Source organism: Planctomyces sp. SH-PL14 (assembly GCF_001610835.1).
GTDB lineage: Bacteria > Planctomycetota > Planctomycetia > Planctomycetales > Planctomycetaceae > Planctomyces_A.
On record NZ_CP011270.1, the window covers coordinates 7,519,042 to 7,576,340 of the forward strand.

48 protein-coding genes (2 of these 48 only partly in view) are annotated in these 57,299 nt (G+C 65.8%); 25 read left to right on the top strand and 23 right to left on the bottom strand.

All coding sequences use genetic code 11. The features are described 5' to 3' along the window. Both VT03_RS28965 and VT03_RS28970 read left to right on the top strand, forming a co-directional pair. Positions 1-292, top strand: partial view of a DUF4440 domain-containing protein gene (locus tag VT03_RS28965; protein ID WP_231870546.1) — the 3' portion only. 89 nt of this gene lie to the left of the window's left edge; the window shows 292 of its 381 coding nt (coding positions 90-381); its start codon lies off the left edge, out of view; it ends in the stop codon at positions 290-292. A gap of 116 nt (positions 293-408) precedes the next feature. Continuing rightward, a complete protein-coding gene (locus VT03_RS28970; protein ID WP_075096231.1) occupies positions 409-1,788 on the top strand; it encodes a glycerate kinase in 1,380 nt (459 codons plus the stop codon). Between the two features lie 38 nt (positions 1,789-1,826). Here the strand turns inward: VT03_RS28970 and arfB are convergent, their stop codons facing one another. The 4 genes from arfB to kdsB all read right to left on the bottom strand — a co-directional run bounded on the left by arfB (position 1,827) and on the right by kdsB (position 8,278). Further along, on the bottom strand, positions 1,827-2,285 hold the full coding sequence (gene arfB, locus VT03_RS28975; protein ID WP_075096232.1) for an alternative ribosome rescue aminoacyl-tRNA hydrolase ArfB: 459 nt from the start codon (positions 2,283-2,285) through the stop codon (positions 1,827-1,829). A 131-nt stretch (positions 2,286-2,416) separates the two neighbouring features. Continuing rightward, entirely contained in the window at positions 2,417-5,236 is a 2,820-nt protein-coding gene (locus tag VT03_RS28980) for a HEAT repeat domain-containing protein (RefSeq protein WP_075096233.1), read from the bottom strand. Between the two features lie 424 nt (positions 5,237-5,660). Further along, positions 5,661-7,280 carry a CTP synthase gene (locus tag VT03_RS28985; protein WP_075097353.1) on the bottom strand — a complete coding sequence of 540 codons (1,620 nt, stop codon included), beginning with the start codon at positions 7,278-7,280 and terminating at the stop codon, positions 5,661-5,663. 197 nt (positions 7,281-7,477) lie between these two features. After that, positions 7,478-8,278: a 3-deoxy-manno-octulosonate cytidylyltransferase gene (gene kdsB, locus VT03_RS28990; RefSeq protein WP_075096234.1), complete on the bottom strand. Its 801-nt coding sequence runs from the start codon at positions 8,276-8,278 to the stop codon at positions 7,478-7,480. 282 nt (positions 8,279-8,560) lie between these two features. On the opposite strand from kdsB, the gene VT03_RS28995 reads away from it, so the two are divergent. From VT03_RS28995 to VT03_RS29005, 3 genes are all read left to right on the top strand, one after another. Then, entirely contained in the window at positions 8,561-9,028 is a 468-nt protein-coding gene (locus tag VT03_RS28995) for a DUF2752 domain-containing protein (RefSeq protein WP_082846619.1), read from the top strand. A gap of 17 nt (positions 9,029-9,045) precedes the next feature. Then, a complete protein-coding gene (locus tag VT03_RS29000; RefSeq protein WP_075096235.1) occupies positions 9,046-9,858 on the top strand; it encodes a hypothetical protein in 813 nt (270 codons plus the stop codon). Between the two features lie 118 nt (positions 9,859-9,976). Further along, complete coding sequence (locus VT03_RS29005; RefSeq protein WP_075096236.1) at positions 9,977-10,663, top strand: hypothetical protein; 687 nt, start codon at positions 9,977-9,979, stop codon at positions 10,661-10,663. 96 nt (positions 10,664-10,759) lie between these two features. Here the strand turns inward: VT03_RS29005 and VT03_RS29010 are convergent, their stop codons facing one another. The 9 genes from VT03_RS29010 to VT03_RS29050 all read right to left on the bottom strand — a co-directional run bounded on the left by VT03_RS29010 (position 10,760) and on the right by VT03_RS29050 (position 22,105). Further along, complete coding sequence (locus VT03_RS29010) at positions 10,760-12,211, bottom strand: sulfatase (protein ID WP_231870547.1); 1,452 nt, start codon at positions 12,209-12,211, stop codon at positions 10,760-10,762. 186 nt (positions 12,212-12,397) lie between these two features. After that, positions 12,398-12,595: a YezD family protein gene (locus VT03_RS29015; RefSeq protein WP_075096237.1), complete on the bottom strand. Its 198-nt coding sequence runs from the start codon at positions 12,593-12,595 to the stop codon at positions 12,398-12,400. Between the two features lie 55 nt (positions 12,596-12,650). Beyond that, positions 12,651-14,024 carry a DUF1501 domain-containing protein gene (locus VT03_RS29020; RefSeq protein WP_075096238.1) on the bottom strand — a complete coding sequence of 458 codons (1,374 nt, stop codon included), beginning with the start codon at positions 14,022-14,024 and terminating at the stop codon, positions 12,651-12,653. 190 nt (positions 14,025-14,214) lie between these two features. Next, positions 14,215-16,863: a PSD1 and planctomycete cytochrome C domain-containing protein gene (locus tag VT03_RS29025; protein ID WP_075097356.1), complete on the bottom strand. Its 2,649-nt coding sequence runs from the start codon at positions 16,861-16,863 to the stop codon at positions 14,215-14,217. A gap of 159 nt (positions 16,864-17,022) precedes the next feature. After that, complete coding sequence (locus VT03_RS29030; protein ID WP_075096239.1) at positions 17,023-18,423, bottom strand: sulfatase; 1,401 nt, start codon at positions 18,421-18,423, stop codon at positions 17,023-17,025. 71 nt (positions 18,424-18,494) lie between these two features. Then, complete coding sequence (locus VT03_RS29035) at positions 18,495-18,938, bottom strand: carboxypeptidase-like regulatory domain-containing protein (protein WP_075097357.1); 444 nt, start codon at positions 18,936-18,938, stop codon at positions 18,495-18,497. Between the two features lie 498 nt (positions 18,939-19,436). Beyond that, positions 19,437-20,417, bottom strand: a complete 981-nt coding sequence (locus VT03_RS29040; protein ID WP_075096240.1) for a DUF1559 domain-containing protein — start codon at positions 20,415-20,417, stop codon at positions 19,437-19,439. A 40-nt stretch (positions 20,418-20,457) separates the two neighbouring features. After that, positions 20,458-20,910 carry a lipoprotein gene (locus VT03_RS29045; protein ID WP_075096241.1) on the bottom strand — a complete coding sequence of 151 codons (453 nt, stop codon included), beginning with the start codon at positions 20,908-20,910 and terminating at the stop codon, positions 20,458-20,460. Positions 20,911-21,118: 208 nt separating this feature from the next. Further along, the gene (locus tag VT03_RS29050; RefSeq protein WP_075097358.1) at positions 21,119-22,105 is read right to left on the bottom strand and encodes a DUF1559 domain-containing protein; all 987 of its coding nucleotides are present in this window, start codon (positions 22,103-22,105) and stop codon (positions 21,119-21,121) included. Positions 22,106-22,773: 668 nt separating this feature from the next. Between VT03_RS29050 and VT03_RS29055 the strand changes: the two genes are divergently transcribed. From VT03_RS29055 to cysE, 17 genes are all read left to right on the top strand, one after another. Next, positions 22,774-23,850 (top strand): sulfate ABC transporter substrate-binding protein, encoded by a 1,077-nt coding sequence (locus VT03_RS29055; protein WP_082846840.1) that lies wholly within the window; start codon positions 22,774-22,776, stop codon positions 23,848-23,850. A 206-nt stretch (positions 23,851-24,056) separates the two neighbouring features. Beyond that, entirely contained in the window at positions 24,057-25,094 is a 1,038-nt protein-coding gene (locus VT03_RS29060) for a sulfate ABC transporter substrate-binding protein (RefSeq protein WP_075096242.1), read from the top strand. Positions 25,095-25,213: 119 nt separating this feature from the next. Further along, on the top strand, positions 25,214-26,194 hold the full coding sequence (locus VT03_RS29065) for a BON domain-containing protein (RefSeq protein ID WP_075096243.1): 981 nt from the start codon (positions 25,214-25,216) through the stop codon (positions 26,192-26,194). A 156-nt stretch (positions 26,195-26,350) separates the two neighbouring features. Further along, positions 26,351-26,794 (top strand): hypothetical protein, encoded by a 444-nt coding sequence (locus VT03_RS29070; protein ID WP_075096244.1) that lies wholly within the window; start codon positions 26,351-26,353, stop codon positions 26,792-26,794. Positions 26,795-26,979: 185 nt separating this feature from the next. Then, the gene (locus VT03_RS29075; protein ID WP_075096245.1) at positions 26,980-28,092 is read left to right on the top strand and encodes a DUF1559 domain-containing protein; all 1,113 of its coding nucleotides are present in this window, start codon (positions 26,980-26,982) and stop codon (positions 28,090-28,092) included. 127 nt (positions 28,093-28,219) lie between these two features. Then, positions 28,220-29,041 carry a sulfate ABC transporter permease subunit CysT gene (cysT, locus tag VT03_RS29080; protein WP_075096246.1) on the top strand — a complete coding sequence of 274 codons (822 nt, stop codon included), beginning with the start codon at positions 28,220-28,222 and terminating at the stop codon, positions 29,039-29,041. Then, entirely contained in the window at positions 29,031-29,987 is a 957-nt protein-coding gene (gene cysW, locus VT03_RS29085; RefSeq protein WP_082846623.1) for a sulfate ABC transporter permease subunit CysW, read from the top strand. The genes cysT and cysW overlap by 11 nt, the downstream gene beginning before the upstream one ends. Before the next feature lie 57 nt (positions 29,988-30,044). Beyond that, entirely contained in the window at positions 30,045-31,106 is a 1,062-nt protein-coding gene (locus VT03_RS29090; RefSeq protein WP_075096247.1) for a sulfate/molybdate ABC transporter ATP-binding protein, read from the top strand. 94 nt (positions 31,107-31,200) lie between these two features. After that, complete coding sequence (cysK, locus tag VT03_RS29095; RefSeq protein WP_082846624.1) at positions 31,201-32,211, top strand: cysteine synthase A; 1,011 nt, start codon at positions 31,201-31,203, stop codon at positions 32,209-32,211. Position 32,212: 1 nt separating this feature from the next. Further along, a complete protein-coding gene (locus tag VT03_RS32985) occupies positions 32,213-32,476 on the top strand; it encodes a YezD family protein (RefSeq protein WP_156514834.1) in 264 nt (87 codons plus the stop codon). A 187-nt stretch (positions 32,477-32,663) separates the two neighbouring features. Next, positions 32,664-33,218: a rhodanese-like domain-containing protein gene (locus VT03_RS29105; RefSeq protein WP_075096248.1), complete on the top strand. Its 555-nt coding sequence runs from the start codon at positions 32,664-32,666 to the stop codon at positions 33,216-33,218. 56 nt (positions 33,219-33,274) lie between these two features. Beyond that, positions 33,275-34,732, top strand: coding sequence for a family 2B encapsulin nanocompartment shell protein (locus tag VT03_RS29110; protein ID WP_075096249.1), 1,458 nt, complete (start codon positions 33,275-33,277; stop codon positions 34,730-34,732). A 123-nt stretch (positions 34,733-34,855) separates the two neighbouring features. Then, positions 34,856-36,295, top strand: a complete 1,440-nt coding sequence (locus tag VT03_RS29115) for a family 2B encapsulin nanocompartment shell protein (protein WP_075096250.1) — start codon at positions 34,856-34,858, stop codon at positions 36,293-36,295. A 58-nt stretch (positions 36,296-36,353) separates the two neighbouring features. Beyond that, positions 36,354-38,015 carry a cysteine desulfurase gene (locus VT03_RS29120; protein WP_075096251.1) on the top strand — a complete coding sequence of 554 codons (1,662 nt, stop codon included), beginning with the start codon at positions 36,354-36,356 and terminating at the stop codon, positions 38,013-38,015. A gap of 125 nt (positions 38,016-38,140) precedes the next feature. Then, complete coding sequence (locus VT03_RS29125; protein WP_075096252.1) at positions 38,141-38,605, top strand: RrF2 family transcriptional regulator; 465 nt, start codon at positions 38,141-38,143, stop codon at positions 38,603-38,605. A gap of 54 nt (positions 38,606-38,659) precedes the next feature. Further along, entirely contained in the window at positions 38,660-39,601 is a 942-nt protein-coding gene (cysK, locus tag VT03_RS29130) for a cysteine synthase A (protein WP_075096253.1), read from the top strand. Positions 39,602-39,726: 125 nt separating this feature from the next. Further along, a complete protein-coding gene (gene cysE / locus VT03_RS29135; protein WP_156515000.1) occupies positions 39,727-40,569 on the top strand; it encodes a serine O-acetyltransferase in 843 nt (280 codons plus the stop codon). Between the two features lie 71 nt (positions 40,570-40,640). Here cysE and VT03_RS29140 read toward each other — a convergent pair whose 3' ends face one another. Further along, the gene (locus tag VT03_RS29140) at positions 40,641-41,483 is read right to left on the bottom strand and encodes an alpha/beta hydrolase family protein (RefSeq protein ID WP_082846627.1); all 843 of its coding nucleotides are present in this window, start codon (positions 41,481-41,483) and stop codon (positions 40,641-40,643) included. 436 nt (positions 41,484-41,919) lie between these two features. On the opposite strand from VT03_RS29140, the gene VT03_RS29145 reads away from it, so the two are divergent. Both VT03_RS29145 and VT03_RS29150 read left to right on the top strand, forming a co-directional pair. Beyond that, positions 41,920-42,858, top strand: coding sequence for a DUF1559 domain-containing protein (locus VT03_RS29145; RefSeq protein ID WP_075096254.1), 939 nt, complete (start codon positions 41,920-41,922; stop codon positions 42,856-42,858). 178 nt (positions 42,859-43,036) lie between these two features. After that, a complete protein-coding gene (locus VT03_RS29150) occupies positions 43,037-43,450 on the top strand; it encodes a hypothetical protein (RefSeq protein ID WP_075096255.1) in 414 nt (137 codons plus the stop codon). A gap of 43 nt (positions 43,451-43,493) precedes the next feature. On the opposite strand, the gene VT03_RS29155 is transcribed toward VT03_RS29150, so the two are convergent. The 6 genes from VT03_RS29155 to VT03_RS29180 all read right to left on the bottom strand — a co-directional run bounded on the left by VT03_RS29155 (position 43,494) and on the right by VT03_RS29180 (position 51,859). Then, positions 43,494-44,975 carry a leucyl aminopeptidase gene (locus VT03_RS29155; RefSeq protein ID WP_075096256.1) on the bottom strand — a complete coding sequence of 494 codons (1,482 nt, stop codon included), beginning with the start codon at positions 44,973-44,975 and terminating at the stop codon, positions 43,494-43,496. 543 nt (positions 44,976-45,518) lie between these two features. After that, on the bottom strand, positions 45,519-47,225 hold the full coding sequence (locus VT03_RS29160; protein WP_075096257.1) for a glycerol-3-phosphate dehydrogenase/oxidase: 1,707 nt from the start codon (positions 47,223-47,225) through the stop codon (positions 45,519-45,521). Positions 47,226-47,393: 168 nt separating this feature from the next. Continuing rightward, the gene (queC, locus tag VT03_RS29165; RefSeq protein WP_075096258.1) at positions 47,394-48,095 is read right to left on the bottom strand and encodes a 7-cyano-7-deazaguanine synthase QueC; all 702 of its coding nucleotides are present in this window, start codon (positions 48,093-48,095) and stop codon (positions 47,394-47,396) included. A 6-nt stretch (positions 48,096-48,101) separates the two neighbouring features. Next, positions 48,102-48,989 (bottom strand): glucose-1-phosphate thymidylyltransferase RfbA, encoded by an 888-nt coding sequence (gene rfbA / locus VT03_RS29170; protein ID WP_075096259.1) that lies wholly within the window; start codon positions 48,987-48,989, stop codon positions 48,102-48,104. 91 nt (positions 48,990-49,080) lie between these two features. After that, positions 49,081-50,793, bottom strand: a complete 1,713-nt coding sequence (locus VT03_RS29175; protein ID WP_075096260.1) for an RDD family protein — start codon at positions 50,791-50,793, stop codon at positions 49,081-49,083. A gap of 220 nt (positions 50,794-51,013) precedes the next feature. Then, a complete protein-coding gene (locus tag VT03_RS29180) occupies positions 51,014-51,859 on the bottom strand; it encodes a type II secretion system F family protein (RefSeq protein ID WP_075096261.1) in 846 nt (281 codons plus the stop codon). 525 nt (positions 51,860-52,384) lie between these two features. On the opposite strand from VT03_RS29180, the gene larC reads away from it, so the two are divergent. Then, positions 52,385-53,704: a nickel pincer cofactor biosynthesis protein LarC gene (gene larC, locus VT03_RS29185; protein WP_075096262.1), complete on the top strand. Its 1,320-nt coding sequence runs from the start codon at positions 52,385-52,387 to the stop codon at positions 53,702-53,704. 418 nt (positions 53,705-54,122) lie between these two features. Here larC and VT03_RS29190 read toward each other — a convergent pair whose 3' ends face one another. The 3 genes from VT03_RS29190 to VT03_RS29200 form a co-directional block, all read right to left on the bottom strand. After that, entirely contained in the window at positions 54,123-55,301 is a 1,179-nt protein-coding gene (locus tag VT03_RS29190) for an endonuclease/exonuclease/phosphatase family protein (RefSeq protein WP_231870549.1), read from the bottom strand. Positions 55,302-55,989: 688 nt separating this feature from the next. Continuing rightward, positions 55,990-57,084: a DUF1559 domain-containing protein gene (locus tag VT03_RS29195; protein WP_075096263.1), complete on the bottom strand. Its 1,095-nt coding sequence runs from the start codon at positions 57,082-57,084 to the stop codon at positions 55,990-55,992. A gap of 65 nt (positions 57,085-57,149) precedes the next feature. Next, positions 57,150-57,299, bottom strand: the 3' portion of a protein-coding gene (locus VT03_RS29200) for a hypothetical protein (RefSeq protein WP_075096264.1). It continues 126 nt past the right edge of the window; 150 of the gene's 276 nt are visible here — the last part of the coding sequence; its start codon lies off the right edge, out of view — the gene reads right to left on this strand; it ends in the stop codon at positions 57,150-57,152.

The window sequence follows — 57,299 nt, forward strand, 5'->3', positions numbered from 1 at the left end:
AGACTCGATCACCTGCTTCGAGCCCGAAGCGAACGGCCACCTCGTCGAAGGTCTCCCCTTCCACAAGTTCTACTTCGACCTCCCCGGCGGCGGCTCGCCCCGCCAGTCCTCGATGGCCTCCCCGTTCGTCCGGATGCTCGGCGAATCGGCCGCCGTCCTGACCTACGTCCGCCTCGTCCAGAAGACCGGCGCCGACGGCGCTCCGGTCACTGTCGCATCCAACGAAACCCGCGTCTGGCAGAAGACCTCCGGCGGCTGGAAGCACGTCCACTTCCACCGCACCCCCTGCTGAATCGGTTTCAGGGAGATCGGCGCGCGCCCGACAGGCGGCGCCGGTCCATCCCGTCCATGGCCAGCGCGGTTTCGGCCGGCTGCCAGAGCCTTAGCGGCAGCCCAGGGGACGCGGAGATGTCCGTCGACTATCAAGAGCGATCCGCGGCCCGGCTCATCTGGGAGGCGGGGGTGGCCTCGGTCTTTTCCCGGCCGCTCGTTCAAGACTCTCTTGAGGCCCTGGAGGGCCGGCTCGTCGTTCATGGTCAGGCCTATCCGCTCTCGGACAAGTCGCGCGTGCTGGTTGTCGGAGCGGGCAAGGCGGGCGCCGGGATGGCGGAAGGGGTTGAAGATGTCCTCTCATCGAAGTGGTTCCGCGACCGCCTGAGCGGCTGGGTGAACGTTCCGGCCGACTGCATCCGCCCGCTCGCGAAAATCCATCTCCACGCGGCGCGGCCGGCCGGCGTCAACGAGCCGACGCCGGAGGGAGTCGAAGGCTCGCAGCAGATCCTCGAACAGGTCTCTCAACTGGGACCGGACGACCTCTGTCTGGTGCTGATCTCGGGAGGCGGCAGCGCCCTTCTCCCCGCGCCGGTGGATGGACTGAGTCTGGCGGACAAGGTGACGCTGACGCGGCTCCTGTCGCGGGCAGGAGCCACGATCCAGCAGCTCAACTGCGTCCGCAAGCAGCTCTCGAAGATCAAAGGGGGCGGGCTCGCTCGGGCGTGCCGGGCGCCGCTCGTCAGCCTCATCATTTCCGATGTCGCCGGAGATCCGCTCGACGTCATCTCGTCGGGACCGACGGTTCCCGATTCGGGGACCGCCGCGGAAGCGATCCAGATCCTGACTGAACTCATACCGGATCGTCGCCAGGTTCCCGACGCGGTCTGGGCGATCCTCGAAGCAAAATCCCGCCAGTCCGCCGCCGAATCGGCCTCGTTCTCACACGTCCGCAACTTCGTGATCGGCAACAATCGAATTGCGGTCGAAGCCGCTGCCGCCGCGGCTGCCAAAGTCACCCGAATCCGACACGGAGACGTCCGCATCCTCGGCTGGGACCAGGGGGGTGTGGCCCGCGAGGTCGGAACAGCTCTCGCGTCCGAAGCCGTCCGGGTTCAGAAGGAAATGCCGGCGGGCATGGGCCCTGTCTGTCTCATCAGCGGCGGGGAACCAGTCGTCCGGGTCGCCAGCACGGGCCGTCCGCAGAAGGGAGGCCGCAATCAGGAACTGGCGCTCGCCGCGCTCGCTTACCTGCGGCAGGAGAACGTTCGCGGCATCACGGTGCTTTCCGGAGGAACCGACGGCGAAGACGGACCGACGGACGCCGCCGGAGCGGTGGTCGATGACGATGTCCTGGCCCGGACGCGAGAGCTCGGCCTCGATCCCCGGGCCTTTCTCGACGACAACAATTCCTATCCGTTCTTCGAGCAGACCGGCGGCCTGCTCAAGACCGGTCCGACGCACACGAACGTCATGGACCTGCGGGTCGTTTACATCATGCCGCCCGGTGTGGGCTGACGGTCAAAGCGGCTGCAGCCTGCCGATCCGGGAACCCGTCAGTCCCCGTGGTCGACTCGGCGGGCGGCTCGCCGTTCGGCCCCCTGTCGCTTTTCCTTGAGCCGCCGCTCCTTTGACCCCCGCGTCGGTTTCGACTTCTTGCGGGCGCGGGGAGCGACGAGCGCGGCCCGCACGAGTTCCTGAAGTCGAACGAGGCACTCCACGCGGTTACGAAGCTGGTCGCGATAGAGCTGACTGACGAGGAGCAGGTCGCCGTCTTTCGTGATCCGGTTGCGGTTCACGGCAACCAGACGGGCCCGGACCTCGTCGGGGAGTTCGGCGGAGACGACGGGCCACCGCATCTGGACCCGCGAGCTGACCTTGTTGACGTTTTGTCCCCCCGGCCCGCCGCTCCGAGAGTATTGAAACTCCAGCGCCGCCAGCGGAATGCGGATCCTCTCCGAAACGATCAGGTGATCGTCCTGGACCAGCTCCGGTGGAAAGAGATCGGCCGACATTGGGTGATCGGGAACTTGAGGAGAGCGGGCTCGCGGCTTGTCTTCATCGGTAGACCGGATGGAAACGAGATCCATCCGACACTGGGCGCGAGGAACGGGTTCGCGCGATTCCCCGCCCCGTCCCGGGATCCTCACATGGGAGCATCCTTTTCCTTCTCGCCCCCCGCCTCGCTCTCGCCGGCGATCTTCGTCTTGTATTCCGGAAGGGCCCGCAGTGTGGCGATGTCCGGGTCGACTTTCATGAGGGAGAACTCCTCGAAGCCGGCGTCGATCGCCTTGCGGAGATGTGAGAGTCCTTCGTCCTGGTACTTCTTGAGCTTGGCATCGCGCTCGGGGGACGCCGGCTCCTTCTCGACCTGCTCGACGGCCCGGCCGTAGGCGCAGGCCGCGTTGTAGAGATAGAGGTGATTCTGCCGGTACTCGTCGCGGACGCGGTCCAGCACCTTGAGTCCCTCGTCGACCTTTCCTCGACGGACCTGCACGATCGCGACACCCGTCAGGGCGTTGGCGCTCTCGCCGTCGAGCTCGACCGACCGTCCGAAGTCCCGCTCCGCTTCGTCGAGTTTGTTCAACCACAGGAAGGCGTTCCCGCGGCTGGCCCAGGCGTACGGCAGCAGCGGATCCATTTCCAGGGCGATCGTGGCGACTTCCACCATCCGCTCATGATCCTGCTTCTCGTTCCCGCTCCCCTTCTGCTGGGCTCCCTCCAGGAACTGATAGGCGGGGGAGCGGGCGTAGAGGTTGGCCAGCATTTGCCCGGCCTCCATCCGCAGGTCCCCTTCGACACTCGCCCGCAGGGACTGCAGAATCTCCCGCGCCTCGGGACCGCCGACCTGGTAGAGCGTGTTGAGGTAGGAGCCCACCTCCTCGCGCGGTACCGAGGACTTGAGGCGCTGCCGCAGGAGAGGCAGGAGCTGTGGGTCGGCCGTGGAGGCCAGGTATCGCAGACCGATCTCTCGAAGGTTCGTGTCCGTTCCCTGGATCTCGCGAATCGCCAGCTCCCGCCCCGCCCGCGACTGCTGCTCGGAGAGGAGCGAAAGGACGGCCCCCTTCTCTTCGACCGTCAGCTTGTCGTAATCGCGAATGAGACGGTCGATGACGTCGCTGCCGCCGATCAGTCCCAGGAGACCGATGATCTGCGACCGTCCCTGCTTCATCGTCGCCATCCGGTCGAGCAGCGGCGGCACGGCCCGCAGGTCGCGGGTCCGGTAGAGGAGTCCGTAGACGTTCTGCATGTCGGCGTCGGACGCCTTGGTGTCCTTCAGCCGTTCCAGGCAGATCTCCATGGCGATCGATTCCGCCTCGGGATCGGTCCGGTCGACGAGGATGTTGAACGCTTCGACCCGCACCCGTTCATCGGGATCGTGGACCAGCCGTTTGAGGACCTGCAGCAGCTGCGGGTGGCCGATCCGCCGCACCGCGCGGAGCGCGGCGAGCCGGATCTCCGCGCTCTTGTCCTCGCAATGCTTGAGGAGCCGGTCATTCCAGGCGGGGTGGGCGAAGGCGGCCAGGACTTCGATCGCTTCGCTCGCGGGGACGGCGATCGGCTTGTCGAGGTTCCGGGTGAGGGCCTGGTGGAACTCCTCGAACCGCGAGGAGGCGAGGCTTTCCATGGCGATGCGGGCGAGCCGCGGCGGTCCTTCGACGAGGGTCTTCTCCAGCCTTGCGACTGCTCGCGGATCGCGGATCTCACCGAGCGCCACGAGTCCGGCCGACTTGAGCAGATCGTCATTCCCGTCGACGTACTCGTTGACGACGCCGATCAGCTCCGGTCCCAGCCGGCTTCCTCCCTGGGCGAGCGCGGCCGCCCGGGCCAGCCGGTGTCCCGATTCGATCTCCCGGACGAGCTGTTCCGGCGGCAGGGCCTCCAGGGAGGTCCGGAGCGCTTCCTGGACCGCGTCGGAGAGAGACTCGTGGATCTGGCTGCCGGTGTTCTCTTCCGCGAGTTCCATCGCCTCGGCGTTGATGAGGTCCTGTTCGGGATCGTCCGCCGCTGATTCGCCGGGGCCGGTCGGGGGGACGACGAGGTGCAGCTCGCCGATCGCCGCGGGGAGGGTCGGCATCGTGCTGAATGTCTGCGATGTCGCTCCGGTCCGTCCGAACTGGAACCACGTCTTCATGTGGTCGCTGAGCCAGCCGGGGGCCTGAGTCCCGTGGATGACGGCCCGGGTGGCCCCCTGGGCGGGGGCGTCTTCGAGGTACTTGACCAGATCCGCGACGTTGACCGTGTCGAGCTCGCCGCGGAGTTCGATGAGCGCGAGGCACTTCCGCGGGCCGATCGCCTCCGCCCGCAGTCCGAGCCGCGCCCGGTCGAGGGCGTTGAGATTGATTTCGAGGATCCTGTCGTCGAGCGAGACGCGGAGGACCATCTCGGGAACGTTGCGGCTGCGGGGGAGGCCGCCGAAGACCCATCGGACCAGCCGCTCTCCCTTGGCCGGGACGGGGAGCGTGGCGGGAAGCATCTTTTCGGAGACGAGCTCGACGGGGCTGAAGGACTCGCCGCTCATGAACTGGACGCCGTAGCTCTTGAGCGAGCCGAGGTCCGTGGCTCGGAACTCCTTGCCGCCGACGCGGAGGACGGCGTCGCGGGGCTTCAGGGTGCCGGGCTGGCCGGTTGGGTTGACGAAGACGAGGTCGAGGAGCAGGTACCGCGGCTCATTGGCGGGATAGACGTTGGGCGTCCAGAGGTTGATGCGTCCGAGGAGGGGGGAGATCCGGGCGGCGATGGCGGCCCGGTCGGCCGGTTTGCCGGTTTCGATCGCTTCCCGGCGGGCGACTTCGTCGAGGCGCTGTTCGAGTGTCGGGGGGCTGGGGGCCGGTTCGGCGTCCGGTGGGACGCGGAGGACCTGATAGCGCTGTCGGAGCTGGGCGTGGGTGGCCGTGCTCGCCAGGAGCAGCAGTCCGACGGTCAAGAGCACGCGCGCGGTGTATTCGCGAGGGAACGACGGCATGAGCGGTCCAACCGATGTGTCGACCCCAGACGACCGGGCGGTCGCGGGTTGCGGCCATCATAGCCGGAGGGCCATGCGACGGGCGACTTCGGTGGAAAAACGTGCTGGCGGATGGATGTCCAACGCGAAGAACCGCGTCACTCGGCAGCTGGGGTCAAGGGGGCGACCCCTTGCCGCCGGAGGCGCTTCGATGAGGAACCGTTGTCAACAACGGGCGTCCGTTTTGTGGTACCGGTTATAGAGGACTCCCTCACATCACACCGCTGGCTTTGCCATCCGCGCGGGTTGGTGAGGGGCCATCCGGCACGGTGTCCGCGCTTGGACACATGCTCCTTCAGATATCTCCCGGCAAGACGGCCTCCGGCGGGCAACGGGGATTCTCCCCCCTGCACCCCCTGACCAGGGTCCCCCTGGACCCAACTGGTCAGTCGCCGCTCGCGCTCTTCTGACGGCGCTCGATCGCCGCACCAATGAAACCGCGGAACAACGGATGCGGCTCCAGCGGCTTCGAACGGAACTCCGGATGGAACTGAACCGCCACAAACCACGGATGGTTCGGCAGCTCAATGATCTCCACCAGGTTCCCGCTCGGGCTCAGCCCCGCAATGCTCATCCCCTTCTCGATCATCCGGCTCCGATACTCCGGATTGAACTCATACCGGTGCCGGTGCCGCTCCATCACCACTTCGGCCCCGTAGGCCGCCGCCGCCTTCGTTCCCGGCTTCAGATGACACGGCTGAGCCCCCAGCCGCATCGTCCCCCCCTTGTCACTGATCGTCCGCTGCTCCTCGAGCATGCAGATCACGGGGTTCCCCGACTCCGACTCGAACTCCGTGCTGTTCGCGTCCTGGAGCCCAAGCACGTTCCGGGCGAACTCGATGACCGCCGTCTGCATCCCCAGGCAGATCCCGAAGTACGGAATACCGTTCTTGCGGGCGAACTCGATCGCCTTGATCTTCCCCTCGATCCCGCGGTAGCCGAACCCGCCCGGGACCAGCAGCCCGTCAATGCTCCCGAGCGCAAAGTCCGGATCGCTCGTCTCGAGCTGCTCCGCCTCGATCCGCTTGATGAGGACCCGCGTCGAATGGGCGAACCCGGCGTGGCTCAGCGACTCGTAGATCGACTTGTAGGCGTCGCGGTGCTCGATGTACTTGCCGACGACCGCGATCGTCACTTCCTTGAGCGGATTGCGGATCCGGTCGAGGAGCTGCTTCCAGTCGTCCAGGTTCAGCTCGCCGATCGGCAGGCCGAGCTTGTCGATCACCAGCCGGTCGAGCTTGTTCTCCGCCAGCCCGACGGGAACTTCGTAGATCGACAGCTCCTTGTCCTGCTCCTCGATGACCGCCTTCCGCTCCACGTTGCAGAACAGGGCGATCTTCTCGCACGCCTCTTTGCCCAGGGGCCGCTCGGTCCGGACGATGAGGATGTCCGGCTGGATCCCGATCTGCCGCAGCTGGCCGACCGAGTGCTGCGTCGGCTTGGTCTTCGCTTCCTTGGCTGCCTTGAGGTACGGGACCAGGGTCAGATGGATGAACAGACAGTTGTGCTTGCCGATCTCGAGCGGGATCTGGCGGATCGCTTCCAGGAACGGAAGCCCTTCAATGTCCCCGACCGTCCCCCCGAGCTCGGTGATGACGACGTCGACATCCGGCGTCGCCAGGTCGAGGATCGCGTTCTTGATCTCGTCGGTGACGTGCGGAACGACCTGGACGGTCCCCCCGAGGTACTCCCCGCGGCGTTCCTTCTGGATGACGGTCTGGTAGATCCGTCCCGAGGTGTAGTTCGACTTGCGGGACAGCGGCGAGTTGGTGAACCGCTCGTAGTGCCCCAAATCGAGGTCGGTCTCGGCCCCGTCGTCGAGGACATAGACCTCGCCGTGCTGGTAGGGGCTCATCGTGCCGGGGTCGACGTTGATATAGGGGTCGAGCTTCTGCATCCGGACACGCAGGCCGCGACGCTCGAGGAGCAGACCGATCGACGCCGAGGTCAGCCCCTTCCCCAGCGAACTGACCACCCCGCCCGTCACGAAAATATGCTTCGCCATGTCCCCGACGCATCCCCTGGAGCCGCTGTTCCGGATCGCCCCGGCCGTCCGCTTCCCCTGCGGGAAACGCCCGGCCACGGGCGGAACGCGGGAGCAAAACCGCTCCATTTGCCTCGGAAAAACAGAAGGTCTGCTCTTCAAAAGCAAAACCGGGGGGCAATAACCCCCCGGTCGTGTTCGTGGCGCCCGGCCGATCGTTACGATCTGATGGCTCTCTGCCGGGCGACGAAGGCAGCATAATCGGCGGCGGTGTCGATTCCAACCGACCGGTGCGGGACCACCTGGACGAGGATCGACGCTCCCGCCTCCAGTGCCCGAAGTTGTTCCAGGCTTTCGAGTTGCTCCAGCCGCCCGCGGGGCATCTGGGTCATCGCCAGGAGGAAGTCCGGGCGGTAGGCGTACACCCCCATGTGGAGCAGCCAGGGAGACGCAACCCGAGCCCGAGTCTCCGTTTCCGAGCCTTCCGCTTCGTCGGGGCCGGGAAGCAGGTCCTCCGGCCGGCCGTCGCGGTAGAAGGGAATCGTCGACCGGGAGAAGTACAGCGCCCGGCCGTCGGCGGCGCAGACGACTTTGACGCAGCTCGTGTCGAGGAGCGTCGCGAGGTCGCGGATCGGCGTCGCCAGTGTCGCCATCTCGACCTGCGGCCGGGACGCCAGGAGTGCAATGAGGCGGTCGAGCGTCCCTGGATCGAGCTCCGGCTCATCCCCCTGGATGTTCACGACGGCGTCGGCGTCCGGGCAGCAGCGGCGGACGACCTCCGCGATCCGGTCGGACCCGCTTGGGTGTTCGCCCGTCATTTCGACCCGGGCTCCGAAGCCCCGGGCGACCGAGGCGATCTCCTCGCCGTCGGCCGCGATGATGACCTCCGACAGCCCCGAAGCCTTCGTGGCGACCTCCCAGGAATACTGAAGGAGGGGCTTCCCGGTATCCCGCAGGAGCAGCTTCCGGGGGAGGCGCGACGAATGGAGCCGGGCCGGGATGATTCCGTAAACCTTCATGGAGATCCTTTCCTGAAGCGAGACGCCGACCGCAGGGAAATCGTTCCTGGGACCGGACGGGACAAACCGCCGAGACTCTGACTTGAACGAATCCCGCTGGCAACTCAAAAAGGGAGGCGGAAACCGGCCCCTGACCGGGCGCAGTCCGGCGGGAATTGCTGAACGGGCGCGGATTTTCGCTCAAGTTCTGCAGAGTCCGCCGGAGCGCCTCTCTCTCTGCACAGGGGTGCTATCCGCCGTCGGACGGAAACGACTATCACGCCGCAGGAACCTGGACACGTGATGAATGCCGACGCCGCACCGAGAGACTTCCGCCCCCGGGACTATCCCGTCGGCCCCCTCGGACGCGGGCTGCTGGTCCTGATCGGACTGGCCCTGGCGGCGGGTTTCGGGCTGGCCTGGACGGTCTCCCCGGACTCCCGCGGGTACGGCACGCATCAGCAGTTCGGGCTTCCTCCGTGCAGCCTGTACGTGCTGTTCGGAATCCCCTGTCCGAGCTGCGGCAGCACAACCGCCTTCGCGCACTACGTCCGCGGGGAGTGGCTGGCGGCCGCCCGGTCCAACATGGCCGCGTTCCTCCTGGCGCTTCTGTGCACGCTCCTCATCCCGTGGAGCGGCTACAGCGCCTGGCGGGGTCGGCTGTGGCGGATCTCCGATCCGGCGTGGAGCATCGCGCTCGCGCTGGTCGGCCTCGCAACGACCTCTCTCCTGCACTGGGGAGTCCGCTGCGTGGCCGCAAGGATGACCTGACGGCGAAGGATCGCCCCATGACCCAACCGAATCCGCTCTCTCCCCACGCCTCCCCCTCGCCCGCGCCCTCCCCCGCCGGCGACCGGACCTCCATGATCCTGGTCTCCCGGCGCGACTGCCTGACGCTTCTGTTCGGCGCGTCCGCCTTGAGCTTCTCCGGCTGCGTCAACGCCCTGGCGATGGCGACGAAGATGATCCAGGGGGACCCGATGACGACCGCCGGGTTCACGGTGGCGACCGGTGTCGACCTGGCCGAGACCGGCTCGCTCGTGGCGGCGCACGTCTCCTGCCCCACGACGATGACCCGGAACTACGCGACGCTGACGTTCGATATCGAACAGGAACTGCGGGAGCGGATGCGGCGGAATGACGTTCAGTGCGTCAATCCGAACGAGGTCTCGAACATCCTCGACGCCAAGGGGCTGCAGTTCGACCCCAAGCTCATCGCCCGCACGATCAAGGACGTGGAGTACGTGTTCCACATCCACATCGAGTCCTTCAAGCTCCACGTCGACAACAGCCCCACCCTCCTCCAGGGGATGGCCCACGGAACGATCTCGGGCTACGCCATCGACGGCGGAAATCCGGACGGCGACAAGAAAAAGAAGGCCGAGAAGACCGCCAAGGCGGAGTCCTCCAAGGACGACAATCCCTCCCCGCGCACGGCGATTCAGATCTACGAGAAAGAGTTCCTGTTCGAACACCCGCGGAACCATCCGATTCCGATCGACCAGACCCCCGTCAACGCCTTCCGCCGCAAGTTCGTCAACAAGCTGGCGGACCACCTCGGCAACCAGTTCTATCCGGTGAAGACCATCGATCTGATCTGAGCGGTCCCCCGGCAGCGACCTGATGTCAACGGTCCCACCGCAGCGAGACATCCCGCTCCTCGCAGGCTTTCCGGCTCCTTCCGTTCCGCACATCCCCTCTCGTCTTTCGCGAGTCGTCATGTCCTCATTCACCTCCTCGAAGTCGCTCGCCTTCCGCCGGGCGCTCGCTCTCCTGCTGATCCTCGTGGCCGGGGTCTCGCAGGGGTGCAGCCCCATCGCGATGCTCGGCTACCTGATCGCCGGCCCGCCGTCGATCGAGCCGGAATTCGAGACCGAGACCGGCCTGTCGATGGAGGGGGGCGAGAAGAAGGTCGCGGTCGTCTGTTACGCCCCGAAGAACCTGCTCATCGAGTTCCCCAAGATCGACGACGAGGTCGCCGCGCAGGTCGCCTACCGGCTGGGGGAGAACAAGATCGCCATTATCCGTCCGGAGTACATCCGGGCCTGGGTCGACGAGCATCCGGACTGGGAGCTGGCCGAGGAAATCGGCAAGGAGTTCAAGGCGGACTACGTCGTGCAGATCGAGCTCGCCGACTTCGGCCTCTACGAGGGGGACAGCACGACCCTGTACCGCGGACGGACCGAGGCGTACGTGAAGGTGTGCGCGATGGAAGACGACAAGCGGACCGGCGAGCAGGTCTTCACGAAGGACATCGACTTCATCTTCCCGAGCGCCGTTCCCCGTTCGTCGTACGACACGACGCAGACCCGCTTCAAGCGGGAGTACATCTCGCGGCTCAGCGAGAAGATCGGCTGGCTGTTCTACGAACACTTCAACGGCGACACGATCCCCTGGGCGACGTGAGCCGGGGCGAGAACATCTCAAACGTCAACAGGCCGCGACTCCCGAGGAGCCGCGGCCTGTGCGTTTTCCGAGTCCGTGGTTGAGGTCGCGCCCGCGTCAGGCCGCCTGTTTCTTCTTCTTCGGCTTCTTCCGGGCCGGAGGCTCGGTCGAGTCGCTGGCCGTCTTCCGCTCGGGCATTGGGGCGGCAACCTCCGCGCGCCAGGCCTTGAGCTTGGCGAGGAGCTGCGCCGCCTTCTCCGGCTGGCTTTCGGCGAGGTTCTTCGACTCGCCCAGGTCGTCGCGGAGGTTGTAGAGCTCCAGGCGGCCGTCCTCGAGGAACTCCATCAGCTTCCAGTCCCCTTCGTGAATCAGGGTCACGGGCGTCGTCCGCCAGAATCCGGGGCCGGCGCCGAGGTAACCGGGGAAGTGCTGATAGATCGCCTCCCGCTTCAGCCGTGCGGACGAGTCCTTGAGAACGGGAACCAGGCTCTCGCCGTCGAGCTTCTGCTCCGGGGCGGGAGCGCCTCCGATGGCGAGGAGCGTCGGGAACAGGTCGACGTGGATCGTCGGGACATCGACCGACGTTCCGGCGGTGACGACCCCCGGCCAGCGGACGATGAACGGGACCCGCGTTCCCCCTTCGTACAGGCTTCCCTTGCCGCTGCGAAGCGGGGCGTTGTCGGTGATCTCCCCCGCCCCCTTCTTGATCCCTTCGCGGCTGTAGCCGCCGACGCCGCCGTTGTCCGTGGCGAAGATCACGACCGTGTTGTCCGCCAGCTTCAGGTCCTCGAGCGACTTGAGGACGCGGCCGACGCTCTCGTCGACGCTGGCGATCATGGCGGCGTACGTCGGATCGTGATGCCCGCCGACGGGGGGCTTGTCCTTGAACTTGGCGATCAGCTCCGGTTTTGCCTGATGCGGGGCGTGGACGCCGAAGTGCGGCAGGTAGAGGAAGAACGGCGCGTCCTTGTTCCGGCCGATGAAGTCGACCGCCTTGTCGGTCAGGAAGTCCGCCAGGTACTGCCCCTCGGGATACTCGGTCGGCGGGTTCGTCTTGAAGTCGAAGTGCTGTCCGGCGGAGACGATCGCCTCGTCGAAGCCGCGGCGGGCCGGGTGATGCTCCCCCTTCTCGCTGAGATGCCACTTGCCGAACATCCCGGTCGCGTAGCCCGCGGTCTTGAGCTGCTGGGCGATCGTCTTCCGGTCGAGCGGCAGCGCCTGGACGTTCTCCACGGGAATCAGCGGCCGCTCGCTCGTGTCGAATCGGTCGGTCCCGCCAACGGTGTAGACGCCCGTCCGCGGGCCGTACTGACCGCTCATCAGCGCCGCACGGGTTGGCGTGCAGTTCTGGCAGTGATGGTGGTTCCGGAGCTTCACCCCCTGGGCCGCGAGGCGGTCGATGTTGGGGGTCTCGTAGTACCGGCTGCCGAAACAGGCGACGTCGGTATAGCCGAGGTCGTCGGCGAGGATGAAAACGATGTTCGGCTTCTGAGGATCAGCGGCCGGGAGAGGGCCAGCCGAGCTGACGGACACAAGGGCCGCGGCCAGCACAAGGAACGGGCGAATCAAGCGGATCTCCTGGGCAGGATGACAAGTTCGCAGCACGGCGCTGCCGCCGTGCTGACATTAGAGCATCCTGCTCATCGGAGTGCTCGCGGCGACGCTCGATCCTCGAGCGCCGGCGGCCGCGGCAAATGACATCAATTCGAATCAATCCCCGTTCGTCTCATCGAGGAACGGGGTCTCTGGTGGACGCTATCCGTTCTTCGGCGCGCGATACGGCCGGGACTTGTGGACCCGTTCGATCCGTTCGACCCGGCCGTCCTGGACGACGACGATCACTTCCCCGAAGCGAACCCCCCGCAGGGCGTCCGAAACGAGGCTCAGAATTGCGGCGTCATCGTCCTGACGTTCCGGCGAGTCGCGGTCGGCCGCGGCGGCGAAGGATGACATGGAAAGGACCTCGGGGCGTCGCGGCGGCGGGGGGCGGGGCATCGGGACCTGCCGCTCAGGCAAAGATCTCCCGGACCACGCTTCCGGCCACGTCGGTCAGGCGGAAGTCGCGTCCGGCGTAGTTGTAGGTCAGCATCTCGTGGTCCAGCCCCATGAGGGCCAGGAGCGTGGCGTGCAGGTCCATGGTGTGCATCCGGCCTTCGACGGCGTGAATCCCGTACTCGTCGGTCGCGCCGTACGAGAACCCTTTCTTCAAACCCGCGCCGGCGAGCCACATCGAGTAGCCCGTGATGTTGTGGTCGCGACCGTCCTCCCCCTGAGCGGTCGGCAGCCGGCCGAACTCGCTGCCGAACAGAACGAGCGTATCTTCGAGGAGTCCCCGCTGCTCAAGGTCCGTCAGGAGCGCGGCGGTCGGCTGATCGGTCGCCGCCGAATTGTTGATCAGTCCCTTGTGGAGGTTGTTGTGGTGGTCCCAGCCCCCCTGCCGGATCTGGACGAACCGCACCCCCGCCTCGCTCAGCCGGCGTGCGATGAGGCACTGCCGGGCAAAGCTCCCGGCTGGGCCGGGTTTCACGCCGTAAGCGTCCTGAACGTGCTGCGGTTCGTTTGAGATGTCGAGCAAATCGGGGACCTTCCCCTGCATCTTGAAGGCCAGCTCATAGGAGGAGATGACCCCCTCCAGGCTGTCCGGCGCGCCGGGTTTGGCGAGGAGGTCGCGGTTCATCGACTGGACGAGATCGATCTGCTTCCGCTGCAGCGACGTGACCTGCTGGGCCTTCAGGTTCTGGAGGAACCCGGTGTCGTCGATCCGGGTCCCCTGGTAGTGGGCCGGAAGGAACGCGCTCCCGTAGTTGACCGCGCCGCCGAAGTTCGGCGAAGGATTGACGGTGACGTAGCCCGGGAGGTCCTGGTTCTCCGTCCCCAGACCATACAGCAGCCACGCTCCCATCGACGGTCGGACGAGGGTCGCGTTGGCGGCCCCGGTGTGGAGCTGCATCACCGCCTGCGGGTGGGCCGGGGTGTCGGTGTGCAGGCCGCGGATGAAGCACAGCTTGTCGACGTGTTTGGCCACGTTCGGATAGAGCTCGGAAACCCACGTCCCCGTCTGGCCATGCTGGGCGAACTGGAACTTCGAGGCGACGAACTTGCCGCCGCCGAGCCCCGGCTTGCCGTCGCTCTCCTGGAGCTTGGCCTTGTACTCGAAGGTGTCGACCCCCGACATCGCCCCTTCCATGAAGACGAAGATGATCCGCTTGGCCTTCGCCGGAATCTGCTGCGGCTTCGGCGCCAGCGGTCCGACCTTGGGGGCCTCCTGGCTTCCGCGGGCGTTTTTCGCCTGCAGCCCCAGCATTCCAGCGAGGGCGAGATAACCAAACCCACCCCCCGCGGTGCGGAGAGCGGAACGACGGCTGACGAGTGTGGGAATCATGATGCGTGGGGAGGTGTTGGGTGTTAGGTATCAGGGGCTAGGTTTTGTTCGAAAGCCGACTTCGGCGGCGATGGGCGGACACTCGATTTCCCGCTCCGTCCCTCGCTGGCGCTTCGGGCTAGTGTGGATAGTGCCCAGGTGCCAGCGCGGTCTTGTTGGCTGAAAACTGACGACGGAAAACGGACAACTCTCACTGCACATATTGGAACTCGCCCGAGCCCAGCAGGGCCTGGACGAAGCTGGCCCAGGCGGCGGTGCGGGCATCCCCGGGCTGGATCGCTTCCTCGTCGGGAACGAGGGCTCGCGGATCGAGGTCGTTCTGATCAACTGTCGTGGGCTCTTCGGCAGCCCCCGGTTTCGAGGAGGTCGTGACCGCTTCCGGGGGTGCGGGAGGAACCGCGACGGCGTCCGCAGCCTTCGGGAAGGTGCTGCCGAGGAGCGTTTCCGCCTCCGCCGCGAACTCCGTGAGGTACTGCTCGGCCCGCACGCGTTCGTCCGACGTCGGCTCGCGTCCCAGGGCCAGCAGGTACGCCTGGTCGATCCGCTCCCCTTCCTGGCCGGGGCTCGACAAGAGCCGCTCGGCGAACGTGAGGGACTGCCGCCGCACGAACTGGTCGTTCAGGAGATAGAGAGCCTGCGTCGCCACCGTCGTGACGTCGCGGCTGCCGGTGACCATCCCCTGCTCTGCGAAGTCGAAGACTTCGAGCGACCGCGGAACCAGCGTCCGGAGGAGCGGCAGGTAGACGCTCCGGGACTTGCTGGCGCGGGAGTAGGTGTCGAGCCCCCGGGCCTGCGGGCCGTTGTTCGGCAGCTCGATGACGTGGAACGACTTCGAAGGGGAATCCTCGGGGGCCGTCCGGTCGAGCTGGTTGGCCGCGACGAGGGCCGCGTCCCGCAGCTCTTCGGCGGTCAGCCGGCGGGGGCTATGCCGCCAGAGCAGACGGTTGGCAGGATCCTTGGCGAGGTGCGCCTCGGTGGCATGTCCGCTGAGGCCGTAAGCCCGCGTCAGAACGAGCGTCCGGACGAGCCTTTTCAGGGACCAACCTTCGCTCTGGAAGCGGACGACCAGGTGGTCGAGCAGTTCCGGATGCGACGGGAGATCGCCGTTGACGCCGAAGTTATCGACCGTCGAGACGAGCCCCTTCCCGAACAGGTGCTGCCAGACCCGGTTCACCACCACGCGGGAGGTGAGCGGGTTGTCGGAGCGGGTCATCCATTCGGCGAGTTGCAGGCGGCCGCTCTGGTCGGCGGGGATCGTCGGGGCGTTCGGGAGCGTGAGCAGGCTCGGGTAACCGCGGGGGGCGACCGGGCCGAGCTTCTCCGCTTCGCCGCGGATCCGGATCTCGGTGTCGGCGATCGTCTGGCTGTCGCGGACGCCGAGCGCCACGTCCCCGGTCACGGCCGGATCGGTGAAGGCGACGACTTCGGCCTGGAGGCGGTTCCACTTCTGGCGGGCGACCTGCTGCATCGGGCGACCGTCCGGTCCCGGCTTTCGTCCTTCGCCGCTGTCCCGCAGCTTCACGAACTCCAGCCGGGCCTCTTCCGCTTTGGCCTTCGCCGCTTCGATCTTCGCTTCGACCTCGGGAGTCAGGTCCTGCTTCCGGCCGGAGACGACGAGGAGCAGGCTCGTGTCGTAGTAGGCGAGCCCCGAGCCCCCCATCTGGTTCCGCAACCCGGCGCACAGGTCGGAGCTCGTGAACATCCCCGCCAGGGCGTAGTAGTCCGCCGTCGGGATCGGGTCGAACTTGTGGTCGTGGCAGCGGGCGCAGCTCGCCGTCAGCCCCAGGATCGACCGGCTCACGGTATCGATCTGCTCATCGACGTTGTCCATGACGAACCGGACCTTGAACCGCTGGTTGACGTCCTTGACCCCGAGGGCCAGGAAGCCGGTGGCGATGAGTTGCTCCCGCCGCTGCTCTTCGGAGGTGTGCGGGAGAAGGTCGCCGGCGATCTGCTCGCGGACGAACTGGTCGTACGGCTTGTCCTTCTGGAACGCCTCGATGACGTAATCGCGGTACTTCCAGGCCTGCGGATATGGGAGGTTGCGGGCCGACCCGGTCGATTCCCCGTAGCGGGCGACGTCGAGCCAGTGCCGTCCCCAGTGCTCGCCGTACGCCTTCGAGGCGAGCAGCCGGTCGACGACCGTTTCGAGGGCCTTGTCCGAGGTATCGCCGAGGAACGCCGAGATCTCCTCCGGCGAGGGGGGCAGGCCGGTGAGGTCGAACGTCACGCGGCGGAGGAGCGTCACCTTGTCGGAGTCGCGGACCGGCGGGAGGTCATTCTTTTCGAGCGTCGCCAGGACGAAGCGGTCGATGGCGTCGCGCGGCCAAGCCGCATCGCGAATCTCCGGGACGGCCGGCTTCGTCAGCGGCTGCCAGGCCCAGTGATTCGCCTTGAGCTGCTCGTAGTCGGCCGGGGCCTTCTTGAGTTCGTCCGGGATCTCCAGGGCCGGCCAGGCGGCGCCGTCGGCGATCCATTGGGTGAGGATCGCGATCTCCTCCTCCGGGAGCTTGTAGTCGGGCGGCATCTTGAGCTTGCCGTCCGTGTGCGCGACCGCCTTGAGGATCAGGCTCTCCTCGGGCTTGCCGGGGACGATTCCTTTGCCGCGGCCGCCGCCGGTGATCAGCCCGTTGCGGTCGTCGACCCGTAGCCCGCCGGCCGCCTTGTTGTCCGCCGAGTGGCAGTTGTAGCAGTTGTTGACCAGCAGCGGCCGGACCTTCTTCTCGAAGAACTCGACCTTGGCGGGATCGTGCGGATCGTCCGCGGCGGCCAGGGTCGTCGAAAGCGACGCGCCCCAGGCGAGGGACAGAGCGGCGAAGGCGTAGCGGGAGAATGACATGATGTCGTCCAGGTGCGTCAAAGCGAGCTGATCGTGGGAGCTATCCAGGAAGTGGGCGGAGCAAAAAGCCCGGGGCGGCGGGCCGAATAAAGTTGTCCACAAAGGCCGGCCCGTCGCGGGAGTGACGGAGCGCGGGCCGGCCTCTGGACCAAAGGGGTTTCAGGTCGCGGGAGCTTCGGCCGCTTTCTTGCGGTTCCGCGGCTGGGCTCCCGGCTGCCGGTTGGGATTCGCGTTGACGCCGGCTCCCCGCCACTTCGGCTGGGCCAGCGTCGCGTTCCATTCGTTCCAGGCCGTCTGCAGTTCCTGGAACTTCGCCGGCTCGGCGGACGAAAGGTCGGTCTTCTCCCCGATGTCGGCCTTGAGGTTGAAGAGCTGCGGGGCGTCGATTCCGGTCGCCTTCACCAGCTTCCAGTCCCCCTGGCGGATCGCGGTCTGCGGACCGAACCGCCAGTACAGCCGCTCATGCGGCGCTCCCTGTGATTCCCCTTTGAGGAACGGCAGGAGGTTGACGCCGTCGAGGTTCTTGTCGGTCACCGGATGGCCGATGGCGGCGAGCGCGGTCGGCAGGACGTCGAGCTGGATCACCGGCTGGTGGAACTCGCCGCCGGCCGGAATCGCGGCGGGCCACTTCAGGACGAAGGGAACGCGAATTCCCCCTTCCCAGGTCTGGGCCTTCTGGCCGCGGAGCGAGCCGTTCGTCGAGCCGTTCGCCTCGGGGCCGCCGTTGTCGCTGATGAAGACGACGAGCGTGTTCTGGTCGAGCTTCTCGCTCTTGAGTTTGCCGAGGATGGTTCCGATGGCGTCGTCCATCGCGGTCAGCATGCCGGCGTAGGTCCGGCGGCGTTCGTTGGAGATCTCCTTGAACCGCTCCAGGTGTTCGGCCTTGGCGTGTTGCGGATTGTGGACCGCGTTGAACGTCACCTGCAGGTAGAACGGGTCCGCCTTGTGACGGTCGATGTAGGCGACCGCTTCTTTACCGAACGCATCCGTCAGGTATTCCGGGTCCTGGACCGTCTCGGTCCCCCGCAGGATCGGGTTGTTCTGCGGGCTCCCCGGGAAGTACGGATGCGCGCCGCCGAGGAAGCCGTAGAACTCCTCGAAGCCCCGCTGCTGCGGATGGAACTCGGGGAGGTTCCCGAGGTGCCACTTGCCGACGAGGCCGGTCTTGTAACCCGCCGCGCGGAAGCGGTCGGCGATCGTTATTTCTTCGACCGGCAGGCCGATCTTCTGGGCCGCATCGGGAGCCGGGCCGGGGTTGAACTCATGGCCGAACCGCTGCTGGTAGCGTCCGGTGAGAAGCCCTGCCCGGGTGGGGCTGCAGACCGGGCAGGAGATGTAGCCGGAGGTGCACTTCACGCCGTCGGCGGCGAGCCGGTCGAGGTTGGGGGTCGGGATCTCTTTCCCCCCCTGGAACCCGAGGTCGCCGTACCCGAGATCGTCGGCGACGATCACGAGGACGTTGGGCTTTGCGGGCGCGTCGGCCGCCGGTGCTTCGCCCCCCCACAGACTGGCTGCGGCCGTGACGGCGGCCGCGGTCCTGAAGAAAACTGACTTGAGCATGTTCTGACTCCCCCTCCGGATGAACGTTGTGCGACGAGGCCCGCCTCTTCACCAATGCGCGAGCGGACCGGTTACTTCTTCCTGGCCGATCCCTTCGATTCCAGGGCAATCTCGAAGCGATTCCCTTCGGGTTTGACGTCGAACTTCAGCTCCGACTTCGCGTGGTACCGCTCGGGGAGCTTCTCCTCGACGACCGTCTCCTTGCCGTCGTCCGCGGTCGCGATCCGGGCCGTCGTGATCCGGACGGTGTGCGAACCCGGCAGAGCCCCCGTGCTGGCCCGGTTGAACGCGAGCTGAAACGTGCCGTCCGTGCCGGTGTCGGCAATGGAGGGGGAGGCCTTTTCCCCCGAGGGCTGAAAGACGACGTGAGCGTCGGGGAGCGGCTGTCCGTCCAGCGTGACTACGCCGGAGACGGGGGCGAGCTGCGGCCCTTTGGGACCGCCGCCGCAGCCGGCGAACGCCATCGATAGGGCGGCCACCGCGGTCGGAACTCGGAAAACGGAAAGGGATCTCATGACCGATGTCATCCTGCTGTCGCTTCGAGGCGGACCCGGAGTCTGCCCCGGCGGCGGCTCCTGCCGGGAACCGCCGCACGGGGCATCCGCCGCCAGCGCGTTGTTTCGTTCTTGGTCGTTAAAGTGGGCCTCGCAGGCCTCAAACCGCGTCCTTGCCGGCTGAGCGTCGTTCGCTCAAACCCAACTTTCGACGGCCGCTGGGGTCAAGGGGGTCTCACCCCCTTGCCGCCGGAGGTCTCTTCCATGAGGAACCGTTGGACACAACGGATGTCCCCTTTGTGGGACCGACGTTGAGGACTCCCTCAATCCACACCGCTCGCTTTGCAATCCCCGCGGGTTGGTGAGGGGGCATCCGGTACGTTGTCCGCGCTTGGACACGAGCTCCTTCAGACATCTCTCGACGGCCAGGCCTCCGGCGGGCAAAGGGGCGTTGCCCCTCTGCACTCCCCACCAGGGGTTCCCCCTGGACCCCGGTTGGAGGGAACGTGAGGGCGCTTCTCAGAATTCACCGACCGGCTGACCGTCGTTGCGGCGGATCAGCCGGTTGTAAACCCCCAACGTCGGCAGCAGCGGATCACGCAGCGGCAGGTTCTCGTTGGTCGCGTCCTGGCTGTACTGAATGGTGTCCGCCAAAAAGCCCACGTGGCCATCGGCAAACACGAAGTGCACCCCGCCGACGTGCGGCGAACTGAACACAAAGTCCCCCGCCCCGGTCGGATCATTCAACTTGCGGGACGACGTCCCGGCGATCTGCGGCATCCCCGCATTGGCCAGTCCCTGGTAGTTGCGGGTTCCAACCCACAGGCCCGCCCAGTCGTCCCAACGTCGTTCGCCAATCAGGAGGGTATTGCTCGTTCCGTCCCGGACATCGGCAGTTCGGACCCGGCTGCTCCCCCACATCACCCCCCAGGGATCCTGCCGGCCATTGATCCAGTTCTGCGAGTTCTTCGCGATCGTTCCCATGTTCGCGACATAGTTCGACGTCCCCGAGGGGGTGTTTCCGTACGGGGCGTTCGAGAACCGCCGCTTCGTGTTCGTCTCCTCCGCGTCGTCCGACGGGCAGCGATAGGTCGGGATCGACTTCTGAACGAGCGGCCGGGAGGTGGCGTCCTGGAGCAGGACATGCAGTTCCCGTCCGGCGACGTTGAGCTGGTTGTAGAGCGGACCCTGGTCGATCTGCGGGAGGAGGAACGCCCCCCAGGCGTAGGCCGCCTGGTCGGTCGCCGAGTGGACCGGAGCGGTGTCCCATCCGGAGAAGACACACAGCGGCGGGAACGTGCCGAACTGCTCGTGGTAGCTGTGGAGGCCGAGGCCGATCTGCTTGAGGTTGTTCCGACACTGCGACGCGCGGGCCGCCTCGCGGGCCTGCTGCACCGCCGGCAGCAGGAGGGCGACGAGGACGGCGATGATGGCAATCACCACCAGGAGTTCGATCAGGGTGAATCCGCGTTTCGCACGTGTTCGGGACAGAGTGGCCAAGGGGAAAAACTCCAGTATCACTGTGAGGGGATGCGCCCCATCACCGGGCGCGTTTCTTGGTGGCTTTGACCACCATGTCTGCGGAAGCGAGCTCGAACGGGAAGTGGTTCGAGCCCGCGACGAGCTGCCGTTTCAGGGCGGACTGCTTGTTGAACTTTGCGGGGAACTTGAACGGCGGCGGCGGCTGGTCCGAGCCGGGCTCGTAATCGAAGTCGATCCGGACGAGATGCTCGCCCGGAAGGGCCCCCCACTTGTTGCGGGAGAACCGCAGGCGGAACTGGCCGTTCTTGTCCGTGTAGCCGATTGAAGGCGATCCTTTTCCGCCGAGCGGCTGGAACTCGAGCATCACATCGGGCAGCGGCTTGCCATCCAGGGTCACGGTCCCCTGGACTTCGGCCAGCTTCGGTCCGGACCGTCCGCACCCGGTCAGACCGAAGGCGAGGAGGGAAAGGACGACTGAGTGAATGAGTGTTTGTTTTGGGCGGCGGAACATGATTTCAAATGCGTTCAAAAAGGAAGAACAACCGGATGACGTGGGCAGGCCCTGGTTCGGGACGGGTCCTGATCGGACCCGCCCCGAATCCCCGGGACGTCAAGAACGTGTTGCTCCGTAAGGAGAAAACTGGCAGTACGCAGGCCAAGGACCGGGACGGGAGCGATGACTCACGTTCCCGGTTCCGGCCGGGGTCACATGGACGATCTCAGAACTCACCGACAATCGCGCCGTCGGCCCGCATTCCGAGCCGCTGATAGGTCCCGACCATCGACTTCGGGTCGCTGGCGTTGCTGAGGGTGTTGTCGCAGTGGATGCTGTCGCCGATGAAGCGGACGGAGCCATCCGCCATCAGGAAGTTGGCGCCCCCTTCGTGGTTGCTGTGGAACGCGCGAGGGCTGTTGGCCCCCGGCAGGTTGATCTTCCAGTTCGTGAGTCCGACGATCTGCCGCAGGCCTTCATCCTGGTGGGCCGTGTAGTTGCGGACGCCGACCCAGACGGCGGCGAGCTCATCCCAGTTCCGCTCGCCGACGAGGAACGTATTGCTCGTTCCGTCCTTGATGTCGTCGATCCGGACCTTGCTCCCCGACCAGAAGATCCCGAACGGGTCGAGCCCCTGGTCGAGGACTTCTTCGGCGGTCACAAACCGGGTTCCCTGGACGCCGACGTAGTTCGATGTCCCGACCGCGGTCTTGCCGTAATCGTTGTTGGAAAAGAGCCGCTGATCGTTCGTGTCCGGGGCGGTGTCCGACGGGCAGCGGAAGACCGAGACCTTGGTCTGCGTGATCGAGCGGAGGTTCGCGTCCAGCATCACCGCCGTCAGCTCGCGGCCGCTGACGTCGAGCCTGTTGTAGAGGCCGATCTGATCAAGGTGCGGAAGAATCATGGTCCCCCAGCCGTAGCCGGTCGCCCGGTTGGCGGTGGTGACGTTGATCTTGCGGGGAGCGGTCGGGCTGTAGCTCGAGAAGACGTTCCCCGGCGGGAACGCTCCGGCCTGTTCGTGGTAGTTGTGGAGGGCGATCCCGATCTGCTTCAGGTGGTTCCGGCACTGTGCGGCGCGGGCCGCCTCACGGGCCTGCTGCACGGCCGGCAGCAGGATCGCGACGAGCACGGCGATGATAGCGATGACGACGAGGAGCTCGATCAGTGTGAAACCGCGCTTCCGGGTGTGGCGAAACGGGAACGGCGAGGACATGGCGGCGAATTCCATTCAGTTGGGCGGAATCGAGTGTGCGACGCGAAAGCCCGATGGCAGGAGCGGGTTTCGCACAGAGGTTTCCGGCGGGAAGCCGGTGTGCCTTCGGTGGCACGTCACGGGCTTGCCGCTGGAGCGGCGGGAGAAAAACGGAAACTGGCGCGGGTCTCGGGAGTTCAGCCGAAGACATCCGGACCGCTCAGGCGATCCGGGTCTCAACCAAGACGACAGCAACAGGAGAGCCCCAGGCGGCTCAATGCCGACAGAGCGGTGGACGATCCACGGCGGTCGGGCGAAGACAACATGATTGGAGAGACTCCCGGGCGGGACGATTCGCCGGCTCGAGCCGGTCGGGGTCCGCTGAATCGATTTCTGGCTGGCTCGAGGTCTTCGATGCCAAGAAGAACAATCGGTTGTTTTGTGCCGGCGGGTATAGACTACTCACCTGGTGGAAATTTATTATCGCCATCGCGGAAGGCTGTCAACAGTCGAACTCCGATTTTGTCCCGGTCCCATGAGAGTTTCCCGGCGGTTTCGCCGGCGACCGGCGTCTTGAAGCAGTTTGTAACCACAGGAAGAGAATGATGTTGTGTCGAATGGCTGGCGGAAGCTTTGGGGCCTTGAGGTCGCCCGCCGTTTCGAAAATTCCCCGCCCTTTGAAGACGCTCATGAGTCAACAATCGCCGTTTGGAAGCCCTCAGGAATGCCGCGGGCCCCGCCGGATCCTAGCGGTCGTCTGTCCGGCTCTTTTGTTTGTTCTGGCCTTGGGATTCGCTGGATGCGGGCCATCGGCGGGGCCGCCGGCGCCCGGTTCGGCTCCGCTCGAACTGCTGAACGCGTCTTACGATCCGACGCGGGAGCTCTGGCGGGATCTCAACGCCTCCTTTGTGCCGGTCTATGAACGGCAGACCGGAACGCGGCTGACGATCAATCAGTCGCATGGGGCCTCGGGAAGCCAGTCCCGCGCGGTCATCGACGGGCTGGAGGCCGATGTCGCGACTCTGTCGGTCTGGCCCGATACGGAAGCCCTGCACCGGAAAGGGCTGCTCCGCGATGGCTGGGAGGAGGCTTTTCCTCAGCGTTCCCTCCCCTACACCTCGACCGTCGTGTTCGTCGTGCGGCGGGGGAATCCCCACAAGATCCGCGACTGGCCGGACCTGGTCGATCGGCCGATCGAGATCATTACTCCCAGTCCCAAGACCTCAGGGAATGGCCGGCTGAGTCTGCTCGCGGCGTGGGGGAGTGTGGTCCGCACCGGCGGGACGGAACAGGATGCGGAGCGGTTTCTGGCGGCGCTCTACGCTCGCGTCCCGGTCCTCGATACCGGCGCCCGCGGAGCGACGACCACCTTCGCTCAGAAAGGGATGGGGGACGTTCACCTCGCCCTCGAAAGCGAGGCGAAACTCGAGGTTGCGGAGTCGGAGGGAGCCCTGGAGCTGGTCTACCCGCCGCGGAGCATCCTTCATGAGCCGCACGTGGCGGTCGTCGATCAGGTCGTCGATGCCCGGGGGACTCGGGCGGTCGTGGAGGCGTATCTCCGGCACCTCTATACCCCCGAGGGGCAGGAGATCATCGCCCGGCACCACTTCCGGCCCTCCCTGCCCGAGGTCCGCCGGGCCCACGCCGCGGACTTTCCGGAGATCGAACTCTTCTCCGTTCAGGATCTGGTGCCCGGTTGGGACGAGGCCCAGGCGAAGTTCTTCGCCGACGACGGGGTCTTCGATCGCATCTACCGGCCCCGGTGATTTCCCAGAGTGCACGGAAAAACGGCGGTATCAGTCTTGACGGCGACTTAACAGCCAAATATACCATCTACCTAGTAGAGATTAGTGGATTTCGCCGATCGAAAATGTCGATGAGATCGGCGATGCGGCTTGGGCCTTTTCGGGTGGTCCGCCTCATGGATGAGGGGTTGAGGTTCCCGAGCTCATTTTCAGGAAGTGTTCGCGTCATGCGTCTCCGGTCTGCGTCCTCGTTCCGATCCTCCCTTCTCGCCATCCTGGGGCTCGCTCTCGCGGCCGCGGGCTGCGTCGATTCCCAGGGGGGCTCAGCGCCGGGGGGATCGGGGTCGGTCTCGTTGCTGAACGTCTCGTATGACCCGACGCGGGAACTCTGGCGGGATGTCAACGGGGCGTTTGCCAAGAGCTACGGGAAGCCGATCGAGATCAGCCAGTCGCATGGCGGGTCGGGAGCCCAGGCCCGGGCCGTAGTTGACGGCCTGGAAGCGGATGTCGTCACGCTGGCGATGTGGCCCGACACCGACGCGCTCCGCAAGAAGGGGCTCATCAAGGAGGGTTGGGACGAGAAGCTGCCGAACCGCGCCCTCCCCTACGTCTCCACGATCGTCTTCGTGGTCCGGAAGGGGAACCCGTCGCAGATCAAGGACTGGCCCGACCTGGCGAAATCCGGAATCGAGGTCATCACCCCCAATCCCAAGACCTCCGGGAACGGCAAGCTGAGCCTGCTGGCGGCGTGGGGGTCGGTGGTGCTCCGCGGCGGCACGGACGACGAGGCCAAGGACTATCTCACCAAGCTGTACCGGAACGTCCCGATCCTCGACACCGGTGCCCGCGGGGCGACGACGACCTTTGCCCAGAAGGGAATTGGCGACGTCCACCTGACCTGGGAGAACGAGGCGCATCTCGAAGTCGCCGAGGCGAACGGGGAACTGGAGATCATCTATCCCCCGATCAGCGTCCTGGCGGAACCACACGTGGCCGTGGTTGATTCCGTCGTCGATCGCAAGGGGACTCGCGAAGCGGCCGAGGCGTATCTGAAGTTCCTCTACACCGACGAAGGCCAGGAGATCATCGCCCGGCACTTCTACCGTCCCTCGAATGAACAGGTTCTCGTGAAGAACCGCGACCGTTTCCCGGCGATCGAGCTGTTCCCCGTCACGAAGCTCGCTCCCACCTGGGACGAGGTCAGCGCGAAGTTCTTCGCCGACGGCGGCCTGTTCGATGCGATTTACCAGCCCGCCGGAACGTGATCGCTCCCGCGGATCCTCCAGCTCAGGTCACGAATCCATAGCGTTCCGCAGGAGCGCTCCGCCCCTGCCTCCCTCCTCCCGCCCTTCCCCTGCCCCTGTCTCCGCCCCGGAGATTCGCCATGAACACTGCCGCTCGCAGAGTTTCATCGTCGAAGTCTTCTCAGCACCGGTCCTACGTCGCCGGCGTGGCGGGGCTGGGGGAAGAGCGGCTTCGCGAAGAGCAGGCGCTGCTCGCGCAGTTCTTCGCAGCGGAAGGGGCCGCCGATCGGCCGGCGGCGGGGGGTGAGGCGCCGACCGTCCTGGAATACGACGCGACGACGACTTCGGCCGCTGTCCCGCAGGTGCGGGCGGCCCATGTGGAGCCGTTGGAGTCCTGCTCGGACGAAGACCTGGAGGCTCGCCTGCGGGACGAATTCGAGCGGTCCGGCGTCCTGGGGTTCCAGGCCCTGACCCTGAGGGTCCGCGGCGGTGCCGCGCATCTGTCGGGGAAACTCGACAGCCACTACGAACTTGTCATCGCCCTGCAGATGGCCTCCCGCGTGAGCGGGATCGTCGCCGTGCGGCATTCCATTGAAGTATTGCCGGTCGCCGAGCAGAAGGAGACCTGGACGGAGCTCGCCCTTGAGACCGTCCGGCAGAACCGCCGCTGGCTCCTCCGCTGGACGCGGCTCGCGGTTGTGAGCACGGTCCTTCTGGGAGGGGTCGGCGTGGCCCGCGCCCTCTGGCTCTCCCGGTACGTTCCGCCCGTTCCCCTCGTTCCGGCTCACGGTGCGATCGAGTTCGACGGCAAGCCGGCCGCGGGAGCCATCGTGCGGCTCCATCCGGCCGCGGCCCGCAAGGACCTGTCCAGCCTCCCGCAGGCGCTGGCGGACGACGCCGGTCGGTTTCAACTGTCGACGTTCCGCCGCAACGACGGCGCTCCGGTCGGCGAGTACATCGTCACCGTCACGTGGCGTCCCGACGTTGCGACCAAGGACGGCCGGGTCGAGCGGGGACCGAACGTCATCCCGCCCAAGTGTACGAAGGCAAGTTCCTCTCCCCTGCGGGTCACGGTCTCGCAGCAGGGGGGGGATCTCGGCACGGTTGTCGTTCCCCGTTGAGCGGCGCCGGGCCAGGAGTTTGTGAGCCGCGCGTCGAAGTCCCGCGCGGTGACGAAGGGAGTCGGGCTTCCGCTCTGCTGTCGCGGTGCGCTGCGTCGGTTGTGGGTTCGGGTCAGTGTTTTCGTTTCTTCTTGTCTCGCAGAAGGTTTTCGCGCCATGTTCGGACTCGGTCAGTTTGGGCGGACGGCAATCGCGCCGTTCGCATTCGCCCTCGCGGCTCCCTGGATGCTCGCCGGCTGCGGCGAAGCCCCGGAGACGACGGTCCCCGTCATTCCGGTCACGGGGACGCTGACCTACGGGGGGGAGAAGGTGGTCGGTGCCCGCGTCATCCTCCATCCGCAGGGGCATCCGCTCCCGGCGGACCGGATCGCGGTCGGCACGACGAAGTCCGACGGCACTTTTGCCGTCGCCATCTACGACGAGCCCAAGGGGGTTCCGGCGGGCGAGTACGTCGGCACGGTCGAGTACTACAAGCCGATCGAAGGGGGGACGGGGCCGAACGTGGTCCCCAAGCCTTACGACAGCCCGGAGACCTCGCCCATCAAGGTCTCCGTGAAGGATTCGCCGGTCACGATCCCGCCGATCGAGATCAAGAAGTGATCCGTTTCGCGAAGGGTGTCTCCTTCGCCTGCTCGAAACAGGCCGGCGCCACGGCGGGATGCTTTGCGACAGAAGGGGGATGTGCCATGTGCCGTTGTTGTCGCTGAATGTCCGCCGCCCGGTTCGAGTGCGCCCGCTTTGGGCCGTCTTCTCTCAGTCCCGCTTCGTCTCAGGAGTCTCTCGTCATGCAGCGTTCGAATGCGTCCAGGCCGAGCCGGTCATTCCGGGGCCAGCGTCAAGGCTTCACCCTCATTGAGCTGTTGGTCGTGATCGCGATCATCGCCACGCTCGTCGCCATCCTGCTCCCGGCGGTCCAGCAGGCCCGCGAAGCGGCCCGCCGCTCCTCCTGCTCGAACAACCTCAAGCAGATCGGGATCGCCGTTCACAACTTCTACGACGTCAAGAAGAAGCTCCCCAGCGGCGGCCGCCCGCCGGAAGCGGCGACGGTCCGCATCGGCGTGTTCACCGCCATTCTGCCGTTCGTCGACCAGAAGGTCCTCTACGACAAGTACGACACCTCCGTGAACTGGAGCGATCCGCTCAACCGGGAAATCGTCAACAAGCGGATCGGCGTCTACGAGTGCCCCTCGTCGCCGAAGCACAACAACCAGCTCGACTTCGCTCCGGACCTGACCCCGGGGAACTGGGCGCCCGGTGGAACGTTCACCGGCATCGTCTCGGTCGGCGACTACGGCGCTTCGCTCGGCATCGATCCGCGGCTCAACAACACGACCTTCCCGGCCACGGCCGCCACCATGGGGGCTCCGCTCCGTCCGCTGCTGTTCCCCAGCCCGCAGTTCACGACGAACGCCACCGCGTCGACGAACGGGATGCTCCCCAAGAATTCGGCGCTGCGGTTCGAGGACGTGGTCGACGGGACGTCCAACACGATCGCCGTCTGGGAATCGGGCGGCCGGCCGTACGTCTACCAGCGGGGTCCGAAGCAGGTCGGCGCCCTCATCAGCCAGCACCACGTCAACGGCGGCGGCTGGTGCCGGCCCGCCAGCGACATCCTCTTCGCCGGTTCGAACAAGACGGGGAACCAGATCCCCGGCCTGTACCTGAACCGGACCAACGGCGATGACGTCGCGGACGAGAGCTACAGCATGACCGGCTATCCGACCTACGGAACGGAAGGGACCAGCCAGCCGTTCGCGTTCCACAACTCCGGTCTCAATGTCCTGTTCGGGGACGGCGCGGTCCGGTTCATCGATGAGGACACCCCGATCGACATCGTGGCCGCCCTCGTGACGCGGAACCAGGGGGGGAACGAGGCCCCCGTGGCTTCGGCGTTCTAGTCTGAACGAGCGGGGATGGAAGCGGACCGCTGTTCGCTTCCATCCTCCCCGCCGTTCCGATATCCGATCCGTCGCCATCCACTGTGTCGTCACGTCCGCTGACCCGAAAACGGGAGGCCCTTTCGAAATGTCCCGCACACGCTCGGTCCTGCCGGGCTTTTCCTTGAGCTTCGGCATCACGCTGCTCTGGCTCACGTTCCTTCTGGCGCTGCCGATGCTGGCCTGCGCCGCCAAGGTGTTCGAGCTGACCCCCGAGAAGTTCCTGGCGGCCGTCTGGACCCCCCGGACGCGGGCGGCCTACATGGTCACGTTCAGCACCTCGTTTGCCGCCGCCACCGTCGACACCGCCCTGGGGATGCTGCTCGCCTGGGTGCTGGTCCGGTACGAGTTCTTCGGCAAGCGGATCATCGACGCCCTCGTCGACCTCCCCTTCGCCCTCCCGACCTCCGTTGCCGGCCTCGTCTATTCGACCCTCTATGCGAAGAACGGCTGGCTCGGAAAGCACCTCGTTCCCTGGGGGATCGAAGGGGCGTACTCCCAGCTCGGGATCATCCTCGTCCTGATCTTCATCGGGCTGCCGTTCGTCGTCCGGACGGTCCAGCCGGTCCTCGAGAGCCTCGACGCCGAGCTCGAGGAGGCGGCGACCTGCCTCGGAGCGACCCGCTGGACGACCTTCACCCGCGTGATCCTCCCCGCTCTCTACCCCGCCCTGCTGACCGGCTTCACGCTGACCTTCGCCCGGGCGATCGGCGAGTACGGTTCGGTCGTCTTCGTCTCGGGGAACAAGCCGTTCAAGACGGAAATCGCCCCGGTCCTGATCGTCGCCAAGCTGGAGGAGTTCGCGTACGCCGAGGCGACCGCGATCGCCGTCGTCCTCCTCGTGATTTCGCTCGGCCTGCTGCTGGTCATCAACACCCTCGAACGATGGAGCCAGCGCCATGCCCTCTGAAACCTCCACCGCGCCCCAGGCGACACCCGCCGCCGGCCCGGGCAAGTCACCGGCCGCGGCGCACAACGCGGGACCGATCGTCTCGTTCAAGCAGGCCCAGCAGGATCCCGTCTGGGTCCGCTGGGGCCTGATCGGACTGACCTACTTCGTCGTCGGCCTCCTGATCGTCCTCCCCGTTTACCAGGTGTTCTACATCGCGTTTTCGAACGGCGTGGCGGCTTACTGGAAGGCCCTCACCGCCGATCCCGACACGCGGCACTCGATCTTCCTCACGCTCACCGTGGCCCCCATTGCCGTGGTCCTGAACGTGATCTTCGGCGTGGCGGCGGCGTGGCTCCTGACCCGCTTCCGCTTCCCTGGCCGGACGCTGCTCACCTCGCTCATCGACCTGCCGTTCGCGATCTCGCCCGTCGTGGCCGGCCTGATGTTCATGCTCCTGTTCGGGATGCAGGGCTTCCTCGGTCCGTGGCTCAAGGGGCATGGCATTCAGCTTGTCTTCGCCTGGCCCGGGCTCGTTCTCGTGACCGCCTTTGTCACGATGCCGTTCGTGGCCCGAGAGCTGATCCCGATCATGGAGGCGATCGGTTCCGACGAGGAGATCGCCGCCGTCAGCCTGGGGGCGAACGGCTGGCAGACGTTCTGGCGGGTGACGGTCCCCAACATCAAGTGGGGGCTCCTGTTCGGCATCATCCTCTGCAACGCCCGGGCGATGGGGGAATACGGAGCGGCCAAGGTCGTCTCCGGCGGCATCTCGGGAAAGACCGACACCATTCCGCTCCGCGTGGAAAAGCTGTTTCAGGAACAGCCCTTGCCTGCGTCCTACGCCCTTGCCTCCCTCCTGACGATGCTCTCGATCGTGACCCTCCTGCTCCGCATCTGGCTTGAGCACAAGACCAGCCAGCAGGTTCAGGAAGTCAAGGCGGAGCACGCGGCCACCTCGCACTGAGTCGTGGCATCCCCCCTTTTCGAACAGTCGACTCGTCACCGGACAACCGGAGCTGTCATGAGCATTTCAGTCAAGAACGTCACCAAGCGGTTCGGCAACTTCGTCGCCCTCGACAATGTCTCGCTGGAGATCCCCAACGGCGAGCTGACCGCCCTGCTCGGCCCCTCGGGATCGGGCAAGACGACCCTGCTGCGGATCATCGCCGGGCTCGAAACCGCCGATGAGGGAGAGATCCGCCACCACGGCGAGGACGTCACCGAGCTGCCGCCGCGGGAGCGGAACGTCGGGTTCGTGTTCCAGCACTACGCCCTGTTCCGTCACATGACGGTCTTCCAGAACATCGCCTTCGGGATGGAGATCCGGAAGGTCAAGAAGGACGTCATCAAGGCGTCGGTGCTGGAGCTGCTCCGCCTGGTCCGGCTGGCCGGGATGGAGAACCGCTACCCGAGCCAGCTCTCGGGTGGGCAGCGGCAGCGGGTCGCGCTCGCCCGGGCCCTCGCGGTGCAGCCCAAGGTTCTCCTTCTCGACGAGCCGTTCGGGGCTCTCGATGCGAAGGTCCGCCAGGAGCTGCGGCAGTGGCTCCGCCGCCTGCATGACGAGATCCACCTCACGAGCGTCTTCGTGACGCACGACCAGGAGGAGGCGTTCGAAGTCGCCGACCAGGTTGTCGTGATGCACGGCGGCCGGATCGAACAGGCGGGCTCGCCGCAGCAGGTCTTCGAACATCCCGCCAACCCGTTCGTCATGGACTTCCTGGGGCAGGTCAACGTGTTCCACGGCCGCGTCGAAAACGGCCAGGCGGTCATCGGCAGCGGCCTGCATTTCGCGTATCCCGAGTATCAGAACAGCGAGTCGCGGGACGCCAAGGTCTATGTCCGGCCCCATGAACTCGACATCGACACGACTCCGTTCGCCCAGCGGAACCTGCGGGCGACGATCATCCACATCAACCCGATGGGATCGATGGCCCGCGTGCAGCTCCAGGCAGAGGAGTTCGACCTGCCGATCCACGTCGACGTCAGCCACGATCGGACGCGGGAAATGAAGCTCGCCGCCGGAATGGCGGTCTTCGTCGCCCCCAAGAGCATGCGGGTCTTCCTGCCGGACTATGCGATTTAGGAGGAGTCGAGCGTCAGGAATCGAAGGTTGAGCGCTCGGGAGCCGCTTCTCGATCGCTCAACATGCCCCGCCCCTCAACGCTCAACGCACAGCCATGCGTATCCACCACGACAACCTCGGCACCATCGGCCAGACGCCGCTGGTCGCGATCAACCGCCTGACGTCGGGACTCGGCGAGACCGCCGCGCGCGTCGCCGCCAAGATTGAAGGGCGGAATCCCGCCTTCAGCGTGAAGTGCCGGATCGGCGCGGCGATGATCCTGAACGCGGAGTGTCAGGGATTGCTCCGCCCCGGTTCGCACGTCGTCGAAGCGACGAGCGGCAACACGGGGATTGCCCTGGCATTCGCCTGCGCGGCCCGCGGCTATCCGCTGACGCTGACGATGCCCGAGACGATGTCGCTCGAACGCCGCGCCATGCTCCGGAGCTTCGGCGCGGAACTGGTCCTGACTCCCGCCGACGAAGGGATGCGGGGCTCGTTGATTCGCGCGGAGGAGCTTGCGGAGCAGCCGGGGTGGTACATGCCCCGGCAGTTCGAGAACCCGGCCAACCCGCAGATCCATTTCGAAACGACCGGACCCGAGATCTGGAACGACACCGACGGGACCGTGGACGTCTTCGTCGCCGGCGTCGGGACCGGCGGGACGATCACCGGCGTCGGTCGGTATCTCAAGCGCGAGCGGCGGAAGAACGTCTACATCATTGCGGTGGAGCCCGCCTCCAGTCCGGTCCTGTCGGGCGGCAATCCGGGGCGGCACAAGATCCAGGGGATCGGGGCGGGGTTCATCCCCCCGCTGCTCGATCAGTCGGTCATCGACGAGGTCCAGCGTGTCACCGACGACGACGCGATCACAATGGCGCGGCGGATCACGCGGGAGGAGGGAATCCCCTGCGGCATCAGCTCCGGCGCCGCCATGGCCGTGGCCCTGCGGGTCGCGGCGCGGCCCGCGTTCGCCGGGAAGCTGATCGTCACGGTCTTTCCCGATGCTTCCGAACGCTACCTCTCGACCGAGCTGTTCGAAGGGCTCACCTCGCCGGCTCTCGACCGGGACCTGCTCCCCGCGGCCCCGATTACCTTGCCCCCGTTCGACGTGGGAGACGAATGACATGACCCATCGCGATCCTTCCCCGTCCGCTCACCCGACCGCATCGTCGCCGCCGTCCCCCTCCGCGGTTCCCTCGTCGTCGCCGCCCTCGGCGCATCGGCGGCTGCGGCCGACGGAGACGGCTGAGCCGCTCAGTCCGGAGATCGAACACCTGCTCCTCGAAGCGCTTCGGGGCATCCGCTATGGCCAAGTGCTGCTGATCGTGCAGGACGGAAAGGTTGTTCAGATCGACCGAACGGAGAAGGTCCGCATCGCCCACCAGTGAGTCGATCGTCGGTGACCGTCAATCGAGTCGGGGATTTAAAGCGTTGGGGTTTCATCAGATGCGACGCACCTCTTACAGGAGAGCCGACTGCCGGACGAAGATTCGCTTCCTTCGCTTTCAATAAATACCTATTCTGTGTACATTCATTTTGCACGAGGCCGAGGCTTTCGAAGTCGGGAGGACAGTCATGAGCGTTTCGACGATCTCGCCGGCGGAGGTGGCGGATGCACTCCGCAGTGGCCCGGGGGCGGAGCTGATCGATGTCCGCACGCCGGTCGAGTTTCGCGGCCTGCACGCGACCCCGGCCCGGAACGTTCCGCTGGACCGGCTGGAGACGATCGCTGACGGGGACCGGACCCGTCGGCTCTATGTGATCTGTCAGTCGGGGGCGCGGGGAGCGAAAGCCCGCGACGAACTGGCGTCGCGCGGGTTCACGAACGTGATCAATGTCGAAGGAGGAACGCTCGCCTGGGAGAAGGCGGGGCTTCCGGTTGTCCGCGGCAAGAAGGCGATCTCGCTGGAGCGGCAGGTGCGGATCGCGGCCGGCTCGCTCGTCCTGCTGGGGGTGGTTCTGTCATGGCTCGTCCATCCGTACTGGATCGGGATCTCGGCCTTTGTCGGAGCGGGTCTGGTCTTCGCCGGGGTGACCGACACCTGCGGCATGGCGCTGATCCTGGCCCGGATGCCGTGGAATCAGATCCGCGATGAGTCCTCCTCGGACGCCGCGGCCTGCCGCCTCTAAGAACGCCGCTGTTGCTCAAGCCGCCCTGAACTCGCATTGAAGAGAGTCCACCGCGAATGTCGGACAATTTGTTGCAGCGTAGCGTCACGACGTCGGTCGCCCGGAACCTGGCGAACACGACGAAGACCGCTCCGAAGATGATGTCGATCACCCCGCGGTGGCTCTTAAGCCTGCTGCCGTGGGTGCAGGTCGAAGGGGGGACGTACCGGGTCAACCGGACGAAGGTCGAGCTGACGAAGGCGCAGCGGATCGAGATCGACGTCTCGCAGGAAGTCGTCACCTTCAACCCGGAGGCGCTGCGGAGCGTTCCGCTGTTCTCGGGGCTCTCGACGGCGATCACGACCCGGATGGCGAGCCGCTTCAAGACGGAAGAGGTGTCGCTGGGGAACAAGCTCGTTGTCGAAGGGGAGGACGGGAACAAGTTCTTCATCATCGCCCAGGGGCAGGTGGAAGTCCTGAGCAAGGGGGTCCACGGGAGCGACCTCCGGCTGGCGCTCCTGACCGACGGCGAATACTTCGGCGAGTCGGACCTCGTGGCGGACCGTCCCTCCGATGTGACGGTCCGGACCATCACCCCCTGCATCCTGCTGACGCTCTCGCGGAAGGACCTCGACGCGGCGCTGAAGGAGAGCCCGAACCAGGCGTCCGAGTTCTCCCGGGCGGTCACGGAGCATGAAGAGCTCCGTTCGACGGTGAACCGGTACGGAGAACGGAACATCGACCTCGTGTCGGGGTTCGCGGAGAACGTCGAAATCCCGGAGACGTTCGTCGACTACTCGGCGCATCCTCGGGAGTACTCGCTCTCGGCGATCCAGACGGTGGTGCGGGTCCATACGCGGGTGTCGGACCTGTACAACGGCCCGTACAACCAGCTCGAAGAGCAGATGCGTCTGACGATCGAAGGGATCAAGGAGCGTCAGGAGTGGGAGCTGGTCAACAACAAGAAGTTCGGCCTGATCCACTCGGTCGACCCGGCCATGAGAATCAGCACCCGGTACGGGGCTCCGACGCCGGACGATCTGGATGATCTTCTGGCCCTGGTGTGGAAGAAGCCGGCGTTCTTCCTGGCGCATCCGAAGGCGATCGCGGCGTTCGAGCGGGAGTGCACATGGCGGGGGGTCCCGCCGGTGACGATGAACCTGTTCGGCACGCCGGTGATCATGTGGCGTGGTGTCCCGCTGGTCCCGTGCGACAAGCTGGAGATGAAGAGCCGTTACCAGTCGAACCAGTGGTTCGGGACGACGAGCATTGTCCTCCTGCGGGTGGGCGAAGCGGACCAGGGTGTTGTCGGCCTGCACCAAGCGGGGATCCCGGGTGAGATCATGCCGAGCCTGTCGGCGCGTCTGATGGGCCTCGACAGCCTGGGAGTCGCGTCGTACCTGCTGACGCTTTACAGCTCGTGCGCGGTGCTGACGGACGATGCACTGGGCGTCCTGGAGAACGTCGAGGTCGGTTACTACCACGACTACGAACTCCGCGAGCACCGCGGCTTCGAAAACGGCCTCGGAATCTGAGCCCGGTTTCACTTTGAAAACACCAGCCCGAAGCGCCAGCGAGGGACTTCTCGCCGCCAAACCGCACTGGGGCTTCGGATCGGTCCCCTCCCCCTTCAGTCAACGTCTCCCTCGAGTCTCACCATGTCGGACAATTTGTTGCAGCGTAGCGTCACGACGTCGGTCGCCCGGAATCTGGCGAACACGACGAAGACCGCTCCGAAGATGATGTCGATCACCCCGCGGTGGCTCTTGAGCCTGCTGCCGTGGGTGCAGGTCGAAGGGGGGACCTACCGGGTCAACCGGACGAAGGTCGAGCTGACGAAGGCCCAGCGGATCGAGATCGACGTCTCGCAGGAAGTCGTCACCTTCAACCCGGAGGCGCTGCGGAGCGTTCCGCTGTTCTCGGGGCTCTCGACGGCGATCACGACCCGGATGGCGAGCCGCTTCAAGACGGAAGAGGTGTCGCTGGGGAACAAGCTCGTTGTCGAAGGGGAGGACGGGAACAAGTTCTTCATCATCGCCCAGGGGCAGGTGGAAGTCCTGAGCAAGGGGGTCCACGGGAGCGACCTCCGGCTGGCGCTGCTGACCGACGGCGAATACTTCGGTGAGTCGGACCTCGTGGCGGACCGTCCGTCGGATGTCACGGTGCGGACCATCACCCCCTGCATCCTGCTGACGCTCTCCCGGAAGGACCTCGACGCGGCGCTGAAGGAGAGCCCGAATCAGGCGTCCGAGTTCTCCCGGGCCGTCACGGAGCATGAAGAACTGCGTTCGACGGTGAACCGGTACGGGGAGCGGAATATCGACCTCGTGTCGGGGTTCGCGGAGAACGTCGAAATCCCGGAGACGTTCGTCGACTACTCGGCGCATCCTCGGGAGTACTCGCTCTCGGCGATCCAGACGGTGGTGCGGGTCCATACGCGGGTGTCGGACCTGTACAACGGCCCGTACAACCAGCTCGAAGAGCAGATGCGTCTGACGATCGAAGGGATCAAGGAGCGTCAGGAGTGGGAGCTGGTCAACAACAAGAAGTTCGGCCTGATCCACTCGGTCGACCCGGCCATGAGAATCAGCACCCGGTACGGGGCTCCGACGCCGGACGATCTGGATGATCTTCTGGCCCTGGTGTGGAAGAAGCCGGCGTTCTTCCTGGCGCATCCGAAGGCGATCGCGGCGTTCGAGCGGGAGTGCACATGGCGGGGGGTCCCGCCGGTGACGATGAACCTGTTCGGCACGCCGGTGATCATGTGGCGTGGTGTCCCGCTGGTCCCGTGCGACAAGCTGGAGATGAAGAGCCGTTACCAGTCGAACCAGTGGTTCGGGACGACGAGCATTGTCCTCCTGCGGGTGGGCGAAGCGGACCAGGGTGTTGTCGGCCTGCACCAAGCGGGGATCCCGGGTGAGATCATGCCGAGCCTGTCGGCGCGTCTGATGGGCCTCGACAGCCTGGGAGTCGCGTCGTACCTGCTGACGCTTTACAGCTCGTGCGCGGTGCTGACGGACGATGCACTGGGCGTCCTGGAGAACGTCGAGGTCGGTTACTACCACGACTACGAGAACAAGCGGCAGAAGGCGAAGTGAGCCCCCCGACTCCTGATATCCTCGTCTTCCCCGATGGCCTGAGAACCGGCGCAAGCCCATGAACGAGATCACCCCGGACCTGGTCGCCCAGATCGCCACCCGGCTCTACAACGCGAACCCGCACTCCGGTCCCGATCCCGCATCGAGCCTGCCGGCGGGCACGCCGTCGTTCGAAGGCCCTCCCGCGGTCCCGACGGCGCCGTCGCTGCCGCAGGTTGGTCCTCTGCCGGCACAGCCTTCGAGTGTGCAGACCATCTCTTCTCCGACGAGCTTCCCGTTCTCGCCTTCGGGCCACTCGGGGAGCGCGGCGCCGTGGTCCGGCTTCGGCGGAACTGGGCATTCGGGGTTCTCGCACTCGGGCGCCGGCCAGCAGGACGGACTGCGGGAGTTCGTGAAGCGGGTCCAGTCGACGGACCATCGCGGGACGAGCGGCCTGTGCAGCGGACCCGATGACAACGGGTTTCTGCAGCGGCTCCTCTCCCGGACTGCCCCTCCGGGACCGTCTCGCCCGCTGGATGTTGATGCGGTCCGCCGCGACTTCCCGATCCTGAACCAGCGGATCCATGGCAAGCCGCTCGTCTGGCTCGACAACGCGGCCACGACGCAGAAGCCCAACAGCGTCATCGACGCGATCTCGCACTTTTACAGGAACGACAACTCAAACATTCATCGCGCCGCCCACTCGCTCGCCGCCCGGGCGACCGACGCCTACGAAGGGGCGCGGGAGAAGGTGCAAAAATTCCTGGGAGCCGCCTCCCCCAAGGAGATCATCTTCGTCCGCGGGACGACGGAAGGGATCAACCTCGTCGCCCAGACGTACGGCCGCAAGTTCCTCCAGCCGGGGGACGAGATCGTCCTTTCGACGCTGGAGCACCACGCCAACATCGTCCCCTGGCAGGCGGTCGCGCGGGAGAAGGGGGCGGTCCTCCGCGTTATCCCGGTCAACGATCGGGGCGAAATCAAGATGGAGGAGTACCAGGCGCTCCTCGGACCGCGAACCAAGATCGTCACGCTCTCCCACGCCTCGAACAGCCTCGGAACGATCCTCCCGATCGCCGAGATGATCCCGCTCGCGAAGCGTTACGGGGCCCGGGTCCTGATCGACGGCGCCCAGACGGTCTCGCACATCCCGGTCAACGTCCAGCAGCTCGACTGCGACTTCTTCGTCTTCTCCGGCCACAAGATCTTCGGTCCCACCGGCATCGGGGCGGTCTACGCCAAGCCGGAGGTCCAGGAACTCATGCCCCCCTGGCAGGGTGGGGGGAACATGATCCGCAACGTGACGTTCGAGGAGACGACCTTCTCCGACCCGCCAGCCAAGTTCGAAGCCGGGACGCCGAACATCGCCGACGCCGTGGGGTTGGGAGCGGCCCTCGACTACGTCTCCCGTCTCGGGCTGCCGAACATCGCCAAGTACGAGCACGAGCTCCTTGAATACGGGACGCACAAGCTCTCGGAGATCGACGGGCTGCGGCTCGTCGGCACCGCCCGGGAGAAGGTGGGAGTCCTCTCCTTCGTCCTGGCGAACCGCCGCGTCGAGGAGGTCGGGCGAGCCCTCGATCTCGAAGGGATTGCGGTCCGGGCGGGACACCATTGCTCGCAGCCGTCGCTCCGGCGGTTCGGCCTGGAAGCGACCGTCCGGCCGTCGCTCGCGTTCTACAACACCAGGGCGGAGATCGACCACCTGGCCGATGCCATCCGCCGGATCCGGTTCCGCTGACCCTCGTTCTTGGCACTCGCACAAGGAGTCCGCCCCGTGCCGACCGCCAGCTTACTTCCGGAATCGTCCGAAGCCATCCGGGCACTGCGCGAGGCGTGTTGTCGGACTCCGATGCGGGTTAACCAGTGAAACTCTCCCGGCGGGCCGACTACGCGCTCCGTGTTCTGGTCGCCCTCACGGAGCGGTACGGCCAGGGACCGACATCGATGTCGCTCCTGGCCCGGGAGAACGACGTCCCGCGCAAGTTCCTCGAGCAGATCATGGCGGACATGCGGCACCAGGGATGGGTCGAGAGCACCCCCGGCCGCCACGGCGGCTTCGTCCTCGCCCAGGCGCCGGAGAAGCTCACGATGGGGCAGGTCGTCCGCCACTTCGACGGCGCCGTCGAGCCGGTCGGCTGTCTCTCGGTGACGAACCACCAGCCCTGTTCCCAGGCCCGGCTCTGCCGGTTCCGGCGGATCCTCCTCGAGATTCGAAACTTCATCAATCAGCACCTCGACAACGCCACGCTCGCCGACATCGTCACCCGCGAGCCCGTTCAAGACACCGAAGTGTTCTCGCTCGAACTGTGTGCCGGCGACGGCATCTAGCACTGAGTGGTCAGTCGTCAGTTTTCAGTCTTCAGCCCGGACAGGATTTCTTTCATGCCCCGCGGACGGACGTTCGACACCGTGACCGACACGATCGGCGACACACCGATGGTTCGGCTCAACAAGGTCATCCCGGCGGAGCACGCCGCTGTCTTCGCCAAGTGCGAGTTCTTCCAGCCGCTCAACAGCGTCAAGGACCGGATCGGCGCCGCGATGATCGCGGCCGGCGAGCGGGAGGGGAAAGTCGGCCCGGGAACGCACATCATCGAGCCGACGAGCGGCAACACCGGGATCGCCCTCGCCTTCGTCTGCGCGGCCAAGGGGTACCGCCTGACGCTGACGATGCCGGAGTCGATGTCGGTCGAACGCCGGGCTCTCCTGCGGGGGCTCGGCGCCGAGATCGTCCTGACCCCCGCCGCCGAAGGGATGCGGGGGGCGATCGCCCGGGCGCAGGACCTCGTCTCCGCGAACCGCGACGCCTGGATGCCGCAGCAGTTCGACAACCCGGCCAATCCCGCGATCCACGAGGCGACGACCGGTCCCGAGATCTGGGAGGACACCGGCCACAACATCGACGCCATCGTGACCGGGGTCGGAACGGGAGGGACGATCACCGGCGTGACGCGGTACATCCGGAAGTTCAATCCGCGATTCCAGGCATTCGCCGTCGAGCCGGTCCACTCGCCGGTCCTCAGCGGCGGTCAGCCCGGGCCGCACAAGATCCAGGGGATCGGGGCCGGTTTCGTTCCGAAGAACCTGGATACCTCGCTCGTCGACGAGGTCATCACCGTGACGAACGAGGAAGCCTTCGAGTGGGCCCGCAAGCTGGCCCGTCTCGAAGGGCTGATGGTCGGGATCAGCAGCGGCGCCCACGTCTGTGCCGCCGCCAGGGTCGCGGCCCGGCCGGAGTTCAAGGGGAAGCGGATCGTGACGATCCTTCCCAGCCTGGGAGAGCGGTATCTCTCGACGCCGCTCTTCGAAGGGCTTACCGGCTGAGTGGAGGCGAACCCGACGAAGTGCGGACCTCGGGAGGGCGAGGCTCCCGCCGAGCCGCAAGCAGAGACCCGGTGTCCCATTGAACACGGACGACACCGGCAAGCCGAGGAAGATTCCCTATGACCATGCCGCAAAGGAGGGTTCGCGTGTCCTATCCTCTGGTCCGGGCCGACGACGATGCGGTCTGGTCGAGCATTCGCACCGAAGTTGCCGCCGAGGTCCAGCGGACGCCGATGCTGGCGAGTTTCCTGCACGCCACGGTCCTCAAGCACGACCGGCTCGAACAGGCCCTCAGCTTTCATCTCGCCAACAAGCTCTCCGCCGCGACGCTCCAGGAGATGTCGATCCGTGAGATGATCGACGAGGCGTTCGTCGAGGAATCGATCGGCGAGGCGATCCGGGCCGACCTGCGGGCGGTCCGGGAGCGCGATCCCGCCGCGCGGGAATTCTCGGTGCCGTTCCTCTACTTCAAGGGCTTTCTCGCTCTTGAATCGTACCGGGTCGCGCACCACCTGTGGACGTCCGGCGCGCGGTCGCTGGCGACCTACGTGCAGAGCCGCGTGTCCGAAGTCTTCGGTGTCGACATTCACCCCGCGGCGCGGATCGGCCAGGGTATCCTCCTCGATCACGGGACGGGGATCGTGATCGGTGAGACGGCCGTGATCGACGACAACGTCTCGATTCTCCACGAGGTTACGCTTGGCGGCACCGGAAAGGAGACGGGCGACCGGCACCCCAAGATCCGCAGCGGCGTCCTGATCGGGGCGGGGGCAAAGGTCCTCGGAAACATCGTCATCGGCGAAGGAGCGAAGATCGGCGCCGGAAGCGTCGTTCTCGACCCCGTCCCGCCGCACCGAACCGTTGCCGGCGTCCCCGCCCGAATCGTCGGTCGCCCGGAAGTCGCCTCGCCGGCTCTTGAGATGAACCAGCAGTTCCAGCACGAGTTCAACGATGGCGGGGGGATCTGAGGGGAGGACGAGGGACTGGAGAGGGCTCAACTCGCATGTCTGTTTTTTCCCTAGACCCTCGTCTCTAGTCCCTAGTCCTTCCCTCCACCTGCCGAGTGCTTCCTGATGAACTCGACGATCGGCGTCGAGTCTTCCAGCCCGTGCGGATGATGTTTCACCCCGGGCTTGCGGATCAGCTCGATCGATCCGCCGAGCGCCTTGTATCGCTCCGCCACGAGCCCCGTGTTTTCTTCCCACGGGACGACTTCGTCGGCATCGCCGAAGACGTGCAGGAGCGGCACTTTCGCCTCGGCGAGCGGCTTCAGATTGTCGACGGGATTTCCCTTGTAGGCCACCGCCTCCGCGTCATCGCGAAAGCCCCACTGTTCCAGCACCAGCTTCCAGTCGCGGGGACTTCCGGGGCCCTTCCCCTTGCCGCCCGGCCAGCTCTTGAAGTCGCACACCGGCGCATCGGCATAGATGCAGGCGACCTTGTCCGGATTCGCGATCGCCCAGTTGTAGCAGTAGAGCCCGCCGCGGCTGAGACCGACGAGCGCGACCTTGGGGGCGAGTCCGTACTTCGTCGTCATTTCCGCGTAGCAATCGTTCCAGTGCCCGACCGCCTTGGGGCTCCCGAGCATGTCGGGGACTTTCAGGTAGACGACGTGGAAGCCTTCCTTGAGAAGGGCGATATCGGGAGCCGGCTTGTGGCCGAAGAACTCCCCATGCCAGACCCACGGGCGCCCTGCCGCGGCCGTTGTCGGCGCGACGACGAGGACGGGCTTCCCTTGAACTTCAAAGTCGTATCGCGCGAAGCCGTTCCAGGTCGACGGCGTCCCCGGAAAACCCTTCGCCTCTTCAGCCCGTCCCACGGCGGCCAGGAAGCCTCCCCAGACCATCGCGACTAGGAGTAGACCCCGGGGGAACGAGCGCATGACTGTGTCTCAACATGGGCGAAAGAACGGGCAAATCCGGATGAGACTCCGATCGATCCGGACCGTTGCGCAGACTGTCGTGGATCCCGGTTGGAAGATCGAGGGTCTTCGGGATTCCGGGCGTTGCCGAGTTCCTCGCGTTCCGAACGTGATCCTTCAGCCGCCGCCGCTGTCTGCGCGATCCGTGAGCAAATGTGACCGGGAATGAGGCCGGCGGCCCCAATCGCGTCATCCAAGTCCCGGCCTGCCGTTGATGAACATCTTGCAAAATTCCCTTCCGCTTCGCCTTCGTCTGCGGCCCGGTACATCCGGCATGACTGTTGCGTTGGCTCGCTTTTGCACGTCAAGACCAATCTGTTCTTTCCTGTGTCTCGGGGCTCCGCCGGATCCATCTTGGTGACGGTTCAGGAGTGTCTATCCATTTCAAGGGAGCGTCATGCGCCGACGTCGGGGATTCACCCTCATCGAACTGCTTGTCGTCATCGCGATCATCGCGGTTCTCGTGGCCATTCTTCTCCCGGCGGTCCAGCAGGCCCGCGAAGCGGCCCGGGCCAGCCAGTGCCGGAACAATCTCAAGCAGATCGGGATTGCCCTCGCGAGCTATATGGAAGTGACTGGCGGAGTCATTCCGCGCGGGGTTAATCACTTCTCCGGTCCAAGCTGCTGCTGTGTCACGGACGGATACGACATGGCGAATCCCAGGGAGATGGGGCACACGATCCATACGATGCTCCTCCCCTACATGGATCAGACGTCGCTCTACAACAAAGTCGACTTCGGTGTTCGCGCCGGACATCCCAACAATGTCCCGATCACGCAGGCGCGCATTCCAGGCTTCATCTGCCCCAGCTCAATCCCCCCGGCTCCGGACGCCAACAACTTTGCCCCTCATAACTATCCGGCGGCGGGGACAGCCCACGGCTACGGACTGTGCGGGCTTCACGGCAGCCGCACGACCAACGGCGCTTTTGCGGGGCGGTGGGGAGTGCTGAACCGGGACACCGCTTCGCCTCTCGAACCGCAGATGGTGTTGGCGATGATCAAGGACGGGACCTCGAACACGATTGCGTTTTCCGAGTTTGCCGCCGGAATGCCCGGAGCCCTGCCGGTGGCGCATCCCTACGGCCAGAGCTGGTTCCTCCCGAACTACGGCAGTACGGAGTTTTCGGTGATGGCGGCGGCAACGCCGAACAGCTCGACCCCCACCTACCTGACGACTCACAACTGGGGGACCGTCCGCAGCTATCACGTCGGGGGTGTTCATACCCTGATGTTCGACGGGGCCGTCCGCTTTGCCAGCGACTCGATCGCAGGAAACGTCTGGGTGGCGGGGGGAACTCCGCTCGGAAACGAGACCGTGGCCGTCGACTTCTGATCGACGTGGTCGTCCTCCGAGTTCGCATCGTCGATGCGGCTGCCGTTTGTCGGGCTTTGATATCTCCTCCAGTCCGATGTGGCAGTCCGTTGTTCTCTCCGTTCCCGCTCCCGCCCGCTTTCATGGGCGGGAGAGTTGTGCCCTCAGGCTGCACTCCCCTCCCGGCGCAGGTTGCTCCATGTCGGTATTCCGTCGGTCTTCCGCTCTCGTGAGCCTCGTTTCTCTGCTGGCCTTCGGCTGTTCTGGAGGGCCATCGCTCCCCAGCCCGTCGTCGGTCAGCGGGACGATCAAGCAGAAGGGGAAGCCCTATCCGAACGTCGTTGTCGGCTTCGTCGCAACGTCCGCGGGCTTGCCCGCGAATGCCCGTTACGCCAGTGCGAAGACGGATGCCTCGGGGAAGTACACGGTCGAAAAGATCTACCCTGCGGAATACCAGGTGACCCTGACCGAGGAGGTTCCCCCGCCCAAGGAAGGAGAGATGGTCCCCGCCAATGCGGGGAGTCCGGCTTTGGCCAAGTTCGGTCCCACCAGCACCCTGGCGGTCAAGGTGGAGCCGGGGACGCCAGCGGCGTTCGACTACGACGTCCGCTGAGCGGCAGCGTTGGCCTCTTTGTCCGTGCTACACGGAGTCCGTGCTATACGGAAAAGATCTCGACCAGCGTCCGCACCATGGCCCCGGAAGCCCCGCCATCGCGGTGCGGCTTCTGGGCTTCGCTGAACGCCGGGCCGGCGATGTCGAGGTGGACCCAGGGGATTCCGCTCACGAACTTCTCCAGGAACTTCGCGGCGGTGATCGCACCGCCCCAGCGGGTGCCGACGTTCTTGACGTCGGCGACTTCGCACCGGAGCTGGTCCGCGAAGGAATCGAACATCGGCAGCTGCCAGACGTCTTCGCCCGCCCGCTTCGCCGCTGCCAGGACCTCATCGCACCACGGCTGATCGTTTGTGAACGCCCCGGCGACTTCTTCTCCCAGGGCCACCACGCAGGCGCCCGTCAGCGTCGCCAGGTCGATCATCTTGGCGACCTTCTGGTCGGCGACATACGAAAGCACGTCGGCCAGGACGAGCCGCCCTTCGGCGTCGGTGTTGAGGACTTCGATCGTGACGCCGTTGCGGGCCTTGAGGATGTCCCCCAGCTTGTAGGAGGCGCCGCTGACCATATTCTCAACGAGGCCCACCGCCCCGAGAATGTTGACCGGCAGCTTGAGGCGGGCGATGGCCGACATCGCTCCGAGGACCGTCGCGGCCCCCGCCATGTCGGCTTTCATCGTCTTCATCCCCTCGGTCGGCTTGAGCGAGAGTCCGCCGCTGTCGAACGTCACTCCCTTGCCGATCAGACTCACATAGGGGGCGTCCGGCGCCGCTCCTTGATAGCGAAGCAGGACGACCCGCGGCGGGCGCACGCTCCCCTGCCCGACCGCCATCAGCGAGAGCATCCGCTCCGCGCGGAGCCGTGACTCGTCGAAGACCTCGCACTCGAGGCCGACTTCCTTGGCGACCGCCTCGGCGCGGGCCGCGAAGGTCTCCGGGTACATGTCGGCGGGCGCCATGTTGACCAGTTCCCGCGTGAGGTTCGTCGCCTCGCCGAGGATCTGACCGCGGCTCGCCTGCGATTGCCACTCTGCGAGGTGGTCCGGGGAGGCGACGACGATCTGAAACTCCGTGAAGCGGTGCCGGTCCTTCTCCGCCCGGTATAGCCCCTGGCCGACGGATCCGACTTCCGAGGCCCAGCCGAGGATCTGCACGGCGGTCCCGAGGGCCACGCCACCGAGATCGCCGGGAATCGCCAGCGCGGCCGACACCGCCGCCCGGACCGAGACGCGGCGGCAGGCGGACATCACGGCCCGGTCGACCTTGGAGACATTGAAGGAGGCGGCTTCGCCCAGACCGATGAGGCAGACCCGCTTGGCGGCGATCCCCGGAACGTGGAACAGGTCGACCGATTCACAGAGCTTGCCGGTGAAGTCTCCCCGTTCGATCAGCGCCGCAATCGCTCCTCCGAGCCGCTCGTCGAGAGTGCGGACGTTGTCGGGAAGCGATCCTCCTTCGAACAGAAAGACGACCAGCCAGTCGGCGAAGATGTCGGTGAGCGGGGCGTGCTTGACGGTCACGTTCATGTCGGTCCTGTTTTCCTTCGATCGTCTGGCGGCGCGAATCCGAAGCGTATTGGCTCTGGTAGCGAGAGTTCAACGCTTTGAGCTGTGATCCGGGCATTCGCCGAACGGCATAGTCGGTCCAAATGCGAGGCTGATTCCATCGTCTGGAGCCACGTCCTTGCCGGACGGATTCTCATAGCTCAAACCCATTGTGCGACGGCCGCTGGGGTCAAGGGGGTCTCACCCCCTTGCCGCCGGAGGCGCTTCCATGAGGAACCGTGGTACACAACGGACGTCCGCTTTGTGGAACCAGCGCTGAGGACTCTCTCACACAACACCGCTGGCTTTGCAGTCCCCGCGGGTTGGTGAGGGGGGGCATCCGACTCGTCGTCCGCGTTTGGACAGTCACTCCTTCAGACATCTCTCGACGGCCAGGCCTCCGGCGGGCAAAGGGGCGTTGCCCCTCTGCACTCCCCACCAGGGGCGAGCCCCTGGACCCCGGTTGGGGGGCGCGGCGGACTGCAGATGTCCCACAAGTTTACGGTTGCAACAAGCAACGCGCTCTCAGAACCAGGCCTGCCGCCCATAGAAGTCGACCAGCCGGCGGCGAACGACCGGTTCATCGATTGGCTGACCTGCCTCCCGCCACAGCCCCAGCACCGCCTCAAATGTCGCCCGCGTCGCCCGCGGCTCCAGCGCCAACATCGTCCGCCGCTCAATCAGATCGAGAAGCGAATGGACGTGCTCCGACCGGATCATCCATCGCACAAGCGCCGCGGGAAGCGGAACGTCGGGAAGCACCGCCGGATCGGCCCCCTCCGCGGCGAGCAGCCGCAGTATCGAAAACGCCTCGCCTCCCAGCAGAGCGACCGCTTCCTGGACCGCCGCGACCTCCCAGCCGGTCTCGCGGGCGAACGCTTCAACGGCCTCACCGCGATCCGCTTCCTGACGCGGGTACGATTCCGCCCCCGGGACCGGCCGGTCGCGCGTCCGGGAGACGCAGATCCGGTCCATCCGCTTCAGGATTCGCTCGGCCACCTCTTCGCCCAGGGCACGGCAGGTTGTCAGCTTGCCGCCGATGAGGGTGTCGACGATCAGCCCGCTCGACTCGTTCGTCTCGATCCAGTGTCCGCGCGGAATCGCCTGCGTCTTCCCCGCCGGGGCGTAGGGGAGCGGGCGGACGCCGCAGCAGTGCGCCGCGACATCTGCGGAGGTGAGATCGATCTGGGGAAAGACCTCGTTCGTCATCCGAACGAGATAGTCAATGTCCTCCGGCGTGGCCCGCACCTCCTCGGGACGCCCCTGGAACCGATCGTCGGTCGTCCCGATCATCGTCCCCTCCCCGTGCGGAAGGATGAACACCAGCCGACCGTCGGCCGCCTCGGCGTAGATCGCGTCCCCCCGCAGCGCCTCCCGCAGCCCGGCATGCGCCGTGAGGATATGAGTCCCCTTGGTCCCGCCGAAGAGCCGCGGCGACGGGATCGGGAGCTCGGCGAGCGTCAGATCTCCCCAGGCGCCGGTCGCGTTGACGATGCTGAGCGGCGCGATCCGCTGCGTCGGCCCCGGCCCGTCGACCGGCTGGATGTCGACGGCAAGGCCGTCGCGAATGGCGCGGTGATACGTCAGGAGGTCGAACCGCAGCCCGAGCCCCCCGGCAATCCGTTCGCAATCCTGGATAAGCGCCAGGACGTATCGCTCGGGATACAGCATCTGGCAGTCGGAATAGGAGCAGATCCACCGGAACCGCCGGTGATCGACCGGCGGAACTCCGGGGCCGAGGGGCGACGCGGACCGTCCCGGAAGAGAGCTGTCGCCGGCGAGAAGGTCGTAGAACCGCAGTCCCGATTCGACCGTGTAGAGGCCCCGCCCCTCCGAGCCGCTCCAGGAGGCGACCTCGCGAAGCCCCGGGAGTTTCTGCAGGCCGACGAACCGGATCCCCGAGGCGAGGAAGCCCCCTGTCCGCTGCCGGACCGGAATGTGCAGCCGCAGCGGCCGGACGAACTGCGGGGCCGTCCGGAGGAGCCGCTCGCGCTCTTCGAGCGACTCCCGCACCAGGGAAAAGTCGCCGTATTCGAGATACCGCAGCCCGCCGTGGATCAACCGGGAGGACTTGGAGGTCGCGCCGAAGGCGATGTCGGCCGTGTCGACGACGACGACCGGCACTCCATTGAGCAGCAGCTCGCGGGCGACGGAGACTCCGTTCACTCCCGCACCCAGGATCAGGACCGGGCGGGTGCCATCTCGGGGATCATTCTCCAGACCAGCGGACATTTCGCTCCTTCATTGAGCCGTTTCTTTAAACACCAAGACACCAAGGTGACACGAAGATCACCAAGGAACCGCCTTCTCAAGATCCTCTTTGTGTTCTTGGTGCCTCCTTGGTGTCTTGGTGTTTAACTCCTCAAGGGACCATCAGTTCAGCGGCGCAAACTCCTCGGCCTACCGATTGTAGGCGGGGTCGGTCAGGCCGGCGGCGGCAAAACCCTGGATGCGGATCTGGCAGGAGTCGCAGTGTCCGCAGGGATGGCCGTCGGGAGCGGGATCGTAGCAGCTGTGCGTCAGTCCGTAGTCGACCCCCAGGCCGACGCCGGTGCGGATGATCTCCGCCTTCGTCATCCGGATCAGCGGAGCATGGACCTGGTATCGCCCGGCCCCCTCGGTCCCGGCCTTCGTGGCGAGGTTGGCGAGAGTCTCGAAGGCCGCCACGAACTCCGGCCGGCAGTCGGGATAGCCGCTGTAGTCGACCGCGTTGACCCCCACAAAAAGATCGAAGGCTCCCAGGACCTCCGCCCAGCCGAGGGCGACGGAGAGAAAAATCGTGTTCCGCGCCGGGACGTATGTGATCGGGACCCCCGCCGTCATCTCCTCATCGGACCGGTCCTTCGGAACGGCGATGTCTGCCGTCAGCGCCGAGCCGCCGAAGACCCGCAGGTCGAGCTGGCAGGTCCGATGCTCCGCCGCGCCGAGCGCCCGGGCCACGCGCTGGGCCGAGTCGAGCTCGAACCGGTGCCGCTGCCCGTAGTCGAAGGAGAGGGCGAAGCACTCGAAGCCCTGCGAGCGGGCGATGGCGAGGACGGTCGCCGAGTCGAGCCCCCCGCTGAGGAGGACGACCGCTTTCGGGCGATCAGTGGAAACGGACATGGAACGTCACAGGAAGGCATCCGGGTTGTCGACCAGCTCCCGAAGATACCGCCCGTAGCCGCTGCTGCCCATTCGCTTGGCCAGTTCGCGGACGTCATCCGCCGAGATATAGCCCATCCGCCAGGCGATCTCCTCCGGGCAGGCGATCTTTAGCCCCTGCCGCTGCTCCAGGACGCTCACGAACAGCGTCGCGTCGACGAGTGACTCGTGCGTGCCGGTGTCGAGCCAGGCCGCCCCGCGGCCGAACGACTCGACGCGGAGGTCTCCCCGCTTCAGGTACGCACGGTTCACGTCCGTGATCTCGAGCTCGTTCCGATCCGACGGCCGGATCTGTCTCGCGATCTCGACTACCGACTCGTCGTAGAAGTAGAGCCCTGTCACGGCGTAGTTCGACTTCGGCTCCTTCGGCTTCTCCTCGATGCTGATCGCCCGGCCGTCCGTGTCGATCTCGACCACCCCGTACCGCTCCGGGTCGCGGACGTGGTAGGCAAAGACGGTCGCGCCCGACGTCTGCTGGCTGGCCGCCTGCAGCTGGGAGGACATGTTGTGGCCGAAGAAAATGTTGTCCCCCAGGATCAGGCAGGAGGGATGCCCCGCGACGAACTCCTCTCCGATCAGGAACGCCTGGGCGAGTCCTTCCGGACGCGGCTGCTCGGCGAACGAGAAGGAGAGTCCCCACTGGGACCCGTCCCCCAGAAGCCGCCGGAATAGCGGCAGGTCCTGCGGCGTGCTGATGATCAGGATCTCCCGGATCCCGGCGATCATGAGCGTTGAGAGGGGGTAGTAGATCATCGGCTTGTCGTAGACCGGGAGGAGCTGCTTGCTCACCACGGTCGTCGACGGATAGAGCCGCGTCCCGCTGCCGCCGGCCAGGATGATTCCCTTGCGGGTCATGGTGGAGGTCACTCCTCGTTGCGCCGTTCGGAGGGGATTGCGGACCCGGCCTGGCGACGGCCGATCGGTCCCGCGTGGCCCCGCCCCGCCGCTACTTGTCGCCCTTCCAGACGACGCGGGTCTTGGTGACGATGTCCTGGAACGCCTTCTTGTCCGGACGGAAGGCGCACATCAGGAACGGAATGCCCAGCATCAGGGCCGAACCGAGCGACGCGAAGAACCGTTGCGTCGCCTGCTGGAGCGAGATGGTCTTGTCCTTGTCCGTGCTGACGATCAGGCCGAAGGCGTCTTTCACCACGGTCGTCCGGGTGGCGCTTGACTCCTGGACGGCGAAGTACAGCCACCAGTTGTAGACCATCCAGACCGGGGCGTAGAACGTCTTGACGACCTCAGGGCCGAACTGCCAGTTCACGTAGAAGGCGCCGGCGAACAGGACGTGCCCCAGGATCGCGGCCGCTTTGACTCGGGTGACGAGGAAGTTCGCCAGCGGCACCAGGCACAGGTCCCCCCAGAATGCCAGGTATCGCACCCAGAACGTCGCCGGCTGGTTGATCGGCATCTGCGGGACAAGGCCCAGCCGGGAGCTGTTGTAGTAGGAGAACAGGTCAAACACCTTGACCATGTACAGGGCGGAGAACGCGGCCACAAAGGCGAAGATCAGCCGGAACGCCGCGTCGAAGAACATCCAGCTGAAGAGGTAAATCGGCCACTTGATGTAGAACTCGAGCGTCTCGGGGTTCCCCGCCATGCCGACCGCCCAGTCGATCAGCTTGAACATGTACTGGCCGACCGGGGCGTCGCGGTCGAGGACGGCGAACTTCGGCGAGGCGAAGAACAGCGCGACCGCCCCGCCGAGCGGGATGATCGTGATGAGAAGCGCCACGATATTCGTGTAGATCGTCGCCGCGGCGTTCCGTCCGAAGAGCAGCAGCAGCTCCCAGGCGATCCAGCCCTTGTAGCTGTACTTGGAGGCCTGGTGCGCGACGGCGATCGGGTAGGCCATGTAGGCGATCGGGACCGCTCCGCCGAAGACGGCTGCGGCCAGAGTCCCGAACAGGTCCGGATCGAACATGTCGAGGCTGGTCATGATCCCCAGGAACATGACCAGCATGACGGCGGGCAGGAACACGATCCACGGCCAGATGATCGCCCCCACCCCGAGGTAGGAGCTCTGGAAGAAGTCGATGTCGATGCGGTCCGCCTTGACCTTGTCCTTGGTCAGCGTGCCGCGGACGAACATGATGGCCAGCGAGGCGAACCAGCCCCAGAAGGCGCAGCGGCTGAGGAAGTTGAGGCCGAACCAGAAGATCTTGAGCGGGACGTCTTCGATGACGGTGCCGATCAGCCAGCTGACGTCGATCATCATCCACAGAATGAGCCAGTAGCCGGCCGTCTTGAAGTACAGGCCCTTGTTCTCCTTGATGAACTCGAGCGGTTCCTTCCAGACGAGCCCGTAGAACTTGGACGGATCGGGGCCCCGCTGTCCTTTGCGGCGGGCGGCTTTGGCGTCCATCTTCCCCGTTTCGGCGTTCATGCCGCACTTGGGGCAGACGGGATCGTCCTCGTTCATCGGAGTCGCGCAGTAGGCGCAGATCTCGTGCTGGCTGTCCTCCGAGTCGATCTTGTCGAGGACGTTCAGGAAGTCCTCGCTCTCCTCTTTTTTCTTGGTCTTGCCCGCGCCGGCCGCCTCAGCCGGGACCTTGATCTTGGTGCCGCATTTGGGGCAGGCGATCGACTTGCCGCGGGCCTTGTCCGGAGCGTTGAGCGTTGTCTCGCATCCGGTGCAGCGGACCTTCACGGGCATTTTTGACTCCGGGACGTCTCGTCAAATCGCCTCCTCCACCGCGCTGTCTCGGACCGCAACGGGGCCGCCGGCAGGACGTGAGGAGGAGAGCGCAGAGGGTTGGATCAGACAGGATCGGGAATCCGAAACAGAACTGTACCAAGTTTCGGAGCGCTGTCAGCCATCGCCTGAAGACAAGCGACTGGCCGCGGAAACCTGGGGTCCGGCCCCGTCCCCCCCCTCAGATGTCGGCCGCCATGATGCGGCGGGCCCACAGGAAGGCCATCAGGTTCAGGAGGGCGGAGACGGTCAGCATCAGCTGGCCCGGGACCGTGGTGAAAAGCCGCACGGTGTTGTCGGAGTCGAAGGCGAAGTAGTACATCGCCAGGATGAAGACCGGGGCGAGGGCCATGTAGACGGCCGACTGCCGGGCCTGGGCGGTCTCGGACCGGATCTTCCGCTCCAGACGCTGGAGTTCCCGGACGGAGTGGGCGATCCGCTCGATGGTCTCGTTGAGCCGTCCTCCGCTCTGCCGGCTGGCGTCGACCGCCGCGGCGAACAGGGCGAAATTCTCGCTCTGGAGTCGTTCGCGGGTCTCCCGGAGGACGGTTTCGAGCGGTTTTCCCATCTGGTACTCGCCGCACATCTGCAGGAATTCCTGGCAGATCGGCCGGGGGCTCTGCTGGGCCAGGAGGTCGAGCGACTGCGGGAGCGACATTCCAGACCGGATGGCGCTCGACATGGAGACCATGGCGTCGGAGAGCTGCTCCTCGATTTTTTCGCGGCGGCGGGCGGCGAAGCGGCGGATCAGGATCCAGGGGAGGCCGACCAGCACGACCACGAGGACGGCCGTGAAGACGGGGCCGATCAGGATCCACAGGACCGCGGCGAGCACGGCGACGACGGTGATCCAGCTGACGATGACGCGGTGCAGGTTGGCGGAGGGGAGGCGGACGCGGCGGAGTTTTTCGCGGATGTCGGCTTCGATCCGGTCGACCCCGGACCAGAACAGTTCTTGTCCGCTCCAGGCGCCGAGCGCGAGGGCGGTGCCGATCAGGACGGTGCCGAGGGGGGCCAGCTCTTGCATGTCGACTGGAATGAGGAAAGGGCCGACGTACGTTATCCCAGTCGTGCTTCGGCTGCACCTCGCTGGAGGTTGTGAGTCTTGCGAGAATCCAGCCCTTGCCGGCACAGCTGTGCTACCTCAATCCCATTGTGCCACGGCAGCCGGGGTCAAGGGGGCAACCCCTTGCCGCCGGAGGCACTCCGTTGAGAAACCGTGGCACACAACGGATGTCTCCTTTGTGGTACCGGCGTTGAGGACTCATCGCTCGCTTTGCAATCCCCGCGGGTTGGTGAGGGGGCATACGGCACGGTGTCCGCGCTTGGACACACCCTCTTTCAGACATCTCTCGACGGCCAGGCCTCCGGCGGGCAAAGGGGCGTTCCCCCTCTGCACTCCCCACCAGGGTGCCCCTGGACCCGGTGAGCCGGAGATGTGGGGGATGCGGTGTCCGTCGGTGGTGGGCGACCGTCGCAGAATCGTTGGCACCGCCACCGGCAATCCCTACTGTGACAACCACACCCCGAGCCAACACCACGGAGATGAGCGATGCGCCTCGCCTACCTGGACTGCCAGACAGGAATCAGCGGCGACATGACACTCGCCGCCCTCCTCGACGCCGGTGTCGACCGCGACGCCCTGGTCTCCGCACTCGACTCATTGGGCTTGCCGGACGTCGAGCTGCGGGTCAGCACCGTCATGAAAGGGGCCTTCCGGGCCACGGCCATCCGCGTCCTCCATCCCGAACAGCACGCCCACCGCCACTACTCCGACATCGTCGCCATCATTCAGGCAGCGGCAGGCCTGACCGAGCGGCAGCGCGACCTCGCGCTTAAGATCTTCCGCGTCATCGGCGAAGCCGAGGCCAAGGTCCACGGCAGCACGCTGGAACAGATCCACTTCCACGAGGTCGGGGCGATCGACTCCATCATCGACATCGTCGGCGCGGCGGTCGGTTTCGACCTCCTGGGCGTCGACGAAGTCGTCTGCAGCCGGATCCCGACCGGGCGGGGATTCGTCCGGATCGATCACGGCCTGTGCCCCGTCCCGACACCGGGGACGGCGGAGATCCTCAAAGGCGTCCCGCTCCGCGACGTCCCGATCCAGGCGGAACTGACGACGCCGACCGGCGCCGCCATCGTCAAAGTCCTCGCGAAGCGGTTCGGAGCACTCCCCGCCATGACGATCGAGCAGATCGGCTACGGTGCGGGAACGAAAGAGTTCCCTGACCGCGCGAACGTCCTCAGGCTCTTCGTCGGAACGGCCGAGGCGGTCGGTCTTGAACGGGACGAGGTCATGCTCCTCGAGGTCAACCTCGACGATGTCTCCGGCGAGATCGTCGGCTACACCAAGCAGCGGGCTCTCGAAGAAGGAGCCCTCGACGCGTACTCGGTCCCGATCCAGATGAAGAAGGAGCGTCCCGGCACGATGCTCTGCGTCCTGTGCGACCTCGACGCCGTGACCCGTCTGGAGGAACTGCTTTACCGTGAGACCGGCACCCTCGGGATCCGGCGCCGTGTCGTCGAACGGACGAAGCAGTCGCGCGCCCCGCACACGGTCACGACCCCCTGGGGGAGCATCGGCGGCAAGCTCTCGTGGCGGGCTGCGGGGCTGGCGTCCTTCTCGCCCGAGTACGACCACTGCGCCGCGGTCGCCCGCCGGTACGGCGTCCCCCTCGCGGACGTGATGCGGGCCGTCGAGGAGGCCTACCGCCGCGCTCCCGTGCAGGGGATGCCGGTCGCGGATCCCGGCACTGACGCGGAACCGGTCGAACCTGTGTCATCAGCCCACAATCACTCTCATGACCATGGGCACTCACACGATCATGGTCATTCGCATGACCATGGGCCTGGCGGGCACTCCCACTGAGGCTTGGTTCATCACGCGTCCGTGCCGGCACGACTTGATAGCTCAAGCCAAATGTGCGACGGCAGCCTGGGGTCAAGGGGGCCTGTGTTGTTTCTTTGGCCCCCTTGCCGCCGGAGGCACTTCCATGAGGAACCGCGGGACACAACGGATGTCCCCTTTGTGGTACCCGCGTTGAGGACTCCCTCACATCACACCGCTGGCGTTGCAGTCACCGCGGGTTGGTGAGGGGGCATACGACACAGTGTCCGCGCTTGGACACGATCTTCTTCAGACAGTTCTCGACGGCCAGGCCTCCGGCGGGCAAGAGGGCGTTGCCCCCTTGCATCCCCCACCAGGGTGCCCCTGGACCCGGTGAGGGGCTTTCCCTGCCTTGATCTGTGTCTATCTGTGTTCATCTGTGGCCCCCTCCTCTGCCTCCTCACCGACCGATCTCAACATCCACCCACACCAGACGGTGATCCGAAACACTCACCAACTCCTCCAGCCCCTCCGACTTCGCCGGCCAGTACACCCCCGCCCTATAAGCCCCCAGCGTCCGGCTCGGCAGAACGTAATCGACTCGCAGATTCCCCGAACTCTCAAAGTTCGCCGTGTCCTGCCCCGGCGGGCCCAGATGCGAACGATGAATCCCCCCCGCCATCTGCGTCGCCTCCTCACCCCCCACGCTCGACGGAACCGCATCGTGATGGACGAGCGGATGCTTCACGAACTGATCGATCGCTCCCCCCACCGACTCGCCATCCTTCGGATCCGCGTTGTAGTCCCCCAGGATCACGAACTTCGCCCCGGCCGCCAGACCCCCGCGACGCCCCTGGTCGTCGTACAGGTAACCGTTTCCGCGGCTCGGATCGATGTAGTCCGACCACAACCGGATCTCGTCGTGATTCCGACACCCGTTGCGATCCTCCGGCCCATCAAACACGGGAGGCGTCGGATGCGCCACCAGCACATGCACAAGCCCGCCATCCATCTGCAGCGGAATGTCCCAGTGGCTCTTCGACGAGAGCCGAAGCACCGCCAGCGCCTCTTCCGAGTAGAACGGCCGACCCGTCCCCGGATTCAGCGGCAACTTCGCGCCGGGCATGTCCTTCCACAGAAACTTCTGAAAGGTCCGCACCGACGCCGCGTCAATCGGAAACCGCGACAGCACCACCATCCCATACTGCCCGGGATACTTCCCGAACCCGAACGCGTCCCCGGACCCGCTGACTTTTCCGTTGCCGTCCAGGTCTTGGCCGCTGGGAACCCCCGTGTTTACCGGAGCGGTAAAGACGAACGGATACAGAATGGGAGACCGCCCGTTCTGGCTCACCTGCAGATACTCTGAGCACAGCAGGTGGGCCCCCTTCTCCTCCGCGTCGTAGTCAAACTCGTTCAGGAGCAGCACGTCGGGACGGACCGTCTGCACGATCTCCGCCACCCGCCGGGCCCCCTCGTCCTTGCCCCCCTGCAGACCGCGGATCAGCTCCCCCTCTTCGGAGCGAAACATCGACACGTTAAAGGTCGCGAAACGAACGACATCGTCCGCTCTCGCCACGTCGGTTCCCCCCATGACAGCGGCAATCGCCAGCAAAAAGACCCGGACCTGAGACATCATCCTGCTTTCCTGTTTCTGAACCCACCACATCGTAACGATCCGACACTTCGCCGATCCGGAGACCCGCATCCGCCCGCAGACGGTTCGCGTCCACTTCCAGACGCACTGCCTCCAACCGCAGCCGGCTGGCGTCGATCTGCAGTCGATTCGCATCCACGCGGAGGCGATCCGCTTCCACTCGCAACCGCTCCGCCTGAAGCCGCAGCCGATGCGCCTGCTCCAGCACCTCATCCTTCCACTCCCCCATCGACTCACTCCTCCGCGGCTCAGTCGCTACCACCCCGGCCCCTCCGACTCCCGGATCACACAGATCCCGGAGCGGCGGGATGCCTGGGCGTCGGCGGCTCCAGCAGAGCGGGCGACGCCCCTTCATCCTCTCAAGAAAACGTGGCAAGAAGAGCGCGGGAAGCAACCACGGTGCCCTCAACCAGTCCCCTGAGGAGGGATTTCCTGGCCGCAAACCATCGGCTGCGATCGCTTCCCGCGTGTTCGCCAATCGGGCCGGTCCGCGCCGGCCCGGCATCAATCGCGTTCGACCTCGGTCCCAATCTCTCGAATGCCGCCGTCACCCTTCGTCAGCGCGAGGCGGCTCGGGGGCTCTGTGTCCCCGGCGGGGACACAGACGGACTCCCCTTGGCGTGCTGCCGCCCCAATGCAGCATGGGCGTCGACTTCCAGCGAAAGCCCTCTCAGAAGTCGCCGATTGGATTGCGGTCGGCCACGTTGCAGAGGTTCTGGAAGACGTAGTTGCGGTTGCTGCCGATCGGATCGATCGCAATCGACTCACTGATGCTCCGGACGGCGCCGTCGGCCATCACGAAGTTCGCGACGCCGGCGTGGTTACTCGAGAAGCTGGCGGCGCATCCATGCGTTGTTGGCGCACCGAGCGGAAGGAGGTTTCGATGCCGCGGGGTCAGAGCGAGAAAAATCGGCGGGATCGGGCTCCCGGCCCCCCGATAGTTGATCCCCCATGTCCCGTTCGCCAGGTGAGTCCGCACGTCAAAGGGACTTGCCGTCGAGTTGCCGGAATAGACGCCGAACGCGGAGGCCGCGTTACACCGCTGCTGGACGCTGGACCCGCCGATCTCCCAGGCCCGTTCTCCCATCAGGATGGTGTTCGACGTCCCGTCCGGAATCCCGTTCGTCGAAGTGCTGGTGCAGTTGCCGAAGATTCCGTTGTTTACCCCCGTCCAGTTCACGCTGGTCATCGTCCAGCCGTGGTTGAGCGGCTCCGATCCGCCGCCGTTGCAGGCGACGTAGTTCGACACCGCCACGTACTGGGCCGGATCGGCCGTCGGGGCCAGGATGTGGCGATCGTTCACCGTCGGCCCCGTGTCCGACGGACAGCGGAACACGGCAAGGCGGGTCTGCATCGCCTTGACCCTCTGGACCGCCTCCGGAGTCGTGGAAAGGAACACGTCCCGCAGAGTCTGCTCGGTCGGAGCCAGTTTGTTGTAGAGGCCCGTCTGCTCCAGGTTCGGCAGCAGAAACGTTCCCCAGCCCCACGCGGTTCCCGGAATTCCTTCCGCCAGGTTCGGACGGAGCGGGTCCGGCTCGACGTACCCCGGCGGGAACTGTCCGTAGGTCTCGTGGTAGTTATGCATCGCGACGCCGAACTGCTTCAGATTGTTCTGGCACTGCGACATCCGCGCCGCTTCCCGTGCCTGCTGTACCGCCGGAAGCAGGAGCGCCACCAGGACCGCGATGATCGCGATCACGACGAGCAGCTCGATCAGTGTGAAACCGCGCTGGAGCAATCCGCGCCGGTTCTGAGTGTCGGTCATTTCGAAAATCCCCTTCGGGTTTGATGTCGGTAGAAAGGTGCGGAGATCCGCTCCGGACGACTTCGTCAGTCGACTCCGTACTGCTCATCGCGGGCCTTCTTCGATTCCGCGAAGGTCTTGAGATAGCCCTCCACGCCGGCGTGGACCGCGGCGATCTGCCTGGTCTTGTCGGCATCGCTCAAAGACTTGTCGGCCCGGATCATGTTGATCTCGAT

What these genes read in the sequence shown, in the direction of transcription:
- VT03_RS28970 (WP_075096231.1), top strand. Translation starts at nt 409, where the DNA reads ATGTCCGTCGACTATCAAGAGCGATCCGCGGCCCGGCTCATCTGGGAG.
- arfB (WP_075096232.1), bottom strand. Translation starts at nt 2,285, where the DNA reads ATGTCGGCCGATCTCTTTCCACCGGAGCTGGTCCAGGACGATCACCTG.
- VT03_RS28980 (WP_075096233.1), bottom strand. Translation starts at nt 5,236, where the DNA reads ATGCCGTCGTTCCCTCGCGAATACACCGCGCGCGTGCTCTTGACCGTC.
- VT03_RS28985 (WP_075097353.1), bottom strand. Translation starts at nt 7,280, where the DNA reads ATGGCGAAGCATATTTTCGTGACGGGCGGGGTGGTCAGTTCGCTGGGG.
- kdsB (WP_075096234.1), bottom strand. Translation starts at nt 8,278, where the DNA reads ATGAAGGTTTACGGAATCATCCCGGCCCGGCTCCATTCGTCGCGCCTC.
- VT03_RS28995 (WP_082846619.1), top strand. Translation starts at nt 8,561, where the DNA reads ATGAATGCCGACGCCGCACCGAGAGACTTCCGCCCCCGGGACTATCCC.
- VT03_RS29000 (WP_075096235.1), top strand. Translation starts at nt 9,046, where the DNA reads ATGACCCAACCGAATCCGCTCTCTCCCCACGCCTCCCCCTCGCCCGCG.
- VT03_RS29005 (WP_075096236.1), top strand. Translation starts at nt 9,977, where the DNA reads ATGTCCTCATTCACCTCCTCGAAGTCGCTCGCCTTCCGCCGGGCGCTC.
- VT03_RS29015 (WP_075096237.1), bottom strand. Translation starts at nt 12,595, where the DNA reads ATGTCATCCTTCGCCGCCGCGGCCGACCGCGACTCGCCGGAACGTCAG.
- VT03_RS29020 (WP_075096238.1), bottom strand. Translation starts at nt 14,024, where the DNA reads ATGATTCCCACACTCGTCAGCCGTCGTTCCGCTCTCCGCACCGCGGGG.
- VT03_RS29025 (WP_075097356.1), bottom strand. Translation starts at nt 16,863, where the DNA reads ATGTCATTCTCCCGCTACGCCTTCGCCGCTCTGTCCCTCGCCTGGGGC.
- VT03_RS29030 (WP_075096239.1), bottom strand. Translation starts at nt 18,423, where the DNA reads ATGCTCAAGTCAGTTTTCTTCAGGACCGCGGCCGCCGTCACGGCCGCA.
- VT03_RS29035 (WP_075097357.1), bottom strand. Translation starts at nt 18,938, where the DNA reads ATGAGATCCCTTTCCGTTTTCCGAGTTCCGACCGCGGTGGCCGCCCTA.
- VT03_RS29045 (WP_075096241.1), bottom strand. Translation starts at nt 20,910, where the DNA reads ATGTTCCGCCGCCCAAAACAAACACTCATTCACTCAGTCGTCCTTTCC.
- VT03_RS29050 (WP_075097358.1), bottom strand. Translation starts at nt 22,105, where the DNA reads ATGTCCTCGCCGTTCCCGTTTCGCCACACCCGGAAGCGCGGTTTCACA.
- VT03_RS29055 (WP_082846840.1), top strand. Translation starts at nt 22,774, where the DNA reads ATGAGTCAACAATCGCCGTTTGGAAGCCCTCAGGAATGCCGCGGGCCC.
- VT03_RS29060 (WP_075096242.1), top strand. Translation starts at nt 24,057, where the DNA reads ATGCGTCTCCGGTCTGCGTCCTCGTTCCGATCCTCCCTTCTCGCCATC.
- VT03_RS29065 (WP_075096243.1), top strand. Translation starts at nt 25,214, where the DNA reads ATGAACACTGCCGCTCGCAGAGTTTCATCGTCGAAGTCTTCTCAGCAC.
- VT03_RS29070 (WP_075096244.1), top strand. Translation starts at nt 26,351, where the DNA reads ATGTTCGGACTCGGTCAGTTTGGGCGGACGGCAATCGCGCCGTTCGCA.
- VT03_RS29075 (WP_075096245.1), top strand. Translation starts at nt 26,980, where the DNA reads ATGCAGCGTTCGAATGCGTCCAGGCCGAGCCGGTCATTCCGGGGCCAG.
- cysT (WP_075096246.1), top strand. Translation starts at nt 28,220, where the DNA reads ATGTCCCGCACACGCTCGGTCCTGCCGGGCTTTTCCTTGAGCTTCGGC.
- cysW (WP_082846623.1), top strand. Translation starts at nt 29,031, where the DNA reads ATGCCCTCTGAAACCTCCACCGCGCCCCAGGCGACACCCGCCGCCGGC.
- VT03_RS29090 (WP_075096247.1), top strand. Translation starts at nt 30,045, where the DNA reads ATGAGCATTTCAGTCAAGAACGTCACCAAGCGGTTCGGCAACTTCGTC.
- cysK (WP_082846624.1), top strand. Translation starts at nt 31,201, where the DNA reads ATGCGTATCCACCACGACAACCTCGGCACCATCGGCCAGACGCCGCTG.
- VT03_RS32985 (WP_156514834.1), top strand. Translation starts at nt 32,213, where the DNA reads ATGACCCATCGCGATCCTTCCCCGTCCGCTCACCCGACCGCATCGTCG.
- VT03_RS29105 (WP_075096248.1), top strand. Translation starts at nt 32,664, where the DNA reads ATGAGCGTTTCGACGATCTCGCCGGCGGAGGTGGCGGATGCACTCCGC.
- VT03_RS29110 (WP_075096249.1), top strand. Translation starts at nt 33,275, where the DNA reads ATGTCGGACAATTTGTTGCAGCGTAGCGTCACGACGTCGGTCGCCCGG.
- VT03_RS29115 (WP_075096250.1), top strand. Translation starts at nt 34,856, where the DNA reads ATGTCGGACAATTTGTTGCAGCGTAGCGTCACGACGTCGGTCGCCCGG.
- VT03_RS29120 (WP_075096251.1), top strand. Translation starts at nt 36,354, where the DNA reads ATGAACGAGATCACCCCGGACCTGGTCGCCCAGATCGCCACCCGGCTC.
- cysK (WP_075096253.1), top strand. Translation starts at nt 38,660, where the DNA reads ATGCCCCGCGGACGGACGTTCGACACCGTGACCGACACGATCGGCGAC.
- cysE (WP_156515000.1), top strand. Translation starts at nt 39,727, where the DNA reads ATGCCGCAAAGGAGGGTTCGCGTGTCCTATCCTCTGGTCCGGGCCGAC.
- VT03_RS29140 (WP_082846627.1), bottom strand. Translation starts at nt 41,483, where the DNA reads ATGCGCTCGTTCCCCCGGGGTCTACTCCTAGTCGCGATGGTCTGGGGA.
- VT03_RS29145 (WP_075096254.1), top strand. Translation starts at nt 41,920, where the DNA reads ATGCGCCGACGTCGGGGATTCACCCTCATCGAACTGCTTGTCGTCATC.
- VT03_RS29150 (WP_075096255.1), top strand. Translation starts at nt 43,037, where the DNA reads ATGTCGGTATTCCGTCGGTCTTCCGCTCTCGTGAGCCTCGTTTCTCTG.
- VT03_RS29155 (WP_075096256.1), bottom strand. Translation starts at nt 44,975, where the DNA reads ATGAACGTGACCGTCAAGCACGCCCCGCTCACCGACATCTTCGCCGAC.
- VT03_RS29160 (WP_075096257.1), bottom strand. Translation starts at nt 47,225, where the DNA reads ATGTCCGCTGGTCTGGAGAATGATCCCCGAGATGGCACCCGCCCGGTC.
- queC (WP_075096258.1), bottom strand. Translation starts at nt 48,095, where the DNA reads ATGTCCGTTTCCACTGATCGCCCGAAAGCGGTCGTCCTCCTCAGCGGG.
- rfbA (WP_075096259.1), bottom strand. Translation starts at nt 48,989, where the DNA reads ATGACCCGCAAGGGAATCATCCTGGCCGGCGGCAGCGGGACGCGGCTC.
- VT03_RS29175 (WP_075096260.1), bottom strand. Translation starts at nt 50,793, where the DNA reads ATGCCCGTGAAGGTCCGCTGCACCGGATGCGAGACAACGCTCAACGCT.
- VT03_RS29180 (WP_075096261.1), bottom strand. Translation starts at nt 51,859, where the DNA reads ATGCAAGAGCTGGCCCCCCTCGGCACCGTCCTGATCGGCACCGCCCTC.
- larC (WP_075096262.1), top strand. Translation starts at nt 52,385, where the DNA reads ATGCGCCTCGCCTACCTGGACTGCCAGACAGGAATCAGCGGCGACATG.
- VT03_RS29190 (WP_231870549.1), bottom strand. Translation starts at nt 55,301, where the DNA reads ATGATGTCTCAGGTCCGGGTCTTTTTGCTGGCGATTGCCGCTGTCATG.
- VT03_RS29195 (WP_075096263.1), bottom strand. Translation starts at nt 57,084, where the DNA reads ATGACCGACACTCAGAACCGGCGCGGATTGCTCCAGCGCGGTTTCACA.